Origin of the sequence: Marinobacter vulgaris (genome assembly GCF_003344045.1) — a bacterium.
Lineage (GTDB): Bacteria > Pseudomonadota > Gammaproteobacteria > Pseudomonadales > Oleiphilaceae > Marinobacter > Marinobacter vulgaris.
In genome coordinates this window covers 56210-112185 of the sequence record NZ_QFWX01000002.1, presented here as the reverse complement: position 1 = coordinate 112185, position 55976 = coordinate 56210, and the positions used below count along the sequence as shown (strand labels likewise).

General features: G+C 57.2%; 56 protein-coding genes, 1 tRNA gene and 2 pseudogenes (2 of these 59 running past the window's edge). 26 read left to right on the top strand and 33 right to left on the bottom strand.

Going from position 1 to position 55976, the window contains the following annotated elements:
* The 5 genes from DIT71_RS03820 to DIT71_RS03800 form a co-directional block, all read right to left on the bottom strand.
* A protein-coding gene (locus DIT71_RS03820; RefSeq protein ID WP_114611891.1) for a formate dehydrogenase subunit alpha crosses the window boundary here: on the bottom strand, positions 1–411 show its 5' end (the start). It extends 2475 nt beyond the left edge of the window; the window shows 411 of its 2886 coding nt (coding positions 1–411); it begins with the start codon at positions 409–411; its stop codon lies off the left edge, out of view.
* Positions 412–500: 89 nt separating this feature from the next.
* On the bottom strand, positions 501–692 hold the full coding sequence (locus DIT71_RS03815) for a ubiquinol-cytochrome c reductase iron-sulfur subunit N-terminal domain-containing protein (RefSeq protein WP_114611890.1): 192 nt from the start codon (positions 690–692) through the stop codon (positions 501–503).
* Positions 693–733: 41 nt separating this feature from the next.
* Positions 734–1345, bottom strand: coding sequence for a TorD/DmsD family molecular chaperone (locus tag DIT71_RS03810; RefSeq protein ID WP_114611889.1), 612 nt, complete (start codon positions 1343–1345; stop codon positions 734–736).
* Positions 1346–1445: 100 nt separating this feature from the next.
* Entirely contained in the window at positions 1446–2129 is a 684-nt protein-coding gene (locus DIT71_RS03805; RefSeq protein WP_114611888.1) for a DUF3306 domain-containing protein, read from the bottom strand.
* Positions 2129–2707, bottom strand: coding sequence for a DUF3305 domain-containing protein (locus DIT71_RS03800; RefSeq protein WP_114611887.1), 579 nt, complete (start codon positions 2705–2707; stop codon positions 2129–2131). Before DIT71_RS03800 ends, DIT71_RS03805 begins: the two co-directional genes overlap by 1 nt.
* Before the next feature lie 151 nt (positions 2708–2858).
* On the opposite strand from DIT71_RS03800, the gene DIT71_RS03795 reads away from it, so the two are divergent.
* From DIT71_RS03795 to DIT71_RS03780, 4 genes are read left to right on the top strand one after another with little or no spacing between them, the layout of a single operon-like run.
* Positions 2859–4838: a 4Fe-4S binding protein gene (locus DIT71_RS03795; RefSeq protein ID WP_114611886.1), complete on the top strand. Its 1980-nt coding sequence runs from the start codon at positions 2859–2861 to the stop codon at positions 4836–4838.
* A 19-nt stretch (positions 4839–4857) separates the two neighbouring features.
* Entirely contained in the window at positions 4858–5703 is an 846-nt protein-coding gene (locus DIT71_RS03790) for an Mrp/NBP35 family ATP-binding protein (RefSeq protein ID WP_114611885.1), read from the top strand.
* Positions 5700–6404 carry a biotin/lipoate--protein ligase family protein gene (locus DIT71_RS03785; RefSeq protein ID WP_114611884.1) on the top strand — a complete coding sequence of 235 codons (705 nt, stop codon included), beginning with the start codon at positions 5700–5702 and terminating at the stop codon, positions 6402–6404. Before DIT71_RS03790 ends, DIT71_RS03785 begins: the two co-directional genes overlap by 4 nt.
* Positions 6401–6877: a DUF6505 family protein gene (locus DIT71_RS03780; protein WP_114611883.1), complete on the top strand. Its 477-nt coding sequence runs from the start codon at positions 6401–6403 to the stop codon at positions 6875–6877. The genes DIT71_RS03785 and DIT71_RS03780 overlap by 4 nt, the downstream gene beginning before the upstream one ends.
* Positions 6878–6899: 22 nt before the next feature.
* On the opposite strand, the gene DIT71_RS03775 is transcribed toward DIT71_RS03780, so the two are convergent.
* From DIT71_RS03775 to DIT71_RS03745, 7 genes are read right to left on the bottom strand one after another with little or no spacing between them, the layout of a single operon-like run.
* Positions 6900–8147: a molybdopterin-binding protein gene (locus DIT71_RS03775; protein ID WP_114611882.1), complete on the bottom strand. Its 1248-nt coding sequence runs from the start codon at positions 8145–8147 to the stop codon at positions 6900–6902.
* Complete coding sequence (gene mobB / locus DIT71_RS03770; protein WP_114611881.1) at positions 8144–8635, bottom strand: molybdopterin-guanine dinucleotide biosynthesis protein B; 492 nt, start codon at positions 8633–8635, stop codon at positions 8144–8146. The genes DIT71_RS03775 and mobB overlap by 4 nt, the downstream gene beginning before the upstream one ends.
* Complete coding sequence (mobA, locus tag DIT71_RS03765; RefSeq protein ID WP_114611880.1) at positions 8632–9219, bottom strand: molybdenum cofactor guanylyltransferase MobA; 588 nt, start codon at positions 9217–9219, stop codon at positions 8632–8634. Before mobA ends, mobB begins: the two co-directional genes overlap by 4 nt.
* Positions 9220–9231: 12 nt before the next feature.
* Positions 9232–10098, bottom strand: a complete 867-nt coding sequence (locus DIT71_RS03760) for a formate dehydrogenase accessory sulfurtransferase FdhD (protein WP_227537937.1) — start codon at positions 10096–10098, stop codon at positions 9232–9234.
* A 51-nt stretch (positions 10099–10149) separates the two neighbouring features.
* Positions 10150–10947, bottom strand: a complete 798-nt coding sequence (locus DIT71_RS03755; RefSeq protein WP_114611878.1) for a substrate-binding domain-containing protein — start codon at positions 10945–10947, stop codon at positions 10150–10152.
* Positions 10948–10957: 10 nt separating this feature from the next.
* A complete protein-coding gene (locus DIT71_RS03750; protein WP_114611877.1) occupies positions 10958–11668 on the bottom strand; it encodes an ATP-binding cassette domain-containing protein in 711 nt (236 codons plus the stop codon).
* A complete protein-coding gene (locus DIT71_RS03745; RefSeq protein WP_114611876.1) occupies positions 11661–12356 on the bottom strand; it encodes an ABC transporter permease in 696 nt (231 codons plus the stop codon). The genes DIT71_RS03750 and DIT71_RS03745 overlap by 8 nt, the downstream gene beginning before the upstream one ends.
* A gap of 437 nt (positions 12357–12793) precedes the next feature.
* Here DIT71_RS03745 and DIT71_RS03740 point away from each other — a divergent pair, with 437 nt between their 5' ends.
* The 7 genes from DIT71_RS03740 (at position 12794) to DIT71_RS03710 (ending at position 23081) form a co-directional block, all read left to right on the top strand.
* Positions 12794–14347 carry a methyl-accepting chemotaxis protein gene (locus DIT71_RS03740; RefSeq protein ID WP_114611875.1) on the top strand — a complete coding sequence of 518 codons (1554 nt, stop codon included), beginning with the start codon at positions 12794–12796 and terminating at the stop codon, positions 14345–14347.
* Positions 14348–14634: 287 nt separating this feature from the next.
* The gene (locus DIT71_RS03735; RefSeq protein ID WP_114611874.1) at positions 14635–17115 is read left to right on the top strand and encodes a sensor domain-containing protein; all 2481 of its coding nucleotides are present in this window, start codon (positions 14635–14637) and stop codon (positions 17113–17115) included.
* Positions 17116–17364: 249 nt separating this feature from the next.
* On the top strand, positions 17365–18606 hold the full coding sequence (locus DIT71_RS03730) for a sensor domain-containing diguanylate cyclase (RefSeq protein WP_158538947.1): 1242 nt from the start codon (positions 17365–17367) through the stop codon (positions 18604–18606).
* Positions 18607–18859: 253 nt separating this feature from the next.
* A complete protein-coding gene (locus DIT71_RS03725; RefSeq protein ID WP_114611872.1) occupies positions 18860–20785 on the top strand; it encodes a methyl-accepting chemotaxis protein in 1926 nt (641 codons plus the stop codon).
* Positions 20786–20972: 187 nt separating this feature from the next.
* Complete coding sequence (locus tag DIT71_RS03720) at positions 20973–21269, top strand: hypothetical protein (RefSeq protein WP_114611871.1); 297 nt, start codon at positions 20973–20975, stop codon at positions 21267–21269.
* Between the two features lie 373 nt (positions 21270–21642).
* Positions 21643–22551, top strand: coding sequence for an MBL fold metallo-hydrolase (locus DIT71_RS03715; protein WP_114611870.1), 909 nt, complete (start codon positions 21643–21645; stop codon positions 22549–22551).
* Between the two features lie 86 nt (positions 22552–22637).
* Complete coding sequence (locus tag DIT71_RS03710) at positions 22638–23081, top strand: hypothetical protein (protein WP_114611869.1); 444 nt, start codon at positions 22638–22640, stop codon at positions 23079–23081.
* Between the two features lie 167 nt (positions 23082–23248).
* On the opposite strand, the gene DIT71_RS03705 is transcribed toward DIT71_RS03710, so the two are convergent.
* The 4 genes from DIT71_RS03705 to DIT71_RS18505 all read right to left on the bottom strand — a co-directional run bounded on the left by DIT71_RS03705 (position 23249) and on the right by DIT71_RS18505 (position 25811).
* The gene (locus DIT71_RS03705) at positions 23249–23794 is read right to left on the bottom strand and encodes a rhodanese-like domain-containing protein (RefSeq protein ID WP_114611868.1); all 546 of its coding nucleotides are present in this window, start codon (positions 23792–23794) and stop codon (positions 23249–23251) included.
* A gap of 174 nt (positions 23795–23968) precedes the next feature.
* Positions 23969–24595, bottom strand: a complete 627-nt coding sequence (locus tag DIT71_RS03700; protein ID WP_114611867.1) for a peroxiredoxin — start codon at positions 24593–24595, stop codon at positions 23969–23971.
* 171 nt (positions 24596–24766) lie between these two features.
* Positions 24767–25261, bottom strand: a complete 495-nt coding sequence (locus DIT71_RS03695; protein WP_114611866.1) for a cupin domain-containing protein — start codon at positions 25259–25261, stop codon at positions 24767–24769.
* A gap of 307 nt (positions 25262–25568) precedes the next feature.
* A complete protein-coding gene (locus DIT71_RS18505) occupies positions 25569–25811 on the bottom strand; it encodes a hypothetical protein (RefSeq protein ID WP_341872737.1) in 243 nt (80 codons plus the stop codon).
* 201 nt (positions 25812–26012) lie between these two features.
* Here DIT71_RS18505 and DIT71_RS03690 point away from each other — a divergent pair, with 201 nt between their 5' ends.
* Positions 26013–26534: a YqhA family protein gene (locus tag DIT71_RS03690; RefSeq protein ID WP_114611865.1), complete on the top strand. Its 522-nt coding sequence runs from the start codon at positions 26013–26015 to the stop codon at positions 26532–26534.
* Here the strand turns inward: DIT71_RS03690 and DIT71_RS03685 are convergent.
* From DIT71_RS03685 to DIT71_RS03675, 3 genes and pseudogenes are all read right to left on the bottom strand, one after another.
* Positions 26518–26676: pseudogene (locus DIT71_RS03685) on the bottom strand (transposase domain-containing protein); the annotation flags it as partial. The gene DIT71_RS03690 and the pseudogene DIT71_RS03685 overlap by 17 nt on opposite strands.
* The gene (locus DIT71_RS18500; RefSeq protein WP_406565100.1) at positions 26658–26726 is read right to left on the bottom strand and encodes a hypothetical protein; all 69 of its coding nucleotides are present in this window, start codon (positions 26724–26726) and stop codon (positions 26658–26660) included. The pseudogene DIT71_RS03685 and the gene DIT71_RS18500, both read right to left, overlap by 19 nt.
* Positions 26727–26945: 219 nt before the next feature.
* Complete coding sequence (locus tag DIT71_RS03675) at positions 26946–28688, bottom strand: protein adenylyltransferase SelO (protein WP_114611864.1); 1743 nt, start codon at positions 28686–28688, stop codon at positions 26946–26948.
* A 185-nt stretch (positions 28689–28873) separates the two neighbouring features.
* On the opposite strand from DIT71_RS03675, the gene epsC reads away from it, so the two are divergent.
* A complete protein-coding gene (gene epsC / locus DIT71_RS03670; RefSeq protein WP_199490945.1) occupies positions 28874–29773 on the top strand; it encodes a serine O-acetyltransferase EpsC in 900 nt (299 codons plus the stop codon).
* 65 nt (positions 29774–29838) lie between these two features.
* Here epsC and DIT71_RS03665 read toward each other — a convergent pair whose 3' ends face one another.
* Complete coding sequence (locus DIT71_RS03665) at positions 29839–30747, bottom strand: CHAD domain-containing protein (RefSeq protein ID WP_114611863.1); 909 nt, start codon at positions 30745–30747, stop codon at positions 29839–29841.
* Between the two features lie 96 nt (positions 30748–30843).
* Here DIT71_RS03665 and DIT71_RS03660 point away from each other — a divergent pair.
* Positions 30844–31050, top strand: a pseudogene (locus DIT71_RS03660) (transposase domain-containing protein); the annotation flags it as partial.
* A 320-nt stretch (positions 31051–31370) separates the two neighbouring features.
* On the opposite strand, the gene DIT71_RS03655 reads toward DIT71_RS03660, so the two are convergent.
* From DIT71_RS03655 to DIT71_RS03630, 6 genes are all read right to left on the bottom strand, one after another.
* Positions 31371–31447: transfer RNA gene (locus tag DIT71_RS03655), tRNA-Arg, on the bottom strand.
* Positions 31448–31550: 103 nt separating this feature from the next.
* Positions 31551–33395: a protein kinase domain-containing protein gene (locus tag DIT71_RS03650; RefSeq protein WP_114611862.1), complete on the bottom strand. Its 1845-nt coding sequence runs from the start codon at positions 33393–33395 to the stop codon at positions 31551–31553.
* Between the two features lie 9 nt (positions 33396–33404).
* A complete protein-coding gene (locus tag DIT71_RS03645) occupies positions 33405–35009 on the bottom strand; it encodes a dihydrolipoyllysine-residue acetyltransferase (protein WP_114611861.1) in 1605 nt (534 codons plus the stop codon).
* A 26-nt stretch (positions 35010–35035) separates the two neighbouring features.
* The gene (locus tag DIT71_RS03640; RefSeq protein ID WP_114611860.1) at positions 35036–36013 is read right to left on the bottom strand and encodes an alpha-ketoacid dehydrogenase subunit beta; all 978 of its coding nucleotides are present in this window, start codon (positions 36011–36013) and stop codon (positions 35036–35038) included.
* A gap of 1 nt (position 36014) precedes the next feature.
* Entirely contained in the window at positions 36015–37199 is a 1185-nt protein-coding gene (locus DIT71_RS03635) for a thiamine pyrophosphate-dependent dehydrogenase E1 component subunit alpha (RefSeq protein ID WP_114611859.1), read from the bottom strand.
* A 169-nt stretch (positions 37200–37368) separates the two neighbouring features.
* On the bottom strand, positions 37369–37911 hold the full coding sequence (locus DIT71_RS03630; RefSeq protein WP_114611858.1) for a YaeQ family protein: 543 nt from the start codon (positions 37909–37911) through the stop codon (positions 37369–37371).
* Positions 37912–37982: 71 nt separating this feature from the next.
* Here DIT71_RS03630 and DIT71_RS03625 point away from each other — a divergent pair, with 71 nt between their 5' ends.
* The 5 genes from DIT71_RS03625 to DIT71_RS03605 all read left to right on the top strand — a co-directional run bounded on the left by DIT71_RS03625 (position 37983) and on the right by DIT71_RS03605 (position 41339).
* Positions 37983–38342, top strand: a complete 360-nt coding sequence (locus DIT71_RS03625) for a CidA/LrgA family protein (protein ID WP_114611857.1) — start codon at positions 37983–37985, stop codon at positions 38340–38342.
* The gene (locus DIT71_RS03620) at positions 38335–39066 is read left to right on the top strand and encodes an LrgB family protein (RefSeq protein WP_114611856.1); all 732 of its coding nucleotides are present in this window, start codon (positions 38335–38337) and stop codon (positions 39064–39066) included. Before DIT71_RS03625 ends, DIT71_RS03620 begins: the two co-directional genes overlap by 8 nt.
* Positions 39067–39174: 108 nt before the next feature.
* Positions 39175–39381: a bacterioferritin-associated ferredoxin gene (locus DIT71_RS03615; protein WP_114611855.1), complete on the top strand. Its 207-nt coding sequence runs from the start codon at positions 39175–39177 to the stop codon at positions 39379–39381.
* A gap of 116 nt (positions 39382–39497) precedes the next feature.
* Entirely contained in the window at positions 39498–39974 is a 477-nt protein-coding gene (bfr, locus tag DIT71_RS03610) for a bacterioferritin (protein WP_114611854.1), read from the top strand.
* 12 nt (positions 39975–39986) lie between these two features.
* Positions 39987–41339, top strand: a complete 1353-nt coding sequence (locus DIT71_RS03605; RefSeq protein WP_114611853.1) for a phosphohexomutase domain-containing protein — start codon at positions 39987–39989, stop codon at positions 41337–41339.
* Between the two features lie 146 nt (positions 41340–41485).
* Here DIT71_RS03605 and DIT71_RS03600 read toward each other — a convergent pair whose 3' ends face one another.
* Entirely contained in the window at positions 41486–42637 is a 1152-nt protein-coding gene (locus DIT71_RS03600; RefSeq protein ID WP_114611852.1) for a phospholipase A, read from the bottom strand.
* Between the two features lie 10 nt (positions 42638–42647).
* Entirely contained in the window at positions 42648–42986 is a 339-nt protein-coding gene (locus DIT71_RS03595; protein WP_114611851.1) for a hypothetical protein, read from the bottom strand.
* A 194-nt stretch (positions 42987–43180) separates the two neighbouring features.
* Here DIT71_RS03595 and DIT71_RS03590 point away from each other — a divergent pair, with 194 nt between their 5' ends.
* Positions 43181–43591 (top strand): c-type cytochrome, encoded by a 411-nt coding sequence (locus tag DIT71_RS03590; protein WP_114611850.1) that lies wholly within the window; start codon positions 43181–43183, stop codon positions 43589–43591.
* 71 nt (positions 43592–43662) lie between these two features.
* Here DIT71_RS03590 and rep read toward each other — a convergent pair whose 3' ends face one another.
* Positions 43663–45681, bottom strand: a complete 2019-nt coding sequence (gene rep / locus DIT71_RS03585; RefSeq protein WP_114611849.1) for a DNA helicase Rep — start codon at positions 45679–45681, stop codon at positions 43663–43665.
* A 143-nt stretch (positions 45682–45824) separates the two neighbouring features.
* Here rep and DIT71_RS03580 point away from each other — a divergent pair, with 143 nt between their 5' ends.
* The 3 genes from DIT71_RS03580 (at position 45825) to gshA (ending at position 51573) form a co-directional block, all read left to right on the top strand.
* Positions 45825–47561 carry a GGDEF domain-containing response regulator gene (locus DIT71_RS03580; RefSeq protein WP_114611848.1) on the top strand — a complete coding sequence of 579 codons (1737 nt, stop codon included), beginning with the start codon at positions 45825–45827 and terminating at the stop codon, positions 47559–47561.
* 47 nt (positions 47562–47608) lie between these two features.
* Positions 47609–49951, top strand: a complete 2343-nt coding sequence (locus tag DIT71_RS03575; RefSeq protein WP_114611847.1) for a Tex family protein — start codon at positions 47609–47611, stop codon at positions 49949–49951.
* 68 nt (positions 49952–50019) lie between these two features.
* Positions 50020–51573: a glutamate--cysteine ligase gene (gene gshA / locus DIT71_RS03570; RefSeq protein WP_114611846.1), complete on the top strand. Its 1554-nt coding sequence runs from the start codon at positions 50020–50022 to the stop codon at positions 51571–51573.
* 28 nt (positions 51574–51601) lie between these two features.
* Here gshA and DIT71_RS03565 read toward each other — a convergent pair whose 3' ends face one another.
* Entirely contained in the window at positions 51602–52039 is a 438-nt protein-coding gene (locus DIT71_RS03565) for a flagellar basal body-associated FliL family protein (RefSeq protein WP_114611845.1), read from the bottom strand.
* Between the two features lie 141 nt (positions 52040–52180).
* Here DIT71_RS03565 and DIT71_RS03560 point away from each other — a divergent pair, with 141 nt between their 5' ends.
* Positions 52181–52708, top strand: a complete 528-nt coding sequence (locus DIT71_RS03560; RefSeq protein WP_114611844.1) for a disulfide bond formation protein B — start codon at positions 52181–52183, stop codon at positions 52706–52708.
* 92 nt (positions 52709–52800) lie between these two features.
* Positions 52801–53283 carry a sigma D regulator gene (gene rsd, locus DIT71_RS03555; RefSeq protein WP_114611843.1) on the top strand — a complete coding sequence of 161 codons (483 nt, stop codon included), beginning with the start codon at positions 52801–52803 and terminating at the stop codon, positions 53281–53283.
* 68 nt (positions 53284–53351) lie between these two features.
* Here the strand turns inward: rsd and DIT71_RS03550 are convergent, their stop codons facing one another.
* The 3 genes from DIT71_RS03550 to DIT71_RS03540 form a co-directional block, all read right to left on the bottom strand.
* Positions 53352–54062 carry an FKBP-type peptidyl-prolyl cis-trans isomerase gene (locus tag DIT71_RS03550; protein ID WP_114611842.1) on the bottom strand — a complete coding sequence of 237 codons (711 nt, stop codon included), beginning with the start codon at positions 54060–54062 and terminating at the stop codon, positions 53352–53354.
* A 111-nt stretch (positions 54063–54173) separates the two neighbouring features.
* Positions 54174–54560: a DUF4124 domain-containing protein gene (locus DIT71_RS03545; protein ID WP_114611841.1), complete on the bottom strand. Its 387-nt coding sequence runs from the start codon at positions 54558–54560 to the stop codon at positions 54174–54176.
* Positions 54554–55084, bottom strand: coding sequence for a TIGR02444 family protein (locus DIT71_RS03540; protein WP_114611840.1), 531 nt, complete (start codon positions 55082–55084; stop codon positions 54554–54556). The genes DIT71_RS03545 and DIT71_RS03540 overlap by 7 nt, the downstream gene beginning before the upstream one ends.
* A 48-nt stretch (positions 55085–55132) precedes the next feature.
* Here DIT71_RS03540 and DIT71_RS03535 point away from each other — a divergent pair, with 48 nt between their 5' ends.
* Positions 55133–55976 carry the start of an ATP-binding cassette domain-containing protein gene (locus DIT71_RS03535; RefSeq protein ID WP_114611839.1) on the top strand. 1109 nt of this gene lie beyond the right edge of the window, so only the first 844 of its 1953 coding nucleotides appear in the window; the start codon lies at positions 55133–55135; the stop codon falls past the right edge of the window.

The following is a 55976-nucleotide window of genomic DNA, read 5'->3' as shown; positions in this document are numbered from 1 at the left end:
GATCTTCTGCCACTCGCCGTTGACCATTTTCATGGGGTATTTCAGGCGGCGTTCACCATGGCCGTGCTCTCGCACCGATGCGCCCTTGGCGCAGTGGGCACCCATATTGAAGGGGCTGTCCCAGCCGGGCTCCTGGCCCGTCCATACGCCATTCTGAACTTCGGCCTCGACTGTGCAGCCCACCGAGCAGTGCGTGCAGACTGATTTCTTGATGACTACGTCACCATCCGCCGTCGCCGGGGACGCCGCTTTCACGCGTGTAGGCGTCATCGACAAAGCCGCCAGGCCGCCCACTGTGACCCCGGAGGCGGTCAGAAACCCCCGGCGGTCCATGGTTTTCGCAGCGAGGGATGAAAGTAAAGATCCCGCACGGGAGCCTTTCGCTACCCCGTTGGTTTTCTTCCTCAACATGTCACTTACCTCTCTCTTTTATTATTCTCGTTTTCCCGGAGGAGTGGTCACCCAAGAGCCTTTCGCAACCTTGAATGACTCACGCTTCCTTAAAAGCGAGCCGATTCCAGATACTTACGTGTGTGTTCAGTGTCACGTAGGCCACGGCTTTTAGGGGCGTCCTGTTCGACGACCCGGGCTGCAGCGTTCGGTGCGACTGCCACGGCAACGGCAGCTGGTACTGCGGTTGCGGCCATGAGCAAGAAATTGCGACGGCTGTTTTCACGTTTTTGGTGGTCCATAGGACACCTCCACCTGAGTTAAGGGATCGGCATGATCCCGGTTATTGAAGTGCAAACGCCTCAGCCTCTACGTCCATGAAAGCCCGCCCTAAGGAGCCCACAGGAGCATAAAAGATTGCCGTTTGCGCTTTCTCCAGATCAGCAAAAAACAACGCCGCCCACTTTGCCAGGTGCGCGTCAAAAAAGGCTTTTTGCGAGGACAGATCACTGTCGCACTCAAACTCGCCGGTAATGATGCCCGCCATGATTTCACACAGCGTGCCCATATGATCTTCAGGTTCCTTGACGTCGTCGTTGGACTGAATGCCTCTGGCCCTGAGGTCGCCACGCAGAGCCGCAAGTGGCCTCTCATTCAGGAAGCCAGTCAGGTAATAGCTTGCATAGGGCAGCAGTTCGCCACGGCCGACGCCGATGAAAAGGTTGTTGTACTCCCGTTTCGCGTCATCCGGCGAGGTGCGTTTTGCAAGCGCAGCCAGATTCCTGGAGGCAGATCCCATAGGCGTGTCTCCACCCTGCAGGGATGCCAGGCCGTCAAGTAACTCACGCGTAGGCGGAGCGCTCAGCAGCACACCGAGCAGCTGGTACATCTGGGCTCGTGAACGCTCTTCGTCGGTGATTGAGCGGGGGCACTGGACTTCAGCAGTGTTGGCCAATTCTTTTTCCTTACCGTTGTTGTTCTTCGTAAAACAAGAACTTCACATTTTTAGTTATAGTCCTGACCTGACGACGGTGCAACCATGCATCGAGGCACAATTATTCAAAACGCATCCGGGGCCTGTAACGCGGTGCAGGCTCTGTATCGGCCGCGGATGTTACAGATTCTGTATTTTGGGAAGGTTCTACCGCGTTTTCGAGCTCTGAGCTTTCATCCGTTTTTTCGGCTGCTTCCTCAGGTGCTATTTCAGGTGTTTTTTCCGGCAGTTTCTCCGGTGCTCGCTCGGCCTGCTCGATAACCTGCTCGTCCTGTTCGACGAGGTGCTCATCAAGCTGCTTTTCAGCCCGGGCTTTTTTGTCGAACATGCCCTGGCCTACCTTGTACAGGGTCTGCACGCCGTTGACTGTGGTTGCGGCATTAGAGAAGTCTTCGTCGTAATCATTGAGCCCGTCCAGCACCGCCAGAACCGGATTGGATCTCCAGAGCGCCCGCAGGGCCCTGCGGCGCAGGAGTTCAGGAATTTCCTTGCGCATGAATCCGGTGATGTCGGTGCCCAGTTCGATGGCGTCCGGGTCAGGCAGGTTGTATTTCTCGAGCACATTCTGCTCAGGCAGGGCCTCATTGATGGCGAGCTCCTGTGCTTCGAGGGATGGTCCGGACTCGGCAGTTGAACCAGGGGCGTCTACCGAAGGCGTAGTGTCAGTCGAAGACGGCGCAGCCCCGGCCTCTTGGCTGGCTTCGGCTTTTTTACGCGCCCAGCGCTGTAACCGTGATTCAGCCATCAGTGCACCTTCGGTTTCTTGATGCTAGAAGGTGAGCGGAACACATCGCTCTGCTGACGAATACGCGGGTCGCCTTTACCGTCCTCATCGCCATCAACCCTGATTTCGTCACGGCGACGTTTCTTGAAAGGCTCTTCAATATAGTGCATATCGATGAATTCTTTGATCCAGGCCGCTAACGACTCGGGGATCGGAACCGCTTCGACAATACTTTCTCCGCTGTCCAGAGTATCGAGCGCCTCGTGGGCATTGGCGGTGATGGCGCTGACAACCCAGCCTGAGGGAGACTGGCTGGTAGGGTCTTTGTCCATGATGACCCAGACGGAAGGAACGGCCATGTTGAGAGAAACCAGGTAACCTTCTACATCGGCCCTGAATAACTCCATGGGAATGGTGCCGGCATGGTATTCAATGACCTCGCCGTCGCGGACCATCTCTTTCCAGAAAGCCTCCGGAGCACCCGGAATGACGGCCACAGGTTTCCAGACTTCCCGCGCCCATCGGGTCACGCCGGGCGACCGGCGAACGACGGCACCGACTTTCAGTTCGCGTTTCCAACTATCTATGTTACGACTCATGACAAGACAGCTCTCTCTTTTTATTAAAGCTAACAGAGCTTGAGCGATTATCCAATTATCCAATTGTCGAACGGCAAACCTGTGTGTCATCCTCAACAGTCGGTTCGAGATGCGGATACGTATAAGAACAACTAAAAAGAGTAATTTTCTGATGACGGCACCCAAAACCCTACTTTTATGTAGCTGCGACAAAAGCCAGTCTTTTGATTCGAAGCTACTGGAAACGGCTGCGGCAGCCGAGCAGGTGATCGCAGTGGATCAGCTGTGCGGTACAGATATGGAAATTGCCGCCGAGCACCTGGGCGGCACTAACGAAGTGCTCATTGCCTGCGGCCAGCAGGCTGCCCTGTTCGAACGCTTGAGTGACGATGTACAGGCCCAGTTCCAGCATTCCGCGCCGATGCGTGCCATCGACATCCGGGATCGCGCTGGCTGGGGCTCGCCAACCGCCAACCCCAGGCGCGTTCAGGCCAAGCAGGCGGCGTTGATAGCCGCCAGCCAGTTGCCATCGCCCATGGCCCCGGTGAAAACCATCGAGTCCAGCGGTGTGTGTTGTATTGTCGGGCCCACCGAACAGGCTGTCAGGATGGCGGAGCTGGTGCAGGATGAGCTGGGCGTGACCTGTATCGTCAATGATGCCGGACCGATCCAGCTTCCATCCGCCAACTACGATATGGCCCGGGGCCAGTTGACGGGTGCCTATGGCGCGCTGGGCGACTTCAAGCTGGAGTTTGCCCAGCTTCAGGCTCTTAACCCCGCGGGCCGTGGAGCCCTCGGCTTTGGCAAGGCGAAAGCCACTGCCCGCAGTGAGTGCGATGTATTTATAGACCTGCGCGGCGGTGAGCCAGCGTTCCCCAGTCACCAGAAACGCAATGGCTATTTCTGGGCGGATCCAGCCAAGACCGGTGAGCTCGAGCGTATAGCCCTGACTGCCAGGGAGCGGGTTGGTGAATTTGAGAAGACCGTCTATTTCAACCTGGAGCCGTCCCTGTGTGCGCATTCCAGAGCTAATCAGCCTGGGTGTACCCGCTGCCTGGATGTTTGCCCCACCGAGGCGATTTTCTCCTTCGGGGAGACAGTCCAGATTGACTCGGATATCTGTGCCGGCTGCGGGTCCTGTGCGGCAGTCTGCCCGACTTCAGCCGTCACCATGAACGAAACCCCGTTCGAAGCGCTGACCCAGGCTGTTTCGGTCATGGCGAAGACCTACCGCGAGCATACCGAGGAATCTCCGCGCCTGGTCTTTCACACTCTGGGCGCTGGCGGCGAGATCATTGCCAACCTTGCAAGATATGGCAATGGGTTGGCCGATGATCTCATTCCGTTTGGTCTCGAAGATGTCGACCGTATCGGCCATGCCGAGATAATGGCCGCGTTCGGCGCAGGTTATGCCGAAGTTCTGGTGCTTCTGGACAACGAAACAGACCGCCAGGCCGTGACCGCTGAAGTTGAGCTGGTAAAGGCCATGCTGAAAGGCACCAGAAACTCCCCGAGCCGGGTCCGGTTGATCACCTCCGAGGAACTGGATGCGGCCGGAGATAACGCCGGGCGGGTGAGTGAGCCGGTTCTGCTGGTCGGCGGCCGCCGTGATATCACGCGGGTCACCGCGACCGCGATGGCGGACCGAGTCGAATCACCAATCCAGTTGCCCGTCGGCGCACCCTATGGCGCGATCGAGATAGATTCCGACAAATGCACACTCTGTCTGGCCTGTGTGTCGCTGTGTCCCACGGGCGCTCTTGGCGACCATCCGGATCGCCCGGAAGTCCAGTTCACGGAAAACGCCTGCGTTCAGTGCGGCATCTGCGAGAGCACCTGCCCGGAGACGGCTATCGTTCTTAAGCCTCAGCTTGATCTGTCAAAAGAGGCGCTGAGCCCCCGCCCGCTGCATGGTGAGGAGCCGTTCGAGTGCATCAAATGCGGTACGCCCTTTGGTGTCGCCAGTACCATCAACCGGATTGTTGAAAAACTGGAAAACCAGAACTGGATGTACACCAACTCTGATAATGTTCAGCTGATCAAGATGTGTAGCGACTGCCGGGTGAAATCCCAGTTCCATGGGGATAATGCGCCCATGGCCGGTGGCGAGCGCCCTCGCGTTCGTACCAGTGACGATTACCTGGACAGCTGAAAACCAAACAGGACACAACATGGTTCAATATACTGAGGTTGGAAAACCCAACCTGATTGGTACCGATGCGCCCCGGCCACAGGACAAAAATCCGAAGGGGATCGATCGCATCATCGCCATTGCGTCTGGCAAAGGCGGCGTTGGGAAGTCTACCGTGGCGTCCAATCTGGCCGTCGCATTGGCTTCCAAGGGCCTCAAAGTGGGACTGCTGGACGCCGATGTTTACGGCCCTAGCCAGCCCCGGATGATGGGGGTTTCCGGCCGGCCGTCCAGCCCGGACGGCAGTACTATCCTGCCACTGCGCAATCATGGCGTGACCCTGATGTCCCTGGGCCTGATGACCCCCGATGACGAAGCCATCATCTGGCGCGGCCCCATGCTGATGGGCGCTCTGGAACAGATGATGAATCAGGTGGACTGGGGCAGGCTGGACGTGCTGCTGGTAGATCTGCCCCCGGGCACCGGTGACGTCCAGATGACCCTAAGCCAGAAATTCTTTGTCGCAGGCGCCGTTGTGGTCTCGACTCCACAGGACGTTGCGCTGATGGACGCCCGTAAGGGCATCGACATGTTCAATCGGATGGAAGTACCGCTGTTTGGTCTGATTGAAAACATGGCCTCTTTCATCTGTGATGGGTGTGGTAAACAACACCATCCTTTTGGATCCGGTGGCGCCAGGAAGGAGGCAGAAAAGCTTGGGGCGCCCTTCTTGGGCGAGATCCCACTGGATCTGGATATTCGTATCGGTTCAGACGGCGGCGTCCCGATCGTTGTCTCGAAGCCTGACAGCCCTCAGTCGAAGGCTTTCCAGCGCATCGCCGATGAACTTGTCGCCTCTGACGTCTACGCCCGGGCCATTCAATGATTGAGTCACCCCAGTTTCCGCCACTACTCACCGGCGAAGTGGTGGCCAGGCAAACGGATCCTTTTGACAAGGCTGTGAGCCAGGCCATCGCCGGAGTCGATTCAGGTACGGTTTTTTACTCCGAGGCTGGCGACGTGTTGCGCGCAGCCCTGGTGCTGGCGCCGGAAACGCCTCTGGAAGAGGCAATTCAGGCGGTCTATGTAGCCCAGATAGGACTGGCTGAAAGCCTGGGTGCCCTGGCGCCACCAGAAGTGCCCGTGTTTTTTCAATGGCCCAATCGCATCAAGGTCAATGGTGCGCTCTGCGGTAGCGTTCGCTATGCGGCGGATGTGTCAGACCCCCGGGCGCATCCGACCTGGCTGGTCATCGGTATCGAAGTGCCCTTTATTCCGGTGCATGACGAACCTGGCAAAAACCCCGATGAAACCTGTCTGCTGGAAGAAGGGTGCGGTGACGTTCAACCCATGGCGCTACTGGAAAGCTGGGCGAAACATACCCTGCTCTGGCTGACCTATTTCATGGAAAGCGGGTTCGAGCGGGTACATAAAGAGTGGCGGCCACGCTGTGACGACCTGGGTAAAGAGATCAACCATCCCAGGCCCGGACTCTTTGTCGGGCTGGATGAAAAAGGCCGGATGTTGTTGCGCCAGGATGTCATGACCGAAACGGTAAGTCTGATTGAATTTGCGGAGCACACATGAAACTGGCCAGAACCCTGCGACTCGATGTATCCGACGAAAATGTGTATGACCTGCCAGCGCCAAGTGGCGAATGGGCCATTTCGGGCGGGTTTGAGTTCTCCAACTGGACTGAGGAAGATCTGAAAGGCAAGGCCCGTCAGGCCTTCACCAACGGCTGGTACAGTATTGAATCGGGGGGCCGGGCCAGTTTCGTTGGCGTCTGCCAGATTACCGAGCCCGAGCTGGAGCAGTTGCGTCAGACCCTGGCACAAACCTTTGTTGACCATTACGGCGCACCGGATCTTGAAAAAGCCTATCCGGTTGCCAGCGAAGAAATCGACCAGATGCGCAGGATGTGTGAGGACTTCGAGGAGAACACCCTGCTGATGGTCAGCCGCACACTGACCGAACTGGGCGTTGAGGAAACCTACCGTTCCCGGGCCCCGCAGGATGCCTCGCTCGAGGCCTTTGCGGTGCATGGCGGTTACGAATGATCGGGATCTGAAGCCGCTACAATCAGAGCCCGAAGCTGGAGTAGGGGATGAACCTTACGGGCGTCCCCGGTTCTATCTGCTGGGCGCTTTCGTCCAGTTCTACCATGCCTTCAGACCAGGCCAGGCCAGTGACCCGGCCTGAGCCTTCTGAGCCGAAGGCTTCAACCTTTCCATCCCGGACCCGCGCGCGCAACATCTCGCTGCGTCCCGGTTTCTTGTTCTTGGAAAAGCTGGCGGGCATGACATAGCCCTGGGGTTCGAACCATTCTCCCCCTGCCAGCAGCGCCATTGCTGGTGCCCCAAAGCGCAGCGCGCAGACCCAGGCAGCCACCGGATTGCCCGGCAGACCTACCACTGGCGTACCCTGGAACATGGCCAGCGCTAACGGCCGGCCGGGTTTGATGGCGATACGCCAGTTGCTGATGTCGCCATGGGCTTTCAGGGTTTTCGACACATGATCCTCATCCCCTGCAGACACCCCGCCACTGGTCAGAATCAGGTCACATTGTTCGGCGCCACGCTCCAACGCTTCCTTCACATCTTCGGCCCGGTCGAGCGCATGGCCCAGGTCCACCAGCTCATAGCCAAGCTGCGTGACCAAAGCGCTCAGCATCGGGCGGTTGGCATCATAGATTTGCCAGTCGGTGACCTTTGCGCCGACAGGCTTCACTTCGTCACCGGTGGACAGGACTCCGACGCGGAGCCGCTGATAGACGTCGACCGACTCGATGCCGACGCTGGCAAGAACTGAAATCTGGGTAGGCGTCAGGCGGGTTGCTGCCGTGAGAATCCGGTCCTGTGCCTTGATGTCCTCGCCGGCCTTGCGCGCGTTGGCGCCTGCTTTCAGTGTGCCGTTCAGATGCAGCTGCTGGTCTGTAACTTCGCAGTCCTCTTCCAGCACCACGGTATCAGTGCCGGCCGGTATGACCGCCCCGGTGAGAATCCGGATGGCATGGCCTTCCGGTACCTGGCCGGTATAAGGCTCCCCGGCGGCACTCCGGCCATCAACCAGGGGTATGACACAGGGAACCCGGGTTACGGGGCCGGCAAGCGCATAGCCGTCGACCGCGGAATTATTGCTGGGGGGATGAGCGCGAGGCGCAAACACGTCGTTGGCCAATATCCGGCCATTTACCTGTGACAGCGGGACAGCACGGTCCACGCCCACCACCGGATGCAAACGTGAGCGTAACCGCTCCAGGGCCTCTTCCACCGGCGTCCAGTTCACTCCGGGGGGCAGGGCAAAACAGTCATTACGAAGTGCGCTCATGATGCTCCTCTGCTTAAAATAAAGTCAGCCAAACCGGGTGCGTCGTTCAGATCAAAGCCGGGGCCTGCAAAATCCGCAGTATAATCTGCCGCCACAGCAATAATGCTGGCGTCGTGACGGTACAGGGGTGCCTGCGGGCAAGCCTGTCTATGCACTTCAATCTTGGGATGTGAATGTGTTTTGAACCCCTCTACCACAACCCAGTCGCTGGGGCCCAGGCGGGCCAGCAACTCATCCAGTGTTGGCTCTTCGGCGCCGCGCAGTTCGTGCATGATGGCGAACCGCTGGCCACCGGCCAGAAGCACTTCCCCGGCACCGGCTTCACGGTGTCGGTAGCTATCGGTACCGGCCTGGTCCACATCCACACCATGATGGGCGTGTTTGATGGAGTTGACGGTAAAACCCCGGCTGGACAGCTCACGGATCAGCGCGCTGGCAAGCGTGGTTTTTCCGCAGTTCTTCCAGCCCACAATGCCGATAACGTTCACTTCAGGTGCTCCTCTGCCCAGGCCAGATCTTCCGGCGTATTGATGTTGAAAAAGTCGTCCGGACCAAACACCACCAGCGACTCGCCCTGGGCCTGAGTCCATTGACGTATCTTGCGCACGCCGTCATTCAGGGCGGCTCGCAAATCGTGCCGCAATGCGACCTGCCAGCGGCCGAAGGTTGGCTGGGGCAGTCGGCCACGTTCGGGATCCGGCGTGGCCGCCAATACCACCGGGGTATCAAACTCGGCCAATCGTTGCGCCAGGTCCCGCGGGAAGGACGGGGTATCGGCGGCGACACTGATCAGCCAGTCATAGCCTTGCTCGGCGGCCCAGTCCATGCCTGCCAGAACGCCGGCCAGGGGGCCGGGAAAATCGGCGACAGAGTCGGCCACCACGGGCAGGCCCAGGTCATCAAAGCGATCAGGGTCTCCGTTGGCATTCAACACCACAGCGTCGACCTGCGGCGTGATTCGATCAATGACACGATGGATCAATGATCGATCGCCCAGCATCAGCCGGCCTTTGTCACCACCGCCCATCCGGTTTGCCTGGCCACCGGCCAGAATGACTGCGCACTCGGTCATGCTCTGTCTCCGTCAATCATGCTGGGCGCCCTTGCGCCGCATTTTCTTGTCGTCATCCGGAACCTGCGACAGGTCCTGATCGAACACCAGGCGGTGCTGCCCGCTGAGGCAGGTGAATTTCTTGCCCCGCATCCGCCCGATCAGCGTCAACCCTACCTGCTGCGCAATATCGACGCCCCAGGCCGTAAACCCCGACCGGCTGATCAGCGTCGGAATGCCCATCAGGGCCGTCTTGATCACCATTTCGGAAGTCAGACGGCCAGTGGTGTAAAGGACTTTATCGGCCGCCGGGATATCATTTAGGTGCATCCAGCCTGCGATCTTGTCGACCGCGTTATGGCGCCCGACATCTTCCATATAGGCCAGCACCTCGAGGCCCTGACACAGAGCCGTACCATGAATGGCGCCGGTTTCCATGTACAGGCTGGGGGTGTGGTTAATCTGGTAAGAAAGGTCATAGAAAGTACTGGTGTGTACCGGTGTATCCGGCAACTGCAGTCCGTCGAGCCCGGCCATCATGTCACCAAACACCGTCCCCACGGCGCATCCGGAGGTACGTGTTTTCTTTTCCAGCTTGTCTTCCACATCAGTGACGCCGGCGGTGCGCACCACGGCGACTTCCAGCTCTTCGTCGAAATCAATCCCGGTGACCCTGTCGGTGTCACGCAACATGCCCTGATTCAGGAGAAAGCCGAGTGCCAGATATTCCGGGTGATCGCCTATGGTCATGGCCGTGACGATCTCCTGGCTGTTCAGGTAAATGGTCAGTGGGCGTTCTTCGATCACGCTGATCGACTTGGATTGACCGTTTTCATCAACGCCCTCAACAGTGCGGGATAACCGGGGGTCGGTCGGGTTGGGTAGCAGGGGTGCGATCATGATTGTTGTTAGAACCTGTCTGGAGAATAAAGGAATTTCAGAACGGGTAGCCTAGTTGGCATTCGGAAAAAACAGTGGTTCACCTTCAACCTGGTAGGCACCAATGGCGGCCTGGCCGGTCTCGGATAGCAACCACTGGGTAAAGGTCTCTGCCGCCTCACGATTCACGTTGGGGCACCTGTCCGCACTGACGGGAATCACCCCGTACTGGTTGAACAAGTTCTCATCCCCCTCGAATGCTATGACTGCGTCCTGTTTGTTGGCAAATGCGATCCAGGTGGCCCTGTCGGTCAACACGTAGGCGCCGAGGCTTACTCCGGTATTGAGGGTTGCGCCCATACCGCTGCCGGTTTCAAGGTACCACTGGCCGGACCCGGAGTCAGGGTCGATAGCGGCCGCCTGCCACAATGAGCGTTCTTTCTTGTGGGTCCCCGAATCATCACCCCGTGAGGCAAATTTGGCGCCGGCCTGCTGGATTCGCTGCAGTGCTTCCCTGACGTCCCCGGCTCCTGCCACCCTCGCCGGATCGGCCTTCGGGCCAATGATGACAAAGTCGTTATACATCAGGTCGCGGCGGTACTCGCCATAGCCGTCAGCGACAAACTTTTCCTCGGCGGGCCTGGCGTGAACCAGGAGCACATCGCCATCACAGCGCATGGCGTTCTTGATGGCCTGTCCCGTACCCACGGCAACGACGTTGACCTGCACACCGGTATCTTCTTTCACCATCGGCAACAGATAGTCATACAGGCCACTGTTCTGGGTTGAGGTGGTGGACTGGGCGATGATGGTATCTGCCCCGGTGTGAGCACTGAAAGCTAACGCTAGAAAGATAACAAGGCGTTTCATGGGCTGGCCTCTAAAACAGGATTTCACCGGCTAAATACGCTTTAGCCACCGGCGTCTGGGGCGCGATAAAAAACTGATCCGCCGGGCTCTGCTCGGCTACCCGCCCATCAGACATAAATACGATATCATCCGCCAGACGTCGAGCCTGACCCTGATCGTGACTGACCAGAATAACCTTGGTGCCCTGGGCACTTTGAGCTTTGACCAGGGATTCAATCACCAGAACCGATGCAGGGTCCAGGCTCGCTGTCGCCTCATCCAATAACAACAGCGCAGGCTCACTCAACAGGGCCCGTGCCAGGGACAGTCGCTGCTGTTCCCCACCTGACAGCATGCGGGCCGGTTGGTGGGCACGATCAGCCAGGTGAACGGACTCAAGCGCCTGAATCAATCGTTGTGGCTCGGACTTGGCAATCTCGGGGGCCGCAAAGGCCAGGTTCTGCAGGGCCGTCCGGCGTAGCAATACCGGTTGCTGGAAGACCATGGCCTGCTGATCCCGACTGCCAGCCACCCTAAGTTGGCCAAGTGTAATCTGCCCCTGATCCGGTTTGATCAGCCCGTGCAAACAGCGAAGCAGCAGGGTTTTCCCCGCGCCGTTAGGGCCCATAATCACGGTGATACCGGGCTTATCGATCATCAGGTTCACACCCGCCAGCACGGTGCGATCGCCTTTGATCAGCCGCAGATCGCTGATACGTATAGGCAGGAGTGAACTAGGCATATTGGCGCTTCGCAGCGTATTCACGGACGCCTATCACCAGTGAATTGACCAGCAGCGACAACGCCAGCAGTATGGTGCCCAGACTCAGGGCCAGGGTCAGGTTGCCCTTCGAGGTTTCCAGCGCGATGGCGGTGGTCATGACACGGGTGAGATGGTCAATATTGCCGCCGACGATAATGACCGCGCCTACCTCGGCGATGGCCCGGCCAAAGCCGGCCAGAATGCAGGTGGTCAGCGCATAGCGCGCATCCACCAGGTAGGCAACCACCGCACGGCGCCCTGTGACACCCAGCGAGTAAAACGTATCGCTGTACTCCTGATGGAGATTTTCAATCACCTGATTCGACAGGGCCGCGATAATCGGGGTAATCAGCACCACCTGCGCGATGATCATGGCGGAAGGCGTGTACAACAGGCCCAGCCAGCCCAGCGGACCGGACCGTGACAGCAGCAGATACACCAGCAATCCCACGACCACGGGGGGTATACCCATCAGGGCATTCAGCAACAGGATGCAGAATTTCCGCCCCGGAAACCTGGTGATCGCCAGCCATGTCCCCAGGGGCAAGCTGATGACTGCAGAGATGATCAGTGCGATCAGGCTGACACGAATGGACAGCCAGAGAATTTCAAATAAATCCGGGTCCAACGTGATAATAAGTCGAAAGGCTTCTGTCAAAGCGCCCATTTATTATTGGAGTCCTACAGCAATGAATCGGAGATTGAACGCTTTTTGTCTCAGATTCGCAAGGGTTTCGGGCTGAGTCAACCAAAGCGGGGAGGAAACCGCTGCAGGGGCTCTGGTTCTTACTCTGGGCCCGGTTTTGAGGACCGCTGCCCGATTCTGTGAGCCCGGAGCCGGATGCGGCTGTGTGAGTGGCGCGCAAGCAAAAACTTTAGAAACGGACGCGTCAGGTTCGCCGGAATAACATGGCATCTATGCTCCCATCCCGCACCGCTTATGAGATTCAGACGAAATTGCAGGCTGGTCAATCGGGCTGTTTAGTAAGGCGGCGGCACAGTTTCCTATTGTTACAAAAAAAATGCTGGAGATTCGCGTACCCGGGCCGATACTTGCACAAGGCAAATAGTGTTATTGCAAAGCAAGTTTAGGGAGCTCGCAACATGCGTCAAAATTTACCGGTCACCGATAAAGAGAGAGTGTTCCCGGAGAGTCAAAAGCTCATATCGGCCACGGACCTGAAGGGCAGGATTCTTCATTGCAATGAGGCGTTTGTTGAGATCAGCGGGTTTTCCATAGATGAGCTCAAGGGCCAGCCACATAACATTGTCCGCCACCCGGATATGCCTACGGAAGCCTACGATAATATGTGGTCCCATTTGAAAGCGAAGCGCCCGTGGATGGGGCTGGTCAAGAATCGCTGTAAAAACGGGGATTTTTACTGGGTTAGCGCTTATGTCACCCCAGTCACATCGAACGGTGATGTTGTAGGCTACGAATCCGTCAGATCATGCCCTGACCGTGCGGATGTGGAGCGTGCAGAGAAGCTTTACTCCAAAATTCGCAGGGGGAAAACCGGAACGCCCTGGTGGAGGCGGGTTGCGCCAAGCACTCTGTTTCTAATCGGGATTTTCATTGTTTCGGGTGTTCTTTTTTACTTCAAGCAAGCCATGGCTTCCGAGCTTGTGCTTTCTGTCGGGGTAATTGTTTATGCCTTGTGGATGCAGTTGGCGAAACGGCAGCTGATTCATTCGGTAACTGCACTGATGGCAAAGACATTCACTGATGATCTGGCGGCCCGGAGCTACACGGATGACGACGTGCAACTGGGACGCATCAAGGTAGCTGTTCTTGCCCAGCAAGCCCACCTGGATGCGGTGCTTACTCGAATCGAAGATTCAGCCGGAAGCGTCAAAACCGGAGCTATGGAGGGGCTTGAAATTACCCACGAAGCCCAGGAAACCCTTCGTAAACAGCAGGCAGAGACAGAGCAGGTAGCGGCGGCGGTACATGAAATGTCCCAGACTATCGGAGAGGTCTCGGCCAATGTCCAGCAAACCGCCCAAAAGGCTGAGGGGGCCAGGGAGTTCGCGGATAAGGGGGCTTCGGTTGTTGCTGCCACACGAGAATCTATCCAGAACCTAAAGGCGACAGTGCACAACATCAGTAAGTCGGTGGGTGAGCTTGCAAGCGAGAGTGGCAAAATTGCAGGTGCCGCAAAGATTATTGAAGACATCGCCGACCAAACCAACCTGCTTGCGTTAAATGCGGCTATCGAGGCAGCAAGGGCTGGAGAGCATGGTAGAGGTTTCGCGGTGGTTGCAGACGAAGTGCGGAGTCTGGCAAAGCGCACTCAAGACTCCACGAAGGAAATTCACGGTATTATTGACACGCTGATGGCCAGCTCATCGGCTTCGGTGACAGTCGCTGACGATGGCAAAAAAGCCGCTGATGAGGGGCTGGAACGAATGCTCGAAGCGGAGCAGACGCTTGCTCAGATTACGGAATCTGTAGGTGATATCGCGGAGATGGCAACTCAAATGGCAGCTGCCGTTGAGGAGCAGGCTCAGGTCTCTGACCAGATCAATGAACAGGTTGAGCAGATTTCGGTGCTGGGTTCGGACAACCTGGCCAAAGGAGAACAGTCCACATTGAGCGTGCAGAAAATAGAGAAGATTGCAGGGGAGCTGCATGAGCTTGTGGTGAGGTTCAAGTAGGTATGTTTGATAAAGTGATACCTGTTGGATTCCGCATTCGTCGGAACCTGCTACCCGAGAAATTCTGGAGAAACAAAGAGGCTAATGAAGCTTGGGCTAGTCTGCGCTCGACACCCAAATGAACTGATTTCAGGCTGGGAGCGTATAATTTCCGGTTCTAATATTTTTATAAATCGACGAAGCGGGCAATCCGGCGCCAGAACCGCATTTGTCGAGCTTTTTATAAGCGGCCCAGAGCATATGTGCATCAGTCAAAATCAGAATTGCGCTTCGAGGTAACCAGTCAAATGGATCAAAGTCTACCTGACGTGGTCAGTGATGAATTGACGTTTTTACGTGCGGTTTATCAGAGCGCGGTCATGGGCATCTTTGTGACTGGAAATAACGGCAGTCTCTTGATGGTGAACAATGCGTTTTGCCGGATTTTCGGTTATCGCCGCGAGCAGCTATTAAAACAGTCGATAACCATATTAACGACCCCTGAAACTCGTACAGATGCCGATGAAAAGTTGAGGGAAGTTACGACCGACAGTGAGCAAGAATCTTTTCAGTGGCAAGGTGTTCACAAAGATGGCACCACTGTCAGTCTTTTCACAACGTCGATGCAGGTAGTGCTTTCTGAGAGCCGCCGCTTTGTCATTTCGACTGTTATGGATGTCACCCAGGACAGCGAAAACCGAGAAACGGTTAAGAGGCAACGACGCGAGATAGAGAGATTATCCAAAATCGCCAGCCAGACCATAAATGGCGTCATAACAACGGATAAAAACGGTTATGTTGATTGGATCAACGAAGGCTTTACGCGGATATCCGGCTACACGCTGGATGAGTTCAAAGGCTTTAAGCCCGGTGATTTGCTGCAGGGTGAAAAAACTGATCCTGACACTGTCCAGCACATCCGTGAGCGCTTAAAGGCGAATAAAGACTTCCAGGCGGATATCCTTAATTACCACAAATCAGGTTATGCCTATTGGGTACACATAGTCTGTTCGCCGTTGCAGGATGAATACGGCCAGCTTCAGGGGTATTTGGCACTCCAGACGGATATCACCGAGCAGCGGCACATCAACCGGCTTCTGCATGAAAAGAACAATCTGTTCCATTCCATCATCGAGACCATGCACGATGGCGTGATAACGATTGATGAAGCGGGGCGTATTCTATCGTTCAACCGTGCTGCGGAAGTCATGTTCCAATATACGGTGGGCGAGCTTGAAGGCTGCAATGTCTCCTGCCTGATGCCAAACGAGTATGCGGCGCATCACGATCGATACCTTTGGAGTTACCAGAAAACTGGCCAAAGCGGGATCATTGGCAAAAGCCGTGAGTTATCCGGCAAACGCAGAGACGGGTCTGTCTTTCCGTTAGAGCTTTCTGTTACCGAAACCATGAAGGATGATGCACCGCTCTATATTGGCGTGATGCGGGATGTGACAGTCAGAAGATCCAATGAAAAGCGCATCGAGCAGTTGGCTTTCTCGGACTCTCTAACCGGGTTGGCCAATCGACGGTTGCTCGAAGATCGGCTTGAGCATTGTATGGCCAGCACAGAGCGCTCCGGAAAGCAGTCTGCATTGTTATTTCTGGACATAGATAACTTTAAAGTCATTAATGACGTTCTCGGGCACGGCATGGGTGATCAATTGCTGGTGAGAACCAGCCTGACGTTAAAAAATTCCGTGTATGAAAACGATACGGTTGCGCGTTTGGGTGGGGATGAGTTTGTCGTGATCCTGGCGGATTTGGCGGTCGAGAGGATAACGGCTGCACGTAATACCGAGACCGTTGCCAAACGCATTCTGGACAGGTTGGCTCACCCTTTCGGAAATCTGGAATTTCAGCAGAATGTAAGTTGCAGTCTTGGTATTGTTTTGTTTTCAGGCACTTCCATAACCGCAAGTGAATTAATGCGTCAGGCTGACATGGCAATGTACAGTGCCAAGTCAGCGGGCAAGGACCAGTTTCTTTTTTTTGACCCAGTCATGCAGTCTGATCTGATTTCCATGCATCAAACAGAGAATGAGCTGCGAATTGCGCTGGAGAATAATCAACTGGAACCTTTTTACCAGGCTCAGGTTGACGCCCAAGGCGGTCTGATCGGGGCAGAGGTGCTGATACGCTGGAATCACCCTGAAAGAGGTTTATTGGCACCTGCCGCTTTTATTGGAGTCGCGGAGTCGTCTGGCCTGATAGTACCGATGGGCTATCAGGTGTTCGCCATGGCTTGCACACAGCTGGTGGCTTGGTCAGGATGTGAGTTTGCACGAAAACTCACTTTGGCCGTTAATATCAGTGCCAGACAGTTTGAAGAGGCAGATTTTACAGCCAGAATTGCCAGCATTCTCTCAAGCTCAGGTGCAAATCCAGAGCTCCTTAAGCTAGAAATTACTGAAAGTACTTTGGCGAGGGACATTGAGTCAGTCTCGTTAAAAATGCTTGAGTTGAGGAAGCTTGGTATTACCTTCTCATTGGACGATTTTGGCACGGGATATTCTTCTCTTACTTACCTCAAGCGTTTGCCGATAAAACAGTTGAAAATTGACCGGTGTTTTGTAAGAGACGTGCTGGTCGATCACGATGATAAAGCGATAATCGTTACTATCATTGCGCTGGCTGCGACGCTGGGTATCGATGTAATTGCCGAAGGGGTGGAAGAGCAGGAGCAGCAGGCGTTGTTGGTGTCGGTGGGGTGTGAATCTTTTCAGGGTTTTTTATTTGGAAAGCCAGAATCCCAAGAAGTTTTTGAGCAACGTTTCACTGCCCCGTAAGAATGAAAAATTCGAGGTAGGTTGGCAGTTCTGCGATTTACTGCTCCTTGGAATCGCCTGAACCTAGTTGGCGTTTCTCCCCGTGCCCCCATAGAAAGTCTCCGTCAGTCTGTTACCGCACATACTGCAGTCGGCTGTCTCTGATAGCGTGCCAACAGCAGGTACCTGCTGATGCAAATACGTGGACCCGAACTGATGGCCTGGGAACCACATTGTCAGCTAAAACTCTCGTGGAGGAGGCATCTGGCCATGAAGCTGGCCCAATTTATCGAGGCGGAAACGGAACAGCTGCTCGAAAACTGGGAAGAGATATCCCTGGAAATAGCCCCGAGGGGGCATGCCCGCCTGATGCTGGAGTCGATCTCCCAGGGTCTCGCTGCCTTCCCGGGCAGTGACGGCACCTGTATGGATCAATTTGGCCAGGGCCCGTCCATGCTTCAGGTGATACAGGAACTCAGGTCCCTGCGGTCTCGGGTTACCAAAGCCTGGGGTGAGGAGCGGCGTGGCTTCACGGCAAAAGACATTGATGAGCTGGTGGAGTTCAACGAGACCATCGATCACTTGATTGCCAATTCGCTATCTGCTTTTTCAGTCCGCAAAGACCGGGAAACAGACCTGATCGAAACAATGCTGAAGGCTTTCTCGGATCCACCCGCCATAGTCGATCGGGGTGGCCGGCACATGGTGATTGATGCAGCGATAGCCGATCTGGTCAATATGCCGCAGCGGGACGCTGCTGTTAAAACGCCACTTGAGCTGGTTCTCGATCTGGCTACCGAGCTGGTCGGGGCGATCACCACAACGGTTACCACCGGTCAGGCTCAACACAGGGCGTTTCATCACAACGTCCCCTTTGATTTTGACTGCCAGTTTATCCCGGTTTTTAATGGTCACAACGAAGTTGAAGCTGTCGTCAAAACGTCGCGGGACGCCACTGAGCGCAAGCAGACTGACTATCAGGTCTGGAGAAGCGCCAATTTTGATGCTCTCACCGGCCTGCCCAATCGGCGACTGTTTATTGACCGGCTGGAGCAGACCCTGTTGGAGGCAGAGCGAGAGGGCAGCTCATTTGCGCTGCTGTTCATCGGCGTCGATTGCTTCAGCCGGTTCCGTGACCAGCTCGGCAATCAGGGCGTTGATCGGCTTCTGGCGCAAGTGGTCGAACGAATAAGCACCAAGGTCCGGGCTATGGATACCGTGGCCCGTGTCGGCAAAGAGGAATTCTCCCTGATCCTCAAGGGAGCTGGCAGGGATGGTGCAGGGGAGGCCGCCAAGGCACTTCTGGCCGCTCTCGAACAGCCATTTGACGCTGGTTGCCAGGCGCTGCCCATTCTTCCCAGCATCGGCCTGACCGTTTTCCCCGACGCCGGCAGGAGTGTCGATGAACTGATCCGTAATGCTGATCAGGCCATGTGTGCCGCCAGGGAGCCTAAAAGCCGGCAGATTCAACGCCATGAGCCCTGGCTGTCGAGTGGCTTGCAGCCCACCTAGGCTCAGCAATGGCGCCGCCGATGCCTGCCAGGCTGCGTGCAATATCCCGGAACTGATTACCCCCACGCTTATCCCCGCCCCGCAACGGCAAAGACGATCTTTGGTCCTGCTCTGGGCGCAAGTTTATTTCTCCCAACTGCTTCAGTTGCAGGCATCTTTGCCGATAACTTTATAAGCATCCGTAGTTAATGAATGAGGCCAGCCCCAGATCTTTAAAACCGCCACCCAATAACCAGGCTTCCCGGGAGTCAATGTGACGATTCGAAATCTTTTTATTACGACCGTCTCAGCACTGATCGTTCTGATCATGGCTGTCGCAAGCGGCTTCATTGCATGGGAGACCCGGAACGCCATCAAGACCGACGTGCTGGAGCAGAGTAACGAGCTGAGAGCCGATGTCCTCAGAATCCTGTCGGTTACCGACGACCTCATGGCCAAGCGCGTGGAAAGCTCCCTGTCCCTGTTGACGGCCAGAGGCCAGCAGCTGGGGGCACCGCGAATCGAGGGATACCAGTCGGTTGCCGGTAAGGAAACCCCGGCACTCTTTCTCGGCGACACACTGGTCAACAACAACTACGGCCTGGTGGATGGTGTCACCGCGATGATGGGTGGAACCGCCACGCTTTTCGTGAGGGATGGCCAGGATTATGTCCGCGTTTCCACCAACGTGAAGAAACAGGACGGGTCCCGGGCTACCGGTACCACGCTGAACCTCAACGGCGCGGCCGGGCAGGCCATCCAGCGCGGCCAGGCCTATTTTGGCCAGGTGGAAATTCTTGGCAATCCCTACCTGACCGCCTACACCCCCATGCTCAACAGGGCCGGCGAAACAGTCGGTATCTGGTATGTGGGCTATTCCGCGGATCTGACGGAGTTGAGCAGCACCATTGCTTCAGCCCGCCTTCTGGACAAAGGATTCGTAGGGCTGGTGGACGATAAGAGCAAGGTGCGAATGCATTCGGATGTGATCGAGACCGCCAGGATTAACGAGATTCTGGAAACCACCCCGGACGATTGGCAGCTTGAGCAAACGGCTTTTGCGCCGTGGGGATACAAGGTGGTTACCGGCTACGCGACGGACGAGGTGTCCGGTATGGTCTGGGCACAGACCACCCGCGCGATATTGATGATCGCCATTGGCGGCCTGGTTATTATCGTGTGCCTCGGGGTACTGGTGCAGCTGGTTATCGCCCGACCGTTACAGAAAATGAACGATGCTATCAACGACATCGCTGAGGGGGAGGGCGACCTTACCGCCCGCTTCAATCCCACCGCAGCCAACGAGTTGGGTCAGATGGCCAGGGGCTTTGATAAGCTGATAGAGCGGCTGCAAACGACGATTGTGGACACCAAAGGCTCAACCCAAAGCCTGCTGGGTGCATCCGGAAATCTCAAAGCAATCGCCTCGGAATCCGAATCGGTCATGGTCCGTCAGAATCAGCAAACGGAACAGGTGGCGACCGCGATGAATGAAATGAGCGCGACCGCCCATGCAGTCGCTGAAAGTGCCGCCAGGGCAGAAAACCTGGCCAAGGAAGCGGATCATTTCGCAGAAAACGGGCAGGCCCTGATTGAGGAAACCACCCGGACCATCGCCAAACAGCTTGAAAATGGCGAGCGCTCAGCGAGTTCCAGCGCATCACTTAAGAATGCCTCGGAAAACATTGGCAGCATTCTTTCAGTTATCGAGAATATTTCCGGACAGACCAACCTTCTCGCTTTGAACGCCGCCATCGAAGCCGCCAGAGCCGGCGAACATGGCCGTGGCTTTGCGGTGGTGTCAGAAGAGGTGCGTAACCTCGCAAGCCGGACCCAGGATTCCGTCAAGGAGATCCAGGATCAGATCCAGTACCTGCAGGAAGGTGTCGAGAGTGTGGTTGAGGTGATCATTGATGGCAGCCGGCTTGCGGAGGAGGCCAATGGCACGATCACGGAGACCGGAGCGGCCATTGAGCAGTTACGCTCGGGTGTTCGCGCTATCCGCGACACCAACATTGAAATGGCCAGTGCTGCAGAACAGCAGAGCCAGGTGTCCGAGGATATCAACAGGCGACTCGAGGAGATCCGGCAGATGGCGGGCATGAGCGATAAAAATGCCGCGTCTACCAACGAAGCGGCTGAGAATGTGAGAACCGTGGTCGAGCAATTGCAGGCCAAACTCGAACATTATAAAACCTGACAAATCAGGCAGCATGCCGGTCTGATATTCAAAAAGTTTAATAAACGAGTTTATTGATTAGTGTGAATAGCCTAATTTTAATTGCTTTAATGGGTTATTAGTATGGTCTGAGGTCTAAATTAAACAACAATCTTTTACCATTTTTGGATTATAGACTGATGTTTAAATTAAACGCCGAGGATTTATTATGAAAACCCAAACTGTTTTTCGAGAGATCGATTCGCTGATCTCCGTTGTTGAAGCCATGCAGCGTGACCTGTCCACCAGCACATTCAACAGGCTTAAAACCGTTGAAGGTAAACGGCCCTTCCTTCGTGTAGACGGTATCCAGAGTTGGGTGGAGGGCAAAAGCGCTTCCTTCTTTCAGATCGTACGCACCATCAACCAGAAAGCCGAGAAGCTTTCTGAGAGCTATATTGACTTTACCACTACCGCTCCAAGTACGTCCCGCAAGCCCGTTAATATCGATATTAACGATATCTGACCGGAACCAACGATGAAAAGCCGGGGAAGGGCCAAAGGCATCATTGAAAAAGCGCAGACTCAATTGTCAGCATCTGCCTCGCTTTTGGTCTCCTGCTAAGTACCCGGCACATGCTCGGACGGGCAGTAAATGGTTTAGAGGTTCTGCTTCCCCCTGCCCATCCACGAAATAGAGTAATTGATCGTGGACTTCTCCTGCGATGTCTCCCCGGACGGAATTCCTCGATTGTCGTTTTCCCGCATAGACAGCATCCGTATAGCTTTTATGAATGGCCCGGATCCTTTCGCTCAATTGGACAGTAAGAACCAATGGCTATAACCTCATAACTGTAAATATATTTTATGCGTTTTCAAAAATTTAGGAGGACGCGCTTATGAATACCTTCCAGCTTTCGCCAGCGAGACAGACGGGTACGCCTGATGTGGCGGGCTTCTTTGAACCCCGTACCTTCAGCGTCCAGTATGTAGTCAGCGACCCTGATACAAAACAGTGCGTCATCATTGACCCGGTACTGGATTACGACGAGAAGTCCGGTGCAACCGCGACCCATCATGCGGATGAACTGCTCAGCTATATTCGTGAGCAGGGTTTTGAAGTGCAGTGGATTCTTGATACCCATCCCCACGCCGACCACTTCTCCGCCGCCCAGTATCTGAAAGAACAGACCGGTGCGCCGACGGCGATTGGCGGCTATGTCACCGGTGTCCAGGAGCTGTGGAAAGGCATCTACAACTGGCCGGAGTTCCCCGCCGACGGTTCCCAGTGGGACCATCTGTTTCGCGCCGGTGATGAGCTGCGGATTGGAAATCTGCAGGGACGCGTGATGTTTTCCCCGGGCCACACCCTGGCATCAGTCACCTATGTCATCGGCGATGCGGCGTTCGTCCATGACACCATTTTCCAGCCGGACTTCGGAACGGCTCGTGCTGATTTTCCCGGAGGCAGCGCCCATCAACTGTGGGATTCTATCCAGGAGATCCTGGCGCTGCCGGACGACACCCGTTTGTTCACCGGCCATGACTACATGCCCGGCGGCCGGGAGCCCCAGTGGGAGAGCACAGTGGCTGAGCAGAAGCGGGCCAACAAGCATCTGGCCAACATTACTGAAGAACAGTACGTGGACCTTCGCAATAAACGGGACAGTGAATTGCCGATGCCCAAGCTGATTCTGCATGCGCTCCAGGTGAACACCCGGGGCGGCCGGCTGCCGGAGCCCGAGGCTAATGGCAAACGGTACCTGAAGATCCCTCTCGATGCGCTGGAGGGTGCAGCCTGGGAATGAAAGTGACTTTGTCACTGAAGTGGTACCGGTGACCGCGTAATTTAGTCTATGCAGTCTACCGATCAACCCAAGAAGGAGTTTTGCCCATGATCAAATCATTCAAAGCCCTGGCTGCTGCCGCATTGATTGCGGTTGCGCCTTTCAGCGTCCACGCTGACAATCACAAGGGTGCCATTGAGGAGGTGCTGGTGATCCTCTCCAGCGATTCCCTGCAAACCCAGGGGATGGCGATGGTGCTGTCCAATACCATGGCCGAGCAGGGTGCCAAGGTAAACGTGCTGCTTTGTGACAAGGCCGGCGACCTGGCGCTGAAATCCTACGAAGCGCCGGCGCTCAAGCCCAAGGATGTCACGCCGGGCCAGATGCTTCGCGGCCTGCTCAAGAAGGGTGGCGAGGCCAAAGTCTGTGCGCTGTACTTGCCCAACAGCGACTACAGTAAGGATGACCTGATCGATGGCGTGGGTGTTGCCATGCCGCCAGAGATGGCAGGCCAGATGCTGAATGAGGAGATGCGTACCTTCACATTCTGATTCTGCCCTGGGGAAATGCCAGGGTAAGTGCCTGGGCATTTCCTGTTTCTTTCTGACCCAGGTGACACGGTTTCTGAAGCTGGCGTTATTGACGGCTCTCATAGCCGTGCTGATTGGCAAGACCGCCCGCGCAGTAAAGCAGCGAGAGGTCTGTATCGAGGATTAGATCACGGGCGATAGATCTTTTCCGGGTTCAGGTCCATCGACCAGGGCAACCCGCTGTTCTGCCAGCCGCTGACAATTCTCATGCCTTTCTTTTCGCCTTCTTTGGCACCACCGCCCTGAAAGCCGTTATCAATGTATTTTACGTTGGTGAAACCCCGCTCCATCAGGTACTCGGCGCTCGGTTTGCCCCGTGTGGAGCCGGAACGGCACATGGTCACCACCAGTGCGTTCTTGTCGAGGCCTTTTTCCTTCAGCGCCTTCTCCACATCTGCCGCGAAATCCGGATTGGTGTTCATGGCAAACCGGCCTTTCTCAGCAAGGAATTCACCGCGGTCAACAAGCTTGAACGGAACATTCTTGTCGATTTCGTCGGTGTAGCCGATGAACATGATCTCCACGGGGTCCCGGACATCGACAAAGAGCATCTGGTCACCCTGCTCCTGAACCAAGTCGTAGGTCTCCTGGGGCGTCAGGGCAAGAGCCTCCTCGGCATGGGCGTTAAAGCCGATGCTGAACGTAACAAGTAACGCTATCAGTAACTGTTTCATGGTTATTTCCTCCTCTGCTCGGAACAGCCCGACACTCTTTCCCATTTAACATACGCTTGGGTTATCGGGTGCTTCAAGTGGTGTTATAAGCATATAACTCCAGGATTGACGCGGGTCAAACCGGAAAAGGGGACCTGGCCACTGGCAAGCCCCCTTTGTCATCCGCCAACCAGATCAGAGCCGGGTGGTGCGCAGGTAAGGCCGGATTTCCTCCCAGCCGTTCGGGAACAGGTCCCTGGCGTCTTCATTGGAAATGGAGGGCGGAATGATGACGGCGTCACCCTTGCGCCAGTCAGCGGGCAGGGCGCAGTTATTGGCATCCCCACACTGCAGTGCGTCGATCACCCGGAGGATTTCGTCGAAGTTGCGGCCGACAGCCATGGGGTAGGTCATGGTCAGACGGATTTTCTTGTTCGGGTCGATGATAAACACGCTGCGTACCGCTGCGGTCTCGCTTTCCCCCGCATGGATCATTTCATACAGCTCAGCCACCTTGTGATCGGCGTCAGCAAGGATCGGGAACTGCAGATCACAGGTTTGGGTATCGTTGACGTCTTCAATCCACTTCACGTGTTCTTCAACGCTATCGGTGGAAAGCCCCAGGGGCTTTACATTGCGCGCTGTGAACTCGTTCGCCAGCTGCGCGGTACGGCCCATTTCCGTTGTGCAGACCGGTGTGAAGTCGGCCGGGTGGCTGAAGAAGAATACCCAGGAATCCCCCACCCAGTCGTGGAAATTGATCTGGCCGGCGGTGCTGTCGATGGTGAAGTTCGGCGAGGTATCGCCGAGTCTCAAACTCATGGTGGATCTCCTGTCGGGTTTGGCTTTGTAAGGCTGTGCCTCGCTATGTCCCGATCACAATAACCCTTCCGTGTGGCTATATACAATAAAGTTCTATCTATAGAACAAATAGGATTATCGAATCGGTGGGTTGGCCAACACCCGACCCCTAATCACTCATTCCTGCTGTGATTAGTCCGTAAGTTCCGACTTGTTTCTGGGATCGTCCGCCGGGTCGGTGTAGGTAATGTCCCAGGGGCCGGTTGCAATTAACTGGACAATGGTTTCCTCGTCGTTCGTCCACAAGTAATGAGCATGATCTGCGGGCAACACAAAGCTGTCTCCCGCCTGCAAGGTTTCGCTCCTCTCCTTATTCAGAGTCTTCCCGAGGCCGTGTTCTATATCGCCCTTCAGTACCGTGAGGACTTCGGTAAAGGGGTGGGTGTGAGCGGGAATAGGATAATTCGGGGGGAACTTCAGCAGCACAATAAAAACGTCGGCCTTGCCGGGATCGCCGACCAGCAATACGCTTTCCGCGCCTGGCGGTAAAATGGCTTCCGCTTGCCAGTCGAGTTCGCTGGCATCGAACGTCTGGAAAGTGTCTACGGCCATTCGCTCGATCTGGTCACTCGCCCAACCATTCGATGCAAGGGTTAACAAAATGACAGTGCTTAAAAGTGCTTTCATGGTTTGCTCCGTTAAAATTGGCGTACGCTACTGAAGCTAGCCGTGGGTAGTTCCCGAGTCCATAGGACAAATTCAGAACAGTACCAATTGCCAATCGAGGCAATACCATTTGCCAACATTAAGCCGCCACTTCATTGATCCCGGACCACTCCGTCAACCGTTCGCCAAAAAGCTCGGTAAGGCATCGCGTCATTTTTTGGCGGGGTGTGGCTAAGGCAGGGGTAAGTGTCCGGAGAAGACATCTTAAACGGACCGCATTCAAGATGGCGTTATCTGGCCGTGCCGAACCAGCGATGCCTAGAAAGCGTCAAGCTCCTATGTCAAGACTACCTTGAGACACTACCGAGACGCGATTGAATTTGTTTTGGGCATGCCGTCGATCCGATGCAGTTTGAGCCCACCACATTCCCGACGAGCTGGTGCCAAATGCAACGATGGTCAGACCCACCATCAGGCGACTGAGACCCGCTCGCAGTGCCAGTGACGAACTGCGTCTGACGAGCCCCTCTGCTCCAATGAAAAGGAGGACAAGCGCGAACGCGATATACACAATGTTGGCGAGCAATTTTCTCCACCTCTTATACTGTTATTGGCGCAATCAGCACTCGTTCTGTGTTCAGTCGTGAGCTACCCTACTCAAGAAGCGGTTGTCGGATCTGTTTACCCGGCTCGTATACCGAGCGCCTAAAAAACGACCAAAGTATCACTGCGGTAGCAACTGCAAAATTAACAATTTCAGGTTAGATCATTAATGAATTCCCTAGAAAAAAAGTTCGAGCAGTTTTTGTGGCACTCCCGTTTTCTGGTGCTTATTGCGGTACTCGCCAGTCTTCTGGGTTCTCTGACGTTATTCGTTGTGGGAACTATGGATATTATCCAACTTGTAATGGCTACCGTTAATTATTACCTCGGCACAAGTACAGAAGATATCCATGAGTTCTTGGTGACTGACATCATCATTGCAATTGATATCTATTTGATCGCTGTTGTCCTGCTCATTTTCGGACTGGGCATATACCGGCTTTTTGTGTCGCCCATCGAGGCGTCAGAAGAGAGTGGTAGGAGTCATCCTTTTAACGTTCAGTCGTTTGACGAGCTTAAGAACAAGATTGTTCGTGTGGTTATCCTAGCGGTGATTATCGAGTTCTTCAGAGCGGTTGTGGATATTCGCTTCTTGACTCCACTGGATATCATCTATTTGGCACTTTCGGTATTAGCCTTGGCTGCTTCGCTGTTCCTGATGGGAAAAAGCCATATCAATCACCACGATTGACCTTATTGGAAGGACCTGAGAAAGGCTTCCAGTTGTGAGGCAACAGTTCGTCGATGGCGTTGTTCTCCTGCGTCGGCAAGCGGCTCAGCACATCCTTCAGGTAGACATACGGATCATGCCCGTTCAGCTTGGCTGACTGGGCCGGCGGGCACACAGCCAGATACCCAGCCCATCGTGGATCAGGACCTTCATCCGGTTGCCCCGTTTGTTGGCAAACAGGTAGGCGCGATGCGGATGGTGTTACGCCTATCCGAGGCGGATTCGTTGTGCGGTGCAGCGGTTTTCGCCGGCAGATTGACCGGCACGAATCCAGGGCGATTGAAGAAGAAAACTTGAAATAGGGTCAGGATTAGTTGACCACTGCACTTCCTACCTAAATAGCCTTGATCAACTTTTCCTTTACTGCGTCAGTCACGACGAACAGCTGTAAAAGGACAGGCCACCGACATCGAAGAACTCCGCCGGCTTCAGTCGGTAGTATTTCTCCTCTGTTTCTTTCGATTGTTCGGCGTATGGCCGGGTCATGACTTGCTGAACCTCCCGAATTGGCGCGTAGTTGCCTTCGGACGCCTGCTGATAGGCAGGCACAACGAACCATTCGCGCAATGAGTATTTCGGGTTGACGAGTTTCATCTTTTTGGCGAGCTCTTCACGGGAGCGGAGATTGGTCCCATTTGCGGCGGCTGTGCTGCCGATGCCAGCGAGTGATTTCCATTTTGTGAGCCATTCTGACCAGCGCTTTTCGATCCCCTCGGGCGCCGCCCCTTGCATCCATGGTTTTGCGGCGTCTGCATTATTGAGGTTTTTGTAAAAGCTTTTTTGGAGTGGGCGAATGTCGTCAGGTACGTTTGAGAGCTCTCGGAAAAAGACAGTGTAATCCACAGGGGTATGCGCCATCAGCGTTTCAAGCTCGTTGAACAACTCCGCGTTAAATGCGTCAAGCCCCAGCTTGGCAGCCCACATCGTTTCCATTTGCGCCTGCATCACCTCTGCAAAATCATTCTGAATCTCTTCGAGTTGCAGCAAACAGTCATGGTGGGCGGTCAGTAACGGCCGCAACGCCGAACAGAAACTCTGGAAGTTGCGTTCTGCCGCCGCCGGCTGGTTCAGGAACGAGAAGTGATGTCCGCCACCTGTCCAGGGCTGGTAATGAGGGTTAAACACCTCGCAGAACCCGAAAGGTCCGTAGTCGAGTGTGAAGCCACCGGCGGCGCAGTTGTCACTGTTGAAGTTGCCCTGGCAGTAGCCGACGCGAATCCAGTTCGCCACCAGAGCGGTGAGCCGGCTGCGGAACTCCCGTGCAAGCAATACCACTTTTTGTGCAGTATCTAATTCAGTGTCGATAACGTCACCGTATTCGCGATCGACCAGGTGCAACACCAGCTTTTCTAGCTCTTCCATCGCCTGCGGGTGCGCTTTCCTGCGGGCACGGCGAGCAAAGAGCTCCAGTTGGCCCACGCGGATGAAGGACGGGGCAACCCGCGTCGAAATGGCGACCGGCTCTGAGATCATATGGTCCGGTTCCATGGAGCGGGAGCCCTCCGAGTACCAGGGGCGCCGGACCCTCTCGGTTTTCGAAACGAACAGACTCAGGGATCGTGACGTTGGCACTCCGAGCGCGTGCATATGTTCCTGTGCCAGGAACTCCCGCACACTCGATCGCAGAACCGCCCGTCCATCAGCACCGCGGCAGTATGGCGTCCGGCCGGCACCTTTTAGCTGCATTTCCCAGCGTCGACCGTCGATGACGGCTTCAAGTACGGAGACTGCCCTGCCGTCCCCGTAGCCGTTGCCGGTCTGGAAGGGACACTGCTGGGTATATTCGGTGCCATAGATGGAAAGGGCGTAACCACAGGCCCAGCCGACCTTGCGCATTGGCTCAGGAACCAGCGAAAGGTCGCCGGAGAAGGCTCGGACGAAGTTGGCCGACTGCGCCATGCTGTCGGCGAAGCCGAGTTCACGGAACAGGGTGTGGCTGTGGGCGACGTAATCGGGAGCTTCGATAGGCGTGGGGCTGACGGGGACATAGTGGCCCGAGAAAACCTGGCGTGGGGCGTGATCATCTCCGCTGGCATTCGCGTCGGGGTCGCTGTTGAGACCGTCCATCAGTGAATAGTCTGCCAGGGGTGCAAGTTCTTCGAGGGTCGAGATCATGGTTCGGTAGTCTCCGGCGCATCACGCCGTTCAAAGAGTGTGTCCATACAAGCCTCATTTGAATCAGCTTTGCATCGACCCTATTGAAACAATGGAAGTTAGTCAATGTAGTATCGAAACGCTATCATTTGAACATGAAAACACCCTCTTTGAAGGGGGCAGCGCACCCACGAGAGGAAAGCGATTTGAAACAGGAAAAAAGCGTCATTGACCGGGTTACCAACGAGCTTCGTCTTGCCCGCCATAACTGGCGGGAACATCAGGGGCGGGAGCTGGACCTCGGCAGCCGTGAACTGCCGTCCAATCAGGCAATACACAATGTAGTTGATTCACTGTGCGCGATCCTGTTTCCCATGCGTCTTGGTCCTCCGGACCTTACCAAAGAGCGGGAAAACCACTTTGTCGCTTACAGCCTGGGTACGGTTGAGCGTGAGTTGGTCGTTCAGACCTGTCTTGAACTGTGCTACGCCGATCGCAACCAGCAGGCGACAGAGACGCTTCGGCATGAGGCCGGTAAACTGGTGGGCGATCTGATTGGAGAACTTCCCGCGTTAAGACGGAAGCTGGATGATGACGTACTCGCTGCTTACAGTGGTGACCCTGCCGCCACCTGTGTCGATGAGGTGCTGATTTCATACCCCGGCGTCCACGCGCTGATTCACCATCGGCTTGCCCATGCCCTCTATCAGGCTGGTCTGCCTATCATTGCCCGGATTATCGCCGAGAAGGCCCACTCCGCCACGGGCATCGACATTCACCCGGGCGCGACTATCGGCCGTTCTTTTTTCATCGACCATGGCACGGGTGTTGTAATTGGCGAGACGGCGGTCATTGGTGACAGGGTGCGGCTTTATCAGAACGTGACCCTGGGCGCCGTCAGGTTCAAGGAGGATGAGACCGGTTCCCTGACCAAGGGGGAACCCCGGCACCCGATCGTCGAAGATGACGTGGTGATATACGCTGGCGCCACGATTCTGGGCCGGATCACTATTGGGCGAGCATCGGTCATCGGAGGTAATGTGTGGCTGACTCAGAGTGTGCCGGCTGAAAGCCAGATTTCCCAGGCGTCCCTTCAGCAGCGCTGATACTGTCTTTGCGTTTGGGTAAATGCTGGATCGACAATGTCGCGGAGATCATTCCGGCGCCTGGACTAATGGGCAGACACCTGCCAGGCATGCCAGTAGCGCTCCCAGCGTTTCTTCAGCGCCTTGGGCTTCTCGGCGTGGAGCCGTTGGCCGATCTCCCAAGCCTCCCCACGCAGGCGCTGCTGCTGCTTCTGGATGATTTTTTGCAGGCGCTTCCGCGTTTTGTCTCCTGCCAGGTTCTCATCCCCGGATTCCAACAGGGCGTCGAGCATTGCCAGGTCGTGGTCTTCTCCCAGAATATCCGCCAGGTCTTTGCTCTCCATTTGCCAGGCTTCGTTGACCTGCGGCCAGAGTGGGCGCAGCAGCCTCAAATGATGGGTGTGGTATTTGACCCGCTTGCGCCATTGGTGAAAATCGCTGGCGGCACCGCTCCTGAACGCCCGCTTGACGGCCTTGCGGCCGCGTTTGTAAGTCTGTAGGAAACCGCCACTCACCGCTTGAAAGTCTTTGGCATCCAACTGCCACTGGTCAACCTCGCGACGGGCCTTTACCAGCGACTGCCTGGCGTCGGCCAGCAGTAACTCGGGGTCCTGCTCGGTGGAGGCCGCGGTTGCATCCCGTCTTGCCCTGAGCTCACCCAGTACGCCGTCGAACTTCTTGCGCTCAGCCACGTCGAGCGTTGCCAACAGCCGCTCAAGAGCTTCCACCATTGATTGTTCATCCCTCATGCCGGCCAGATTGCGGGCGACGTCGCGGAAGCGTTTATTTTCATGTTTGTAGGTTTTGCCCAGCGCGGGTCGCACCAACCGTACCAGGGCGCGTAATTTCTTGCAGCGCTTGCGAACCTGGTGAACCGCCGCGTGACGGTCCAGTTTGGGGTCGTCGATCTCGCCAATGGCCTTATCGATCTGCTCGGCGCCTACACGGCGAATGCTCTTCTGTACCGTTTTGTTGCGTTTTAGCTTGTAGCCCATAACGCGGCAACCCCCCCTAACTTATTTGCCCAAGTGCCGTAGCTAAAGTTTAGACATAAAAACCGATGGGAACGGCTATGCTGAATTCAGCATAACAAGAACAACTGGCTGTTCGCAGGATCGCTACGCAATGGTCAGCGTTCTGTGGCTTTGATGACACTGATCCAGTCAGCCAAGCTGAACAGGCATGACCCCTATGCTTATCTGAAGGATATACTGGCAGCCCTGCCGATCCAGAAGAACAATGCCATTGACGGGCTATTGCCTGACACCTGGAAGCTGACTTTAGCCGGCCAGGCCTGATGATCGTAATGCCAAGGTTGCTGGCCAAGTTTCTTCCCGAATGCTGTCTTCCGAGACTTGGAAACTAAAACACACATTTTGCAGCAACTATTGATCTTGAGTTTGCGGGAATGATTCAAAAACATATCCCTGATGAATCTCTCATCCGAAATACGGTTAAAGGCAATCATAGACGGCACGAAAGCTGGTACCTGGGAACGGAGTGTTCGAGCCGGGGAGGTTGGGAGGTGGTGTTTAATGAGCGTCGGGCAACCCTGTTGGGCTTTGGACACAGGAAAATAAAAAAGGGCCTACGTTTTGACGTAAGCCCTTGAAAAATATGGCCCGCCCGAGAGGATTCGAACCTCTGACCTCCGCCTCCGGAGGGCGGCGCTCTATCCAGCTGAGCTACGGGCGGGTGTCGGAATCAACGCCGTGGCATCAATTTCGAGTGCGCAATCTTACGTGTGATGGGGTGTTCTGTCCAGTCCTGTTGCCGCGGGTTTAACCTGCCAGGGCATTCAGGCGGGATCGGCTTCGGCTCTGGGGTTTCTGGGGTAGTAGCGTTCGGGAAGGCGTTCTATGTGAGGGAAGAAGCGGGTGTCCTTGTAGGGCATTTTCATGAAGCCGGAAACGCCCAGGCCGGTGATCCTGTCTACTGAGGAAAGGATTTCCTCGAGCAGGCGGGAGAATTCGCCTTCCCGCTCGGGGTCCAGCAGTCGGTAGTGGCTGTGGATCTTGAGATGGCGGGGCAGAGCCTCGAAGATGATCATGCCGGTGTGGTGGATATCGTTGAGGGATTCCAGCGCGCTGATGATGGTTTGCGGCAGCACCAGGAATTCTTCCGGGTCGGGGCCGTCCTCGAAGTAGGAATGCACCCTTGATTCGTCTTCTACCTCCGGCGCTGCGCTGACCTCGTAGCGCAGTCGCATGCCGGGTTCGGTGACGAACGGCTGGTCCGGCTCGTCGCGGTCGATGTGCAGGGTGTTGCGGGCGTTGAACAGGCAGCTCTTGAAAATGCCCTGGCGGTAGATGGCCTGGGCCAGGTGCACCATGTTGTTGACGGCCCGGGTAAAGGCGGTCTTGAGAGCGGGGTCGTGCAGGTTCAGCGACGTATCAATATAGACGCCGTCGCTCTCCCAGCGCACGGCGAGGCCGCCTTCAACCGGGTATCGCCCGAGCCGGCTGACAGCGGCCAGGAATGCCTTCTCCGTCTCGCCCATGCCCTGCATGAAGTTCTTGTAGTAGCGGTCCAGCTGAACATCGTTGACGTCATTGAGGGTTTCCGGGGCCCCTTCCTGTCGCAGGAAGGATTTGCGTGAGCTGTACACCACGGTATCGATCTCGTGATCCGAGGCCCGTGTCCAGACCGGTACCAACGGGTTTGGCGGAGGCTCCGGCAGATCGATCATCACTGTGCGGGCCATTCGGGGCATTTCACTCAAATAGTAGTCACCAGCTTGCCGGCGCTTCTCCGGGTCCGGGGACAGCATGCCATCGAGCATGCGGGCGAATTCCATGGGCAAGCCTAGAGAGGTGGCGGGAATCGCCTGGTGCCCGAAGCGGCACGACTGGCCGGAAGCCAGCGCGTAGAGAGTTCCTGCCGCGCCCTGTTCATCGAAACGCGGGGACGACAGGCCACCGTTGAGCTGCTCCTCGCCAATGAAATAGACATCGCCCAGCCGTGCGTTGGTCTGCTGCAGGTTGTCGGACATCAGTTCCATGACATTGGTGGTGAGGAACTGCTGGTTGGCGTCGAGCTGCGCGAACACCGACGAGCCCCAGTCGATAAGGGCGATGTTCTCGGTGCTGGCGTCGAACACCAGGTTGGATGGCTTGATGTCGCCATGCACGATAGGGCGCCCGGCAGGGCCGTTCTCGCGGCGCAGGTTGCGCAGAATGTCGCCAAGCTGGTCAGCGATTCGCATTACCAACCGGGGTTTCAGGCGACCCTCGCGCAGGGAGACTTCCTCCAGGTTAAGGCCGGCTGCCCGTTCCATCACCAGGATGGGCTGGTTGTGCGCCCGTTGATAGGCAATCAGCCGGGGTACCCTGGGATGCCGGACCTGTTCGAGGATGTAGGCTTCGTCCTCCAGGCGGTCCTGCAGGTGCTGGGGCAGGTTGATGCGGGTGAACTTGAAGACGTGCTCGGGGCCGGTGTGGTCCGGGCTTGGCAGGCGGCCTGCGAACACGAAGCCGTAGGCGCCCTTGCCGATCAGTTCGATGTCGAGGTAACCCAGTTGGCGGAGCTGGGCGGCGCACAGCGCTACCCAGTCCTTGAGCTTCTTGGCATCGTCATGGCTGAGCAGATAGATCGACTGCTCTTCAGGTATGTAGAACTGCTGAAGCTGTGTCTTCTGCGCCATGATGCCCTGTCAGCCCAGATGCAGCAGCATTGATTGCGGCGATTCCAGATAACCCTTCCAGCGATTGCAGAAACGCGCAATGGTGCCGCCATCGATGATGCGGTGGTCACCCGCCCAGCTTACGGTCATGATGGCTCGTTCCACCACCTGGCCATTGGCATCGAAGCGTGGCAGTTTCTGGGTACGGCCGAGAGCCACAATCGCCACTTCTGGCGCATTGATGATGGGCGAGGCGTAGGTGCCGCCCAGTGCGCCAATGTTGGAGATGGTGATGGTGCCGCCCTTGAGGTCCTCCTGGCTCACCCGGCCAGAGCGGGCTGCTTCGGTCAGGCGCGCCACTTCGTCGGCAATGCCCAGCAGGGTCAGACTCTCAACGCTCTTGACGTTGGGGACCATCAGCCCCGCCTTGCCATCCACCGCCATGCCGATATTGCAGTTGGGCAGATAATGAATCTCCGTAACGTCGTCGTTGACGCGGCTGTTGAGTACCGGGAACTCCTGAACCGCCAGGGCCATGGCCTTCATGACGAAGGGCATCAGTGTCAGCCGCGAGCTTCTGGCTTCGGCTTCCGGTTTGAGCTGCTCCCGCAGTTTCAGCAGGTCCGTAACGTCGATGTCTTCGCTGTAGATGAAGTGGGGGATCGTCGTTGCCGACTTGACCATGCTGCGGGCCATTGCCGCTTTCATGCCCTTGATCGGTTCGATCCGGACTTCCTGCTCACGCTCCGGCATGCGGCCTCCGCGGCCCCGGCTTGCTGGCTGCGATTCATCCGTGCCTTCCTGGCTCTGTGACGGCGCGGTTGGCTTGTCCAGGTGTGCCAGCACATCGGCCTTCAGCACCCGGCCATCCTTGCCGGAACCGGCGATATCCGTCAGGTTCAGATTATGCTCCCGTACCAGGCGGCGCACAGCGGGGCTGGCAGGAATCCGCTGCCGGGTTCCTGTCGAAACGGGTTTGGCGGTGGCCGCTGAGGGTTCCGGTGCCGGCTTCGATGCAGCTTTTGCCTCGGTGGGCTCGTCACGGTCGCGGGGAACAAACGCAAACAGCGGAGAATGCACCCGGGCCATCTCCTGCTGCTTGTGGTAAAGCCTGGTGACGCGGCCTGCCTTGGGCGCGGTAATTTCGACCATGGCCTTATCGGTCATGACATCGACCACGGGCTGGTCTTCCTCGATCTCGTCACCTTCGGCCACACGCCATTCCACCACCTCGCATTCGACGATGCCTTCGCCGATATCGGGGAGGATAAAGTCTTCGGTTTCATCGTCATTGACCGTGGTGGTGCCGGAGGTTTCCTGCACAGGCTCTGCTTCGTTCGTGGTAGCTCCTGCTTCTTTCGGTGGTGTTTGAGGCGCTGCGTCCTGGTCACTGTCGTCGCCGTCTTCCACCAACTCGAACAGCGGAGCGTGGACCTTCGCGATGTCGCCTTCCTTGTGATAGAGGCGGGTCACCCGGCCTTTATAGGGCGCCGGGATTTCCACCAGGGCCTTGTCGGTCATCACCTCGGCAACCGGCTGGTCCTCTTCGATGACATCCCCTTCGCTGACCAGCCATTTGACCAGTTCGCACTCCACGATACCTTCGCCGATATCGGGCAGTATAAAATCACTCATGATTGCTCTCCTGTCCTGATATCAACCTAGAATTCCACGCTCGACCTGATGGCCTCATAGACCTTCAGGTGATTGGGCAGGTGCTCTTTTTCCAGCACCAGAGGGAAGGGTGTGTCCATCCCGGTCACCCGTGCGATCGGGGACTCCAGGTACAGGAAGCAGCGCTCCTGTATCGTCGCCGCAATCTCACCGGCGAAGCCGCCGGTCAGCGGGGCTTCGTGGGTAACCACCAGCCGCCCGGTCTTGAACACCGAGTTGGCCACGGTTTCCACATCCCACGGCAGGATGGTTCTCAGGTCGATGACTTCACAGGAAACGCCTTCTTTTTCCGCCATCTCGACGGCGTGTTCAATCACTTCCATCTGTGCGCCCCAGCCCAGCACGGTTATATCCGTGCCTTCCTTGAGCACTTCGGCTTCTCCCAGGGGCAGGCGGTAGTCTTCGTCCGGCACCTCGCCCACTGAGGCGCGATAGAGCCGTTTGGGCTCAAAGAACAGGGTCGGGTTCTGATCGTGGATGGCAGCCAGCAACAGGCCCTTGGCCTGATGGGGGTTGCGCGGGACTACAACTTTCAGGCCCGGTGTATGGGCAAAGTAGGCCTCGGGCGATTGCGAGTGATAGAGCCCGCCGGCGATACCGCCGCCGTAGGGGGCGCGAATGGTCAGCCCGCCCACATTGAACAGGTTGCCCGAGCGGTAGCGGAACTTGGCCGACTCGTTCACGATCTGGTCAAAGGCCGGGAAGATGTAATCGGCAAACTGTATCTCGGCGACCGGCACCGAACCCTGAGCCGCGAGGCCGTTGGCAAAGCCGATGATGCCTTGCTCCACCAGTGGCGTGTTGAAGCAGCGGGCCTTGCCGTATTTCTGTTGCAGGTTGCTGGTGGCCCGGAAAACGCCACCAAAAACGCCCACGTCCTCACCGAAACACAGCACGCGCTCGTTGGCGGCCATGGCGGTATCGAGGGCGTTGTTGATGGCCTGAAGCATATTCATCTGTGTCATATCAGAGCCCTCCCTTGGCGTGTTCGGCGCTCTTGGGATAGGCGTCCGGATGCCGGCGGATGTGAGACTTGAGGCTGTCGAACTGTTCGGCCAGGGCTGGCGGCACCTCGTCGTAGACATCGCTGACCAGGGTATCCAGCGCCGGTGGCGGGCGCTTTTGTGCCCGCTTCATGGTTTCCAGAACCTCGCGGCGCATGTTTTCCTGCAGCTGTTTCTCGTCATCCTCGCTCCACCACTTCTTGCTCTCGAGCCAGAGGCGCATCCGCAGGATGGGATCTTTTTCACGCCACACGGCTTCTTCGTCCTTGCTGCGGTAGCCGGATGGGTCATCGGAGGAAGAGTGCGCAGCCAGGCGATAGGTCATGGTTTCAATCAGCACCGGGCGATTGTGTTCTACCGCCAGGGTGCGTGCCGCTCTGGTGGCTTCGTGGACAGCCAGGATGTCGTTGCCATCCACCCGGATCACATCCATCTTGTAACCGTAGGCGCGGGGCGCAACACCATCGGCGGCAAACTGTTCGGCGGCCGGTGTGGAGATGGCGTAGCCGTTGTTGCGACAGAGGAAAATCACCGGAACCCGGTGCACGGCCGCCATGTTCAGGGCAGCGTGAAAGTCCCCTTCCGAGGCGGCACCTTCGCCGAAATAGGTAATGGTGCAGTGGCCGTCGCCGGCCAGTTTCTGGCCGTAGGCATAACCGGTGGCCTGGGGGATCTGGGTGGCCAAAGGCGATGAGATAGTCATGTAGTTCAGCTTGCTGGAACCATAGTGAACCGGCATCTGGCGGCCTTTGCCGTAGTCCAGTTCATTGCCGAACAGCTGGTTCATGAACTCATCGATGGTGAAGCCGCGATAGGCCAGTGCACCCTGCTCACGGTACTGCGCCATGATCATGTCGGCGTCGTCCAGTGCGGCGGCACTGCCGACCACGGCAGCTTCCTCGCCGGTGCACTGCATGTAGAAGCTCAGACGCCCCTGGCGCTGGGCGGCAAGCATGCGTTCATCGAGAATTCGGGTGGTAACCATCGCGCGATATATGCGCAGGGCTTTGTCTTTATCGAGGTCAGGGGCCTTGGCACCCTTGTAGAGGGAACCGTCCTGCTTCAGTAGTTTGAAGGTGGGAATCCGGAATTCCGCACCATCGGTAAATACCGGGGAATAAACAACTCTGGCTTTTGTTGTTGTCATAATCCTCTTCCTGGGGTAGTGGCCTGAGGAACAAAACACCCCTTGTGAGGGTGTCGGTGTTTTATGAGTATAGCCAAACTGACGGAACCTGGTGCGGCTCCGGCCAGCGTCGACCAGAGTTTACCTTAACGTAAACTGTATCGTTCTGGTAGACCCGGGTGGTGGATTTTTATTCAGGATGGAGGAGCTCGGGCGTCAGGCTGACGAGGGCTTGCTCGTTGCCGATATTCACGGTTCCGTCCTGGATGGTGCACTGCAGGTTCATGCCGCGTTCCGCCAGGTCGGCAAGGGGCTCGGTGGCTTCCGGTGGCAGGTTGACGATGGTGAGGTTGCTGAAGCGGGCCAGTTTGCCCCGGTGTTTTTCCCACCACAGGGGCACGGCACGACCGCCATAGGTATACAGGATAACCTGGTCCGCACGGTTGCAGGCCTTGCGCAGACGGCTCTCGTCCGGCAGGCCGAGCTCGATCCACAGTTCGATCTCGTCGCTCAGGCTTTTCTGCCACAGGTCCGGCTCGTCATCCGTGCTGATGCCCTTGGTGAATTCCAGGCTTTCACTGGCGTTCAGTATGAAGGCCAGCAGGCGTATCATCATGCGCTCGTCAGTCTCCGACGGATGGCGGGCGAGGGTGAGGTGGTGGTCAGCATAGTAGTGCCTGTCCATGTCAGCGATATTGAGCGTCGCCTTGAAGATGGTTGCCTTGAGAGCCATTGGGCTTCCTGTTTTGATTGGCCGGACGGGGCACCAGTGTAAATCAAATATCCAGCAGAGAAACAACAGCCATGTCGATGTTGAACGGTTTTCTGGTTTTGACGGGGTTCTTTATTGCCGGTGAGGCCCTCAGGGTATTGCTGGCGTTGCCGGTGAGTGGCGGCGTTATCGGAATGATCCTGCTCACCCTGTTGCTGATGCTCAAGGGGTCCATCAGCGACAGCCTTGCGGGGTCAAGCCAGGCGCTGATATCGGTACTGGTGTTGCTGATCATGCCGGGAGTGGTGGGTGTGTTTTTTGTGGCCGACGAGTTTGCGGGGCAATGGCTGGCGATTGGCGCCGCGCTGGCCGTGGGCACCTTGCTGAGTGTCCTCACCACGCTGTGGCTGATGCAGCGTTTCAGCGGTCCGGAGGGTGGCGGCCATGAGTGAATTGTCCGGCCGTTTTCAGGAATTACTGGGCCTGCTTTCCTCCAGCCCGGCGTTGGCGATTGTTCTGACACTGGGGGCCTTTTTTGCCGGTAATCGCCTTTTCAGGCTACTGAAGCAGCCGCTGTGGCTTCCGCCCATCCTGATGTCTGCCATGCTGGTCAGCGGCATGATTGTCATTCTGAAGATCGATTACGCCGAATATCGTGAAGGCTCCCGGTGGCTATCAGTTCTGCTGGGTCCGGCCACGGTGGCGCTGGGTGTGCCGCTGTACCAGCAGATGCACCACATCCGGGCGCTGTGGCGGCCTATACTGTTTACGTTGCCGGTCGCGGCCACGCTGGCTGCTGTTTACGCCGTGGTGATTGCTGCCTCGCTGGGGGCGTCAACGGAAGTGCTGGCCTCCCTGGCACCGAAGTCGGTGACGGCACCCATAGCGATCGGCATTACCGAGCAGCTCGGTGGCTCTGTGTCGCTGATGATGGGCGGGCTACTGATTACCGGGATGCTGGCGACGCTGTTTGTCGACTTCACCGCCCGCTGGCTCACCATCACCGATCCCCGCATCCTCGGTTTTGCCCTGGGGTTGAATGGCCATGCCATTGGCACGGCAAGGGCGTTTGAAATAGGCCCCACCGCAGGCGCCTTTGCTTCCCTGGGCATGGGCCTGACCGGTATTTTTACCGCCTTTATCCTGCCGTTGGCGTTCCGCTTGACGAGCATGTGAAAAAAGCTGGTGCAATTAACTGCACAAAAAACACTCGCAGGGCTTGCAAAGCCGCATGCAAATGACAATAATTATCAGTACTTTTCATTGGCCCTGTGAGCGACTCCCATGTACGTATGTCTTTGCCATGGTGTGACAGACAGAGAAATCCGCGAAGCCGCCGACAGCGGTGTCAGTTCCATGCGCCAGCTTGGCAAAGAGCTTGGCGTCGGCACCCAGTGTGGCCGCTGCGCCTGCAGTGCGCGTCAAATACTGCGTGAGAGCCGAACCCCGGATTATCTGGCCATGGCCAATATGCTTGCGCAGCCAGCCTGAAGCGCGACGCGTCACCCTGCTTTCCATTTGCGACCTCTTTACAGGTGGGATTTTTTATCGCGTCTAAACGGTCTATCCTATTGGATTAAAGCATTCATTAAAGAAGGATCAGGGTCATGAAAGGCGACAAAAAAGTCATCCAGTATCTCAACAAGGCGCTTGCCAGCGAGCTGACCGCCATCAATCAGTACTTCCTGCATGCCCGTATGTACAAGGACTGGGGTGTCACCAAGCTGGCGGAAAAAGAGTACGAAGAGTCAATCGATGAGATGAAGCACGCTGATCAGCTGATTGAGCGTATTCTGTTTCTCGAGGGGTTGCCCAACCTCCAGGACTTGAACAAGTTGCTGATTGGCGAGAACGTGGAGGAGATGCTCCACTGCGACCTGAAACTTGAGCAGGCGGGCCACGCGGAGTATGTGGAGGCGGTCGCATACTGCGACGAGATAAAGGATTACGGCTCAAGGGAGCTGTTCAGGCGTATCCTGGAGAGCGAAGAAGAACACATCGACTGGCTTGAAACCCAACTGGAAATGATTTCCCAGATGGGTATCCAGAACTACATACAGCTCCAGTCCTCTGGAGGGGAGTAAGCCAAGGTGACAATGGATCTGTCCTGCTTTAAAGCCTATGACCTTCGCGGCCGCGTGCCGGACCAGCTCAACCCGCAGCTGGCCGAGCGTATTGGCCGCGCCTATGTGGAAGTGACCGGAGCGAAACGGGTGATCGTCGGGTACGACATCCGCCTTTCCAGCCCTGAAATTGCCGATGCCCTGAGCTCTGGCCTGATGGCGGCCGGCGCCGACGTCTTTGATATTGGCCTGTGCGGTACCGAGATGGTCTACTTCGCCACCAGCCATTACAAGATGGATGGTGGCATCATGGTCACCGCCAGCCATAACCCCCGTGACCACAACGGTATGAAAATGGTCGGCCCGGACTCGCGCCCGATCAGCTCCGATAATGGCCTCAACGACATCCGCGACCGCGTGCCGGAGCCCTTTGCCGACGCGCCGGAACAGGGCCGCTACGAGCCGTGGGAAGTTACCACCGCCTACATCGATCATCTGCTGGGCTATGTGGATGCCGGGTCGCTCAAGCCAAAGACCATCGTGGTCAACGCGGGCAATGGCGGTGCGGGACTGATCATCGACGAACTGGAGCAGCACCTGCCGTTTGATTTCGTGAAGGTGCACCACGAGGCCGACGGCCACTTCCCCCACGGTGTTCCCAACCCCATCCTCGAAGAAAACCGTGCCGTCACCTCGGAGGCAGTCATCGAGTACGGCGCTGCAATGGGCATTGCCTGGGATGGCGATTACGACCGCTGCTTTTTCTTTGACGAAAATGGTCGCTTTATCGAAGGCTACTACATCGTGGGCCTGCTGGCGGACCAGTTCCTCCGCAAGACCGGCGGCGGCAAGGTCATTCACGACCCCAGGCTGACCTGGAACACCATCGACCTGGTCAAGGCTGCCGGCGGCGAAGCCATCGAAAGCAAAACCGGCCACGCCTTCATCAAACAACGCATGCGCGACGAAGACGCCGTGTACGGTGGCGAAATGAGCGCCCACCACTACTTCCGCGACTTCGCCTACTGCGACAGTGGCATGATCCCCTGGCTGCTGGTGGCTGAACGCCTGTGCCAGTCCGGCCAGACGTTATCGTCCCTCATCGACGCCCGCATCGAAGCCTACCCGGCCAGCGGCGAAATCAACCGCACCATCGCCGACCCGCCCAAGGTCATCGCCGCCATCGAGGCCAAATACAGTGTGGGCGCTAAAAGCATCTCCCACGTCGACGGCGCAAGCATCGAATTCGACGACTGGCGCTTCAACCTCCGCATGTCCAATACCGAACCGGTGGTTCGCCTGAACGTGGAGTCGAGGGGTGATATTCCGCTGATGAAGGAAAAAACGGCAGAGCTGCTGGCGGAGATGGAGCGATTGAACAAGTAAGGCTGCCATAAAATTACGGGGTCAATTAGGCGGATAGTGGTGCCAGAAACTGTGCGGAGCCAGGGATGGCGGAGCCCAAGCGTACAGGGACGTATTTACAGCGTGTTTCTGGCACCACTATCCGCCTGATTGGCCTTGCACCAAAATCAAAGCCAGTCGTTCAGCATTATTCCGATACCAATCCGCTGAATCCGCTGATTGTAATCAATCAGACTCTCCCCGTACCCGTTGAAATACTGGACATAGCCCTTGATCGTACTCCCCAGGGGAAAGCTGTAGCCCAGCTCGACTGAGGTCCTGTTATTGTCGGAACGTAAATTGTTCTGCAGCGTCAGTGACAGCGTGCGGTCCTCACTCCACTTGTAGACGGCCCTGTAATCAGCGTGGCCCACATACCGCTCGATATCCTCGTTGTCATCCTCACTGTCCGGCAACCGATACCAGGGTTGCACCATGAACAGCCAGCGGTCATAGCTGTAATTGGCAGAGCCAACAATCCGGTTCCAGCTGCGGGAACGGGGCTCGGACTGGCCGTTGGACGCATGGTTCAGGCCCAGCGTGACGCCATTGATGGTGCCCGGGCCGATGTCATAGTCCAGGGCATATCGCAGGAAGAGCTCCGGTTCGAAATTGGTTTCACGGAACGGTGCGGAATCCTCCGTGTTATAAACCTGCCAGAACGACTTCTGGGTATAGCCGAACCAGAGCGTGGTGCGGTTATCAAGCCAGCCGGTGAGTAGCGGCACCTTGAAACTGATCTGGTATTTGGCCTCCTGGTTGTCGATGCCATGATCGTACCGGGTGGTGCCCAGCCTTGGGCTGTCAGGTGTGCGGTTGGCATTTCTCATATAGCTGAATGGCAGAATGTACATCGGGCGGTGGCCAACAAAACCGCCGGAAAACGAAAAAATGGCGCTCTCCGCAGCCACCTCGCGGTTCACAAGTGCTGAAGCCACCCCGGAACCTTCATCGTCGCCCATGGTATCCAGCTCCTCAACGGTCTCGTCGCCATCTTTTGCGTCGGCCAGTTCCTCATATTCCAGCGTTTCGGCCGAATCCGCGACGGCCCTGATCTCCTCCTCCGTTGCCTGCTCCCGGGCTGCTTGGGGGCTGTTGATGGCATCGTAGCAGGCCAGTCGCTGGACGCCGTCCCTGATTAACGCGCAGTCCTGTGGCGACAGATCGTCAAAACCCGCTTCTGTTGGTGGCTGTGGTTCTGCGGCAGTGGCCGATACCGCGCCAAGGCAGACAATTAGACCGGTGGCTTTTACGGACCCTGGGCTGAAAATGGTTGGCATTGCAATGTCCCTATGCGTTGGAGAGGCTGATCCATGTATTGGCGATGCCATAGGCCCAGACGCCAAGCAGGGTCATCACCAGCAGTAAAAAAACAATCTTGTGACGGGTTCTTCGCTCCGCGGCCGCAGCGACCACCCAGCGTAAATACATCAGACCGATGAAGCTGATAAACACCGCCAGACTGGCAGCGGCAGGAATCAGTAGCCACGCCGGGCTGAGTTCGGCGCCGCTTTCGGTGCGGCTGGAAAACCATGCCATGGAGACCAGCAGCACGGCCAGCGCGGAAAACTCGGTGATCAGCAGAGGTTTGCGCCATGGATGGGCTTGCGATTGATTCGCGTCAGGCATAAATTCCGACCTTCGGAGTCCGTTTTGTGTATGGTACCCCTAATAGACGGGCAGGGCCTTCTGACTTACGAAATGGCAACGAAACCGATTGAATCGGGACGTTCATTTTGCACTTTGGTTTTTTTGCCCCGCCGCAGTCGCTATAATGCGACCACTGATTATTATAACGCCCAATTGCGAGGTGCATTGTGAAGATGAAGAGAGTCCTGGCTGCCGTATTGCTTGGCTTCGGCCTGACAACAGGTGCCGTAATGGCCAATGTTGAAGATGAAATCCGCGCTCGTATCGCCCCGGTTGGCGATGTTTGTGTGCAGGGTGAGGACTGTGGGCAGGAAGCCGCGCCGGCTGAAACCGCCAGCTCTGGACCTCGTGCCGGTAATGAGGTCTACGACGCTGCCTGTGCTGCCTGCCATGCTTCCGGTGCTGCGGGCGCGCCGATCATGGGCGATGCGGGTGCCTGGGAAGGTCGTGTCGATAAGGGGCTGGAAACACTGGTGAGCCACGCCATTAACGGCTTCAACGCCATGCCGGCCAAGGGTGGTTGCTCCAGCTGCTCTGATGAAGAAATTCAGGTGGCCGTCGAATATATGGTTGATCAGCTGTAACAAGCTAGCGTTACGTCCACTGATTCGAAAAGCCCCGCACTGCGGGGCTTTTCCGTGACAGCCTGTGGATTTCAGCTCCCCAGGTCTCCCAGTAGTGCGCTCAGGGTAGCCTTGCCCCTCTTCTGATTGGCCTCCACGTCCAGGTCGCCGGTACCCTCCCAGCGCAGGTCGTCTTCCGGCAGCTCATCCAGAAACCGGCTGGGGATGGTCTCCAGCTTTTCGCCATACTGCTTGCGCTGGGCGGCGTAGGTAAGCGTCAGGGTTTCCCGCGCCCGGGTAATGCCGACGTACATCAAGCGCCGTTCCTCTTCGATATTACCCTCTTCGATGCTGGAGCGGTGCGGCAGAATTTCCTCCTCAAGGCCCATGATGAATACGTGGGGAAATTCCAGACCCTTGGAGGCGTGCAGGGTCAGCAGCTGGACCTTGTCGCTGTCGTCTTCCTCTTCCCGTTGCTCCATCATGTCTCTCAAGATCAGGCGGCTGATGGCATCTTCGATGCTCATCTCGTCGGCGGTGCCCTTGCCGTCGTCCAGCATGCGCTGGATCGACTCCACCAGATACCAGATGTTCTCCATCCGCCGTTCCGCCTGTTTCGGCGAGCCGGAGTGAAGGTGCAGCCATTCCTCGTATTCAATGTCGGTGAACAGCTGTTTGATCACCGGAATTGGTTCTTCCCCGAGCAGGCGACCGCAGGTGCTGTCCACCCAGTGGGCGAAGCGGCGGAGGCGGTCCAGCCCCTTTTCGGTGACATGGGTTTCAGCGCCCATGTCACCGAGTGCCCGGAACAGGCTGACATTGCGAGAGCGGGCATAATGGCTCAGTTGTTCCAGGGTGCGGGGCCCGATCTCCCGCCGCGGCACGTTTACCACCCGCAGGAACGCAGCATTGTCATCCGGGTTTACCAGCAGGCGCAGATAGGACATGGCGTCCTTGATCTCGTTCTTGGAAAAAAACGACTGCCCCCCCGAGATACGGTAAGGAATCTGGTAGGCCTGAAGCTTCATTTCCAGCAGGCGCGCCTGGTGGTTGCCCCGGTAAAGCACCGCGAAATCCCGGAAGGCCTGACCTTTTTTGAGTTTCTGGTCGAGGATCTCCGTGGCCACCCGTTCGGCTTCCGCATCCTCATTACGACAGCGCACGATGCGCAGCTCATCCCCGGTAGTGTGGTCGCTCCAGAGGGCTTTTTCGAACACGTGGGGGTTGTTGGCAATGACCGTGTTGGCGCAGCGCAGGATGCGGACGGTAGAGCGGTAGTTCTGCTCCAGCTTGACGATCTTGAGGCTGGGGAAGTCTTCTTTCAGCTGCGCCAGATTCTCAGGCCGGGCCCCGCGCCAGGCGTAGATGGACTGGTCGTCATCGCCCACCACGGTGAAGGCGGCGCGCTCCGCCACCAACAGCTTCACCAGCTCGTATTGGCATACGTTGGTGTCCTGGTATTCATCCACCAGCATGTAGCGAATTTTCCGGCGCCATTTCTGCAGCACCTCGGGATTGTCCCGGAATAATTGCACCGGCAGCAGGATCAGGTCATCGAAATCGACCGCGTTGTAGGCCTTGAGGTATTCGTTGTAATAGCGGTAGATAATGGCAATGCGTTGTTCGCGCTCGTCCGCCGCCCGGCTCCAGGCGTCCTGGGGGCTGCGCATGGCGTTCTTCCAGGATGAAATGGTCATCTGCACGTCGGATAGCTCGTCACCGGCATCTGCACTGGCCTCGCGCATCATCAGGTCCTGCAGCAGGGCCTTGGCGTCTTCCGCGTCAAAAATGGAGAAGCCGGGGTGATAGCCCAGGTGCTCGTGCTCCTCGCGAATCATGTTCAGCCCGAGGTTATGGAAGGTGGAGACAATCAGGCCCCGGGTCAGTTTACGATCCACCAGGCGCCCGACACGCTCTTTCATCTCCCGCGCGGCCTTGTTGGTAAAGGTGAGCGCGGCAATATGTCGCCCCGGAATACCCAGGTGCTCGATCAGATAGGCAACCTTGCGGGTGATTACGCTGGTCTTGCCGCTGCCGGCACCGGCCAGTACCAGCATGGGGCCATCCGCATAGCGGACGGCTTCACTCTGTCGGGGATTGAGCATGTTCACAATAGGGGCGCCAAATCGGGATTTTGTGGGTAAACTCGGGACGCCGTTATTCTACACCAGCTGGACTTCCTGTACCTTGGGGATCTATTGGCTATTCTTGAGGGAACACAGATGTTTGCTCACCAGCAACGGGATGCTTGTTGATGACCCTGGCAGTAAAATCGTTTGATCCCGGTCGTGTGCGCGTTCTGGTACTGACTCCCGAGTACTCGGATTTTTTGTGGCTGGGTGCGTTGCTGGCAGGTGACGGGGAGATGGACCCGGACCTGACCTGGTGCCCGGACCTGATCGACTGTGACGACCTGATTCGCAACACCCATTTTGACGTCATCCTTTGGGACTGTGTGCTGCATGGTGGTTCCGAGGCTGCGTTCCTGCAGTATTTGTCGGCGTCCAGCAATGAAAAGCCGGTGCTGGCCCTGAGTGCCGAGTTACCGGCCGAGCGGGCGGCAGAGCTGTTTTCCAGCGGTGCTGCGGATTATCTCTCCCGTCAGGAGCTCGACGCCTGGAGCCTGCGCAGGGCGGTGCGGTGCTTATGGTACCGGCAACAGCTGTCAGAATATGCCCACGGTCAGCTGGGCAGAGAAGTCGCCAGCGGGTTTATCAATCGCGACCTGTTTTTTGATCGCCTGCAACAGGCACTGCTAAGGGCAGAGCGAGCCAGTCAGCGGCTGGCCCTGCTGCACATCAACCTTGATGACTTCCGCAGCTTTAACGAGTCCTTTGGCTATCAGAAAAGCGACCAGATCATGCTCAAGCTGGCGGAGCGCCTGCGCCTGAGCCTGCGGCGAATGGATTCACTGATGCGGATCGGTGGCGATGAGTTCGCCATTATCGTTGAGAAAGTGGAAGACTCCCTGGATATCACCCAGATTATCCGCAAGCTGGTGACGGCTATCGGCGAGCCCCTGAGCATTGACGGCCAGAGTGTGGTGGTCAGCGCCAGCCTTGGTGTTGCCACCTATCCCGAAGCCGGGGAAAGCCCGGAGAACCTGATGCGCAGAGCCAACCGCGCCATGTTCGAGGCCAAGCGTGATCCCGGCACCAGCTACCGCTTTTACGATCGCCAGCTGCACATTACCGCCGGATACCAGCTGCGTCTGGAGGCGGATCTTCGCAGTGCCCTGCGGGGCAATGAACTGGAAGTGTATTACCAGCCGCGCATTGACCTGGCCTCCGAAGAAGTGCGGGGAGTGGAGTGCCTGCTGAGGTGGAATCACCCGGAACGGGGACTGGTGGGCCCGGACGAGTTTATTCCCGTGGCTGAACGCAGCGGGCTAATCGTGCCTATCGGCTACTGGGTTATTGAACAGGCCTGCAAGCGCCTGCAGGAGTCCGCGGAGCTGGGGCATCCCGGGTTGGTGTTTGCGGTGAACCTTTCCTTCCGTCAGTTTCACGACCGTAAAATGACCGAAACCATCTTCCGCATCATTTTCAATGCCAATGTGGATACCAGCCTGTTGGAGCTGGAGCTCACCGAAAGCGCCATGATGCATGATCCCGAATACGCCCAGCGGTGTCTGCGGGAGCTCAATCAGCTGGGTATCAGTTTTGCCCTTGATGATTTTGGAACCGGCTTCTCTTCGCTCAGCAATCTCCAGCATCTGCCAATCTCTCTGGTCAAAATCGACAAGTCCTTCGTTCAGGAACTGGGACACTCGGCGGACGCAGAACACATCATCAGGGCCATTATCAGCCTGGCCCACAGCCTGCAGATCAGTGTGGTTGCAGAGGGTGTGGAAACCGAAGGGCAGCTGGATTTTTTACGCCAGCACCACTGCGACGAAATCCAGGGTTACTACTACGCCCGGCCCATGCCCTGGAGCGATCTTGTTCAATTCCTGGACAACCGTAGCCGCCCTGCTTGCCTGCGGCAGTAAGCCGCTGTACCTTTGCGCTTTGAATCGTAAGCATCAGATGAGGTTGCATGAACAGTATCATCAGGCGCATTGCTGACGAACTGGGTGTTCGTGAGCAGCAGGTCAGTGCCACCGTGGAAATGCTGGACGGCGGCGCCACCGTCCCCTTTATTGCCCGCTACCGCAAGGAAGTCACCGGTTCTTTGGATGACAATCAGTTGCGTGCCCTGGAAGATCGCCTGCGGTATCTGCGGGAACTGGACGACCGTCGCGCCACCATCCTCAACAGTATCGAGGAGCAGGGCAAGCTGACCGATGAACTGCGTGCCAGCATCGATGCTGCGGATACCAAGAACCGCCTGGAAGACCTCTACCTGCCGTACAAGCCCAAGCGGCGCACCAAGGCCCAGATTGCCCGGGAAGCGGGGCTGGAACCCCTGGCTGATGCACTGTACGACGACCCCACGCTGGAACCGGAGGCAACGGCCGAAGGCTACCTGAACGCGGAGGCCGGCATTGCCGACACCAAGGCTGCCCTCGATGGTGCCCGCTACATTCTCATGGAGCGGTTTGCAGAGGATGCCGAGCTGCTGGGTGAACTGCGTGACTTCATCTGGCAGCAGGGTCAGCTCAAGGTCACCGTGGTGGCCGGCAAGGAAAACGAAGGCGCCAAGTTCCGCGACTACTTTGACCATGTCGAGCCACTGAAAAAAGTACCGTCTCACCGCGCCCTGGCGATCCTTCGCGGCCGCAATGAAGGGGTGCTGACCTATACCATTGTGGTGGGTGATCCCGAAGACGACCGCCGCCAGCCGCATCCCGCCGAGCAGCGCATTGCCGCCCGCTGGAAAATTCGCGATAACGGCCGCGCCGCTGACCGCTGGCTGTCGGAGGTGGTGCGCTGGACCTGGCGGGTAAAGCTGTCTACCCAGATTGAAACCGATCTGATGGCGCAGGTGCGCGAAGCCGCGGAGACCGAGGCCATCAACGTGTTCGCTGCCAACCTGAAGGATCTTCTGCTGTTGGCGCCCGCCGGCCCACGCCCGACGCTGGGCCTGGATCCTGGCCTGAGAACCGGTGTGAAAGTCGCTATTATCGATGGTACCGGCCAGGTAGTGGGCCATGGTGGAATCTTCCCCCATGCGCCACGCAACCAGTGGGATCAGTCCATAGAGCAGCTGGCAACCTGGTGCCGCCAGTACAGCATTGAACTGATCGCCATCGGTAACGGCACCGCATCGCGGGAAACGGACAAGCTCGTGGCGGATCTGTGCAAGCGTTACCCGGAACTGAAGCTGGCGCGCATTGTGGTCAGCGAGTCCGGTGCCTCCATCTACTCCGCCTCCGAGTTCGCTTCCCGCGAGCTGCCGGACCTGGATGTGACCATCCGTGGCGCGGTCTCCATTGCCCGCCGTCTGCAGGATCCGCTGGCAGAAATGGTCAAGATTGAGCCCAAGTCCATTGGCGTGGGGCAGTATCAGCACGACGTGTCACAGGTGCAGCTGGCCCGCAGCCTGGACGCGGTGGTGGAAGACTGTGTTAACGGGGTCGGTGTGGATCTCAATACCGCATCCATCCCGCTGTTGGCGCGAGTGTCCGGGTTGAGTCAGAGCATTGCCAATAACATTGTCGACTTCCGTAACCAGAACGGCGTATTCCGTAACCGCAGGCAGTTGCTCAAAGTGTCGCGTCTCGGTGAGCGGACCTTCGAGCAGGCGGCGGGGTTCCTGCGCATTGCCAGTGGCGACAACCCCCTGGACCGTTCCTCGGTTCACCCGGAAGCCTACGGCGTGGTCGAGGCCATTGCCCGCAAGAACAGCCGCAAGGTTGAGGGCATCATTGGTGATGCCGCCTTCCTGCGCGCATTGAATCCTCAGGACTATGTGACCGAGCAGTTTGGTCTGCCCACTATTAAGGATATTATTAGCGAACTGGAGAAACCGGGCCGGGATCCGCGTCCGGAATTCCGTTTTGCCAGTTTCGAAGAGGGCGTGGAAACCCTCAACGACCTGAAGCCGGGCATGGTGCTCGAAGGCTCCGTCACCAACGTCACCAATTTCGGCGCGTTTGTGGATATCGGCGTTCACCAGGACGGGCTGGTGCATATTTCGGCGCTGTCGAATACCTTCGTAAAAGACCCCCGGGAAGTGGTCAAGGCGGGGGATATCGTTAAGGTCAAGGTGATGGACGTGGACATTCCCAGAAAGCGGATTGCCCTTTCCATGCGTATGGATGATCAGCCCGGCGACACCTCAGGCAATCGCGCCGGCTCCGTCGGCAACCGTAAGGACGCTGGCGTCAGGCCAGCCGCCAGGAACGAGGCCCAGAAAGGCCAGGAGAGTCCGCAAAAAGGGGCCATGGCCGGAGCTCTGGCGCAGGCGCTGGCATCGGCGCGCAAAGACGGCCGTTAACCGGCGCCTTCACACACTATCGCAGTGACCGCCGGAAGCGCCGGCGGTCACCCAAGCAGGAGTCATTCATGGGTGAATCCCGCCATCAGCTTTTTCAGCAGTTCACGGCCAGCCAGTGGACAGGCTTCAGAAAGGGCGTGGAAAAAGAGGGCCTGCGGGTCGATCGCAATGGCTTTATCGCCCAGACCCCGCACCCGAGCTCTCTGGGTTCTGCACTTACTCACCCGCGCATAACCACGGACTATTCTGAAGCCCTTCTGGAGCTGATCACCCCGGTGTTCGACACGACCCGTGGCATGCTGGACTCCCTGCGGGACATTCACCGGTTCGTTCAACATAACCTGGGGGACGAGGTGTTCTGGGCGACCAGCATGCCCTGTGAGCTGGAGGGCGACGAGAGCATTCCCATTGCCGAATACGGGACCGCCAATATAGGGCGCCTCAAGCATGTTTACCGTCAGGGGCTGGCGGTGCGCTACGGCCGCATGATGCAGAGCATCGCTGGCGCCCATTACAACCTGTCGTTACCGGACAGCTTCTGGAACCTCTGGCAGCAGGCGGTCGGCGATCAACAAAGCCTTCAGGACTTCAAGTCGGACCAGTACTTCTGGCTGATTCGCAATTTCCGGCGGCGCAGCTGGCTGCTGATGCTGCTGTTCGGAGCATCGCCGGCACTGGATGCCAGCTTTGTGGCAGGAGTGCGCCATGATCTGTCCAGGTTCAGCGAGGATACCTGGTACGGCAGGCACGCCACGTCACTACGTATGGGGGATCTGGGTTATCACAACAATGCCCAGGCCTCGCTGAACATCTGTTTCAATGAACTGAAGACCTACACAGACACCCTGTTCCGGGCGATTCACACGCCCTGGCCGCCCTACGAAGAGATCGGTATCCAGCGTGATGGCCAGTTCATTCAGATCAACACCAGTGTGCTGCAGATCGAGAATGAGTATTACAGCGCGGTGCGGCCCAAGCGGACGACCGAGCCGCAGGAAAAGCCGATCCAGGCTCTGGAATCCCGTGGCGTGGAGTACATCGAAGTGCGTTGCCTGGACCTGGACCCGTTTTCACCGGTCGGGGTCAACGAAAGCCAGATCGATTTCCTCGACCTGTTTCTGATGGACTGCCTGCTGTCTGACAGCCCCCGTATTGACGATGAAGAGTGTGACCGCCTGGACGATAACTACCAGGACGTGGTGTCCAGGGGGCGGGATCCAAAGCTGACCCTGTGCCGCGCCGGTGAGTCGGTTACTGTGGATGACGCCGCCGCGGCTTTGCTGGACAGGCTGGAGCCGTTGGCGGAGCAGTTGGATGGCTGGAACGGCGACAATACCTACCGCAGCGCTTTGGCTGATCAGCGGGCGAAATTGGCGGACCCGCTTCAGGTGCCCTCGGCACGGGTGCTGGACGCTATGGAGCGCGCCGGCATGGGGCATCGCGAGTGGGGGCTGGAGATGTCCCGACGCCACCAGCAGACGTTGCGGGACGAAGGCCTGCCGGATGAGTTGATGGCGGCGTTCGAAAAAATGAGCGAGGAATCACTCGCAGAGCAGGCCGCCATGGAGCAGAGTGACGATCAGCCTTTTGACGAATTCCTTGAACAGTACCGGCGCTCCTGAAGTGACGCGTCCGGTTCTGGCCAAGTGGTTATTTCTGCACGACGAACTCGGTAAATAACACGCCGGTGATACTCTCGCCGGTTTGTTGCTCCTCCAGCACCGCATTGATCCTGCTGGCGGCTTCCTCTCGCAGAGCCTGCTGGCCTTTGTTCCCGGACAGCCCCTGGGTATCCGTCTGCTCGCCGAACAGCATGACCAGTTCGTGGCGGAGCCTGGGCATGTGGGCCTCCACCGCCGGACGCGTGGTCTCCCTGGATGCCCGCAGGGTAACAGCGGCTTTGAGGTAGGTCAGTCTGGTGCCCGGTTCCCCGACATGGGTCACGAACGGAGGCTCCATGGCGATATAGTCGGTTATTCCCGGCTCTTGCTGCTGTTCCTGCTCTGCTTCTTCCTCGTCCTGGGCAAAGGCGGCAGGTGCCAGGGTTATCAGCAATGCCAGCAGCAGGTGCTTTGGCTTAAGTGTCATAGGCTTGAAGTTCGTATTGGTTTAAGGTTAAGTGGCTGGGCGCCCGCAAGCACTGCCAACGCTGGGAGCATAGCAGGGTCGATGCAGGGTTGCAGCATCTGGTGGTTCCGCCGCCCTGGCGGGATAAACTTCCTGAATTGAATGTTGATCAGAGGTACGCATTTGAATTCCAGAGCCGTTTTTTTCCTGATATTCCTGCTTTGTGCTGGTCTGCTTGCGGTGGCCTTTTACATGGAACACTTTATGGGGCTGGAGCCGTGCCCGCTATGCTGGCTGCAGCGTTTCGGCTTCATGGCCGCCGGCCTGGTCAGCCTGTTGGCGGTGCTGCATGGACCCCGGGGCTTTGGTGTCAGGGTTTACGGCTTTTTGCTGGCGGTTAGTGCCGCAGCCGGTCTCGGGGTCGCGGGACGACAGCTCTGGCTGCAGAGCCTGCCCGCTGACCAGGTTCCGGCCTGCGGCCCGTCGGTAGACTACATGCTGGATGTGCTGCCCTGGACGGAGGTGCTGACCACCGCTCTCAGGGGCACTGGCGACTGTGCCGAGGTGACCTGGCGTTTCCTCGGACTCAGTATTCCGGGATGGACCGCCGTCTTTTTTACGCTGCTGGTGATCGTCGGGCTGGTCATGCTGTTCCGGCCCCGGAAAAAGTCAAGCTGGATACAGGGCTGAAACGGTTGCGGCGAACCGTCAGCATGGGGTAACTTGAGACTCGACCGAACAAGAAGAATCACATCAGAACCCGGTAACCGGAGATAGACCTAATGTTGGATAATTGCCGTAATGCCAGGGAGCGTTGGGGTGGTGTCAGCGAGCTGATTGACCGCTGGCTGAAGGAGAGGCAGGAGCTACTGGTGCACTATTGCGATTTGTCCGGCACCACGGATTTCTCGCAGACAGAGGCACTGCACGCGAAGTTCGTCAGGCTCTGTGAGGTGCTGGTAGATTATGTATCGGCAGGGCACTTCGAGATCTACGAACAGTTGATACAGGAAGCCAGGGAGTTCAATGATGGCGGCCTGGAACTGGTGGCGAGGCTGTATCCGAAGATTGAACTGACCACGGAAACAGCGCTCAACTTCAACGATCGTCTTAACGGTCAGTCGCTGACCGAAGACGAAGTTCGTGAGTTGTTTGCGCAGCTCTCGGAACTCGGGGAAACGCTGGAAAGTCGCTTCGAGATGGAAGATTTCCTGATCGAGCATCTGCACAATGCGCATGCAGAAAAAGTCATGTCCTCAGCCTGAACGGCAGGCTTGCCAGCTTCCCCCGACCTCACCTGGTGAGGCGGGGGGAAGAGTAGAGCCCGGCGAGATTACTCCGGATTGATTTCCAGCAGTTCGACGTCAAACACCAGCGTCTCGTTAGGCCCGATCCTCTGGTTTCCGCCCGGCCCGTAAGCCAGATCTGCCGGAATATAAAGCTTGGCCCTGCTGCCTTCAGACATCAGCTGCAAGCCCTCTGTCCACCCCGGAATAACCTGGGTCAGGCCAAAGGTGACCGGCTCACCGCGCTCGCGGGAACTGTCGAACACCTCACCTGAAATAAGTTCGCCCGTGTAGTGAACCCGGACCCGGTCTTCAGCGGTTGGCTTGTCTCCGTCACCTTCCTCCAGTATTTCATACTGCAGGCCCGAATCGGTGGTCTTGACACCTTCACGCTCGGCGTTCTCGGCCAGAAATTCCTCTCCGGCCTCGCGATTCTTGCTGGCCAGTTCTTCCGTCTGGGCCGACTCTTGTTCCTGGAGCTCGGTCTGGTAGGCCATCAGGGCTTCCTGGATCTCTTCCCGGCTCATGCGGGTCTGCTCGTCATCGCCGGCGTGGCCGTGCTGGATGCCCTGCAGGAATTGCTCCATCTGAAGATCCGGCAGGTCGTTGTCCATCCGCTGCCCCATCACCAGGCCCATGCCATAGCTGACTTTTTCATTGGTGGATTCCAGTGGGGGATTGTCCTGGGCTACATCCTGGGAAGATGAGCAGCCGGCCAGGGTGCCGGCAACCGCCAGCGCGATCAGCGTTTTGTTCATTGCCTGTTCCTTCATTGTGGTTACGATTGAATGATTGCGAACGCACAGAAGGTAACGGGTTCTGTCGCTGGATGCCACTGAACATGTGTTAAGGGAAGGGAGTCGGCAGCGTTAGCTGCCGTTGTTGGCGGTGTCAGGGGACAATGAAAACGGGGCGCGGTAGGGGGACTGCCAATCGGTTTCCGGATTGGCCGATGGTGCGCGCAGGGTGTCGCTGTCTGCCCGCTCTATCGCCAGTGCATTCCAGGGACCCTGGGACGGAGGTTTATCCGCGTAGTGCCAGCTTCCGTCGCTGTCCTGCCACTTGAAGACAATGTCCGGTCCTTCTGTGGGCACAGGAGAAGGGACAAGCCCCTCGAATGAAGGAATGTCCACATTCGCTTCTGTCTCAGCGGGCTTGCCTGAAGTTTCCGTCGGGTCATTGATGCCGAAAAATACCAGGGCAACAAGAACACCCAGTGCAGGGAATGCCAGCCGGATCAGCCATTTCATCAACATGGCCTGTTATCTCCCTTTGCGAGTATCGACAGTTCTCTGGCAAGTGTGTCCAGCAATCTGCCGGTCTCGTTATCCATTTTCGTCTCCGGTGCCGCCCTGAGAAGGTTGTTGCGGGCCAGACTGGCCGTGGTCTCCTCTCTGGAGGCTGCTTGTAGGTCTGAAGTCAGTGCCTGATACGCCAGTGCCAGTTCGATCCGCTCTGCTTCAAGTTCGCTGCGCGCTAGGTGTTCCCTCACAATAGCAGTGCGGGGGTTGTTTTTCGTTATGTATTTTCTCGCACACCTGAGTGGCTCTGTAACCTGGCTCCGCCAGTCTGTTACCGCTTGGCTCTCCTGCCCGGAAAACCTGTGACCGGAGGCCGCAAGCCAGGCTGCGCTGAGGATTCGGGTTACACTCCAGCCGCGGGTTTGCAGATCCAGGCAAGCTTGTTGAGTCGGCGGGGATTCCCAGAATCGGCAGGCAAAACGCCATAACGGGTTTTCCGGGTCTGTATCCTCAGGTATCTTGCTCCCGCTACACGACATAGGGCCTCTGCCGGTTCCTTATTGAACGTTCCCTGATACCATTACGTTATGCTAACGATAACCGATCTCAGTTTACAACGGGGTGGCGTCTGGTTGCTAGAAGCCGTCAACCTGACCGTCCAGCCCGGCCAACGGGTGGCTATAGTCGGTGCCAATGGCGCCGGAAAGTCCAGTCTGTTCCAGTTATTGCTGGGGCAGTTGTCACCGGAGCAGGGTAGTGTGTCCTTGCCCGGTGGCTGCCGAATTGCCCACATGGCGCAGGAAGTGGCCGCCTCGTCCCGCAGCGCCCGGGATTTTGTGCTGGATGGAGATCATGACCTGCGGCGCATGGAGGCCGAGCTGGACCTGGCGGAAAAACACGGCGACGATCACGCCGCTGCCCGTATTCATGGTGAGCTGGACATTCACGAAGCCTGGTCCGCGCCGCGCCGGGCGGAGTCGCTGTTGCGGGGGCTCGGATTTTCCGATGCCGACGTGGAGCGGCCGGTATCTTCATTTTCCGGCGGCTGGCGGATACGTCTGAATCTGGCCCAGGCTTTGATGCGTCCGTCGGACCTGTTGCTGCTGGATGAGCCCACCAACCACCTGGATCTGGATGCCTGTCTGTGGCTGGAAAACTGGCTGCGGCGTTACGAAGGCACGCTGCTGTTCATTTCCCACGACCGGGACTTCATGGATCGTGTGGCGACACATCTTGTGCATTTCGACCGGCGAACCCTGGAGCTTTATACGGGTAATTACTCAGCGTTCGAAACCCAGCGCAGTGAGCGTCTCGCCCAGCAGCAGGCCGGCTATGAACGCCAGCAGGCCAAGATCGCCGAGATCCAGCGGTTCATTGATCGGTTCAGGGCCCAGGCGACCAAGGCCCGCCAGGCCCAGAGCCGGGTTAAAG

Bases quoted from the DNA above. Each gene is read 5' to 3' on its own strand.
- DIT71_RS03815 (WP_114611890.1), bottom strand. From the start codon at position 692: ATGGACCACCAAAAACGTGAAAACAGCCGTCGCAATTTCTTGCTCATG.
- DIT71_RS03805 (WP_114611888.1), bottom strand. From the start codon at position 2,129: ATGGCTGAATCACGGTTACAGCGCTGGGCGCGTAAAAAAGCCGAAGCC.
- DIT71_RS03800 (WP_114611887.1), bottom strand. From the start codon at position 2,707: ATGAGTCGTAACATAGATAGTTGGAAACGCGAACTGAAAGTCGGTGCC.
- DIT71_RS03795 (WP_114611886.1), top strand. From the start codon at position 2,859: ATGACGGCACCCAAAACCCTACTTTTATGTAGCTGCGACAAAAGCCAG.
- DIT71_RS03790 (WP_114611885.1), top strand. From the start codon at position 4,858: ATGGTTCAATATACTGAGGTTGGAAAACCCAACCTGATTGGTACCGAT.
- DIT71_RS03785 (WP_114611884.1), top strand. From the start codon at position 5,700: ATGATTGAGTCACCCCAGTTTCCGCCACTACTCACCGGCGAAGTGGTG.
- DIT71_RS03780 (WP_114611883.1), top strand. From the start codon at position 6,401: ATGAAACTGGCCAGAACCCTGCGACTCGATGTATCCGACGAAAATGTG.
- DIT71_RS03775 (WP_114611882.1), bottom strand. From the start codon at position 8,147: ATGAGCGCACTTCGTAATGACTGTTTTGCCCTGCCCCCCGGAGTGAAC.
- mobA (WP_114611880.1), bottom strand. From the start codon at position 9,219: ATGACCGAGTGCGCAGTCATTCTGGCCGGTGGCCAGGCAAACCGGATG.
- DIT71_RS03760 (WP_227537937.1), bottom strand. From the start codon at position 10,098: ATGATCGCACCCCTGCTACCCAACCCGACCGACCCCCGGTTATCCCGC.
- DIT71_RS03755 (WP_114611878.1), bottom strand. From the start codon at position 10,947: ATGAAACGCCTTGTTATCTTTCTAGCGTTAGCTTTCAGTGCTCACACC.
- DIT71_RS03750 (WP_114611877.1), bottom strand. From the start codon at position 11,668: ATGCCTAGTTCACTCCTGCCTATACGTATCAGCGATCTGCGGCTGATC.
- DIT71_RS03745 (WP_114611876.1), bottom strand. From the start codon at position 12,356: ATGGGCGCTTTGACAGAAGCCTTTCGACTTATTATCACGTTGGACCCG.
- DIT71_RS03740 (WP_114611875.1), top strand. From the start codon at position 12,794: ATGCGTCAAAATTTACCGGTCACCGATAAAGAGAGAGTGTTCCCGGAG.
- DIT71_RS03735 (WP_114611874.1), top strand. From the start codon at position 14,635: ATGGATCAAAGTCTACCTGACGTGGTCAGTGATGAATTGACGTTTTTA.
- DIT71_RS03730 (WP_158538947.1), top strand. From the start codon at position 17,365: ATGAAGCTGGCCCAATTTATCGAGGCGGAAACGGAACAGCTGCTCGAA.
- DIT71_RS03720 (WP_114611871.1), top strand. From the start codon at position 20,973: ATGAAAACCCAAACTGTTTTTCGAGAGATCGATTCGCTGATCTCCGTT.
- DIT71_RS03715 (WP_114611870.1), top strand. From the start codon at position 21,643: ATGAATACCTTCCAGCTTTCGCCAGCGAGACAGACGGGTACGCCTGAT.
- DIT71_RS03710 (WP_114611869.1), top strand. From the start codon at position 22,638: ATGATCAAATCATTCAAAGCCCTGGCTGCTGCCGCATTGATTGCGGTT.
- DIT71_RS03705 (WP_114611868.1), bottom strand. From the start codon at position 23,794: ATGAAACAGTTACTGATAGCGTTACTTGTTACGTTCAGCATCGGCTTT.
- DIT71_RS03700 (WP_114611867.1), bottom strand. From the start codon at position 24,595: ATGAGTTTGAGACTCGGCGATACCTCGCCGAACTTCACCATCGACAGC.
- DIT71_RS03695 (WP_114611866.1), bottom strand. From the start codon at position 25,261: ATGAAAGCACTTTTAAGCACTGTCATTTTGTTAACCCTTGCATCGAAT.
- DIT71_RS03690 (WP_114611865.1), top strand. From the start codon at position 26,013: ATGAATTCCCTAGAAAAAAAGTTCGAGCAGTTTTTGTGGCACTCCCGT.
- DIT71_RS03675 (WP_114611864.1), bottom strand. From the start codon at position 28,688: ATGATCTCGACCCTCGAAGAACTTGCACCCCTGGCAGACTATTCACTG.
- DIT71_RS03665 (WP_114611863.1), bottom strand. From the start codon at position 30,747: ATGGGCTACAAGCTAAAACGCAACAAAACGGTACAGAAGAGCATTCGC.
- DIT71_RS03650 (WP_114611862.1), bottom strand. From the start codon at position 33,395: ATGGCGCAGAAGACACAGCTTCAGCAGTTCTACATACCTGAAGAGCAG.
- DIT71_RS03645 (WP_114611861.1), bottom strand. From the start codon at position 35,009: ATGAGTGATTTTATACTGCCCGATATCGGCGAAGGTATCGTGGAGTGC.
- DIT71_RS03640 (WP_114611860.1), bottom strand. From the start codon at position 36,013: ATGACACAGATGAATATGCTTCAGGCCATCAACAACGCCCTCGATACC.
- DIT71_RS03635 (WP_114611859.1), bottom strand. From the start codon at position 37,199: ATGACAACAACAAAAGCCAGAGTTGTTTATTCCCCGGTATTTACCGAT.
- DIT71_RS03630 (WP_114611858.1), bottom strand. From the start codon at position 37,911: ATGGCTCTCAAGGCAACCATCTTCAAGGCGACGCTCAATATCGCTGAC.
- DIT71_RS03625 (WP_114611857.1), top strand. From the start codon at position 37,983: ATGTCGATGTTGAACGGTTTTCTGGTTTTGACGGGGTTCTTTATTGCC.
- DIT71_RS03620 (WP_114611856.1), top strand. From the start codon at position 38,335: ATGAGTGAATTGTCCGGCCGTTTTCAGGAATTACTGGGCCTGCTTTCC.
- DIT71_RS03615 (WP_114611855.1), top strand. From the start codon at position 39,175: ATGTACGTATGTCTTTGCCATGGTGTGACAGACAGAGAAATCCGCGAA.
- bfr (WP_114611854.1), top strand. From the start codon at position 39,498: ATGAAAGGCGACAAAAAAGTCATCCAGTATCTCAACAAGGCGCTTGCC.
- DIT71_RS03605 (WP_114611853.1), top strand. From the start codon at position 39,987: ATGGATCTGTCCTGCTTTAAAGCCTATGACCTTCGCGGCCGCGTGCCG.
- DIT71_RS03600 (WP_114611852.1), bottom strand. From the start codon at position 42,637: ATGCCAACCATTTTCAGCCCAGGGTCCGTAAAAGCCACCGGTCTAATT.
- DIT71_RS03595 (WP_114611851.1), bottom strand. From the start codon at position 42,986: ATGCCTGACGCGAATCAATCGCAAGCCCATCCATGGCGCAAACCTCTG.
- DIT71_RS03590 (WP_114611850.1), top strand. From the start codon at position 43,181: ATGAAGAGAGTCCTGGCTGCCGTATTGCTTGGCTTCGGCCTGACAACA.
- DIT71_RS03580 (WP_114611848.1), top strand. From the start codon at position 45,825: ATGACCCTGGCAGTAAAATCGTTTGATCCCGGTCGTGTGCGCGTTCTG.
- DIT71_RS03575 (WP_114611847.1), top strand. From the start codon at position 47,609: ATGAACAGTATCATCAGGCGCATTGCTGACGAACTGGGTGTTCGTGAG.
- gshA (WP_114611846.1), top strand. From the start codon at position 50,020: ATGGGTGAATCCCGCCATCAGCTTTTTCAGCAGTTCACGGCCAGCCAG.
- DIT71_RS03565 (WP_114611845.1), bottom strand. From the start codon at position 52,039: ATGACACTTAAGCCAAAGCACCTGCTGCTGGCATTGCTGATAACCCTG.
- DIT71_RS03560 (WP_114611844.1), top strand. From the start codon at position 52,181: ATGTTGATCAGAGGTACGCATTTGAATTCCAGAGCCGTTTTTTTCCTG.
- rsd (WP_114611843.1), top strand. From the start codon at position 52,801: ATGTTGGATAATTGCCGTAATGCCAGGGAGCGTTGGGGTGGTGTCAGC.
- DIT71_RS03550 (WP_114611842.1), bottom strand. From the start codon at position 54,062: ATGAACAAAACGCTGATCGCGCTGGCGGTTGCCGGCACCCTGGCCGGC.
- DIT71_RS03545 (WP_114611841.1), bottom strand. From the start codon at position 54,560: ATGTTGATGAAATGGCTGATCCGGCTGGCATTCCCTGCACTGGGTGTT.
- DIT71_RS03540 (WP_114611840.1), bottom strand. From the start codon at position 55,084: ATGTCGTGTAGCGGGAGCAAGATACCTGAGGATACAGACCCGGAAAAC.